The organism is Luteitalea sp. (genome assembly GCF_022842525.1).
Classification (GTDB): Bacteria; Acidobacteriota; Vicinamibacteria; order Vicinamibacterales; family Vicinamibacteraceae; genus Luteitalea.
In genome coordinates this window covers 1-41,766 of the sequence record NZ_JALHPM010000040.1, presented here as the reverse complement: position 1 = coordinate 41,766, position 41,766 = coordinate 1, and the positions used below count along the sequence as shown (strand labels likewise).

Sequence of the window (41,766 nt, the reverse complement as noted above, 5' to 3'; positions counted from 1 at the left end):
CCCCGTCGCCTGCGGTCCGGCCGCGTCCCCCGGCGCCTCGCGCCGGCGTCCCGGGCGACGCGGCAGGCGTGTCCCCATCGGCTCCAGCGCGACGCGAAGGTGTTGCGGCGCCGACGTCGGACTCGACGGAAGCGCCCCCCGCCGGGACCGCGGAGCCAGGGAGCGCGGCGGAGGCCACCGAGCGCCCGACAGGACGGCCGACGCTCGTGTTCAAGGACCTGCTCCTGATCGACCGTGTCGACGGCGAAGACGAGGAATTTGACGTCTCGATGCGGCTCGACGGCCGTCGGCTCGTGCTGATCGACGAAGACGGCGTGGCCAGGCGCTCGCTTGCCTACAGCACGATCGCGCGGGCCACGTACAACGCCCGCCGGCCTGGTCGCTTCTCCCTGCGCCGCGGTCCGAGCCACTGGCTGACCCTCGAGGTCGGCATCACGCCGGTCGTCGTTCGCCTCAATGGCAAGACGTACGAACAGGCGTTGCGCGCCCTGCAGGATCGCGGTGTGCATGTCGAGCGCCTGCCGTAGATTGCAGCGGCCCCCGCCCCCTGCCGATGGGGTAGGGGTGAAGATCGACTGCTACGGATCCTCGCGGCTCCGTGATGGCGGGACGTCGAACGAGGATGCGTACTGGATCTGGCGGCCGTCGGCCATCGTGGCGGCCGTGTGCGACGGCGCCGGGCAGGCGCAGCACTGCGCCGCCCAGGTGCTGCGGATGTTCGCGCGCCAGATCGAAGGCGGGCTCCTGCAGGTGCAGCAGTTCCCGGCCTGGAGTCACTGGATACGCAGCACCGACGCCGCGATGGCCGGCGGCATGCAATCCACCTTCGTCGGGCTGGCCGTGGTCGAGGGGCGTCTGCTCGGCGCGTACGCCGGCGATTCGCGCGCGTACCTCGTGAACGAGCACGGGTGCCGGTTGCTCACCGAGTGGCCGAGCCCGCGGCTCGGCAGTGGCGAGGCCGAGCCGCACCCGATCCACGAGCCCATCGACCCGCACGACACCGTCCTGCTGATGAGCGATGGCGCCTGGACACCACTGCCGCTGCCCATCCTCCACCGTGCCGTGATGGCCGCCCGCCTCGACGACTTCGCGGACCTGCCGGCCACGCTCATCGAGCTCGCGGGCAAGCACGGGCGCGCCGACGACATGACGGTGGTCGCCCTGCGTCGGCGCTAGCATTCACCGAACCGGGTCCTTCGGCCGCTGCGGCACCCGAGCCGGTGACGCGGCCAGTGCCTCGAGTGCCACCTGGATCGCGCGTTCGAGCTGCGGATCCTTGCCGGCGATGACGTCGGCAGGCGTCTGCTCGACCTCGATGTCCGGCGGCACCCCCTCGTTCTCCACCACCCAGCCGTCCTCGGTGTAGATGGCGAGGTTCGGCGCCGTCACCGTCCCGCCATCCATCAGCACCGGGTAGCCGAGGATGCCGACGAGCCCACCCCACGTGCGCTTGCCGACGATGGGCCCGAGGCCGAACTTGCGGAACATCCACGGCAGGAGGTCGCCGCCCGAGCCCGCGGTCTCGTCAGTGATCATCACCTTCGGGCCGAGGATGGCCGCCGAGGGCGTGCGAATCGGCTCACCGTGGCGCGTCGCCCAGTAGCTCACGAGCGGCCGCCGGAGCAGGTCGATGTAGTAGTCGGCGACCTGGCCGCCGCCATTGAAGCGCTCATCCACGATCACGGCATCGCGCCCGGTCTGCGGGTAGAAGTACCGCTTGAAGTACTCGTGGCCGAGACCGGCCGTGTTCGGCACGTACACGTAGGCGACCCGGCCCTTCGTCGCGTCGGTCACCTTGCGCAGGTTGCCCTCGACCCAGTCGCGATTGCGCAGCGCGGCCTCGCTCTCGATCGGCACCACCTTGACGGTGCGCGAGCCGCTGCCGTCGGCATTGGGGCCGACCGTGAGTTCCACGAGGGTGCCGGCCGTGTTCTCGAACGGCGCGTGGAGGTTGGTGGTGGACGCGCGCAGGTCCACGCCGTTGACGGCGAGCAGATACTCGCCCGCCTGGACGTCGACGCCGGGCTCGGTCAGCGGCGCGCGCAGGGTGGGCGTCCAGTTCAGACCGCCATAGACCTTGCGGATCCGATACCGGTCGCCCACGACCTCGACGTCGGCGCCGAGCAGCCCTCCCGGGACCACCCCGGGCTTGCGGCGCGCGTCACCACCGCCGCCGTAGGAGTGCCCCACCGCGAGTTCACTGGCCATCCACTGAATCAGCCGCGCGAGATCCCCGCGATGCGCCAGATGCGGCAGGAACTGGGCGTACTTCTTCTTCATCGCCGGCCAGTCACGACCGTGATAGTTCGTCGCGTAGAAGTAGTCGCGGTTGATGCGCCAGGCCTCGTCGAAGATCTGCGGCCATTCGGCCTGCGGATCGACGCGCACCTGCACCGCATCGACGTCGACCTTCCCCTCCGCCCCGTCCGCCTTCTTCGTCGTCGGCACGACATGCAGGGACGTGCCGCTGCGATACAGCAGCTTCTTGCCGTCGGCCGTCACCGCGTAGGCGTTCGCTGACGGCACCCACGTCTCCGTCTTGCGCGTCTTCAGGTCGAACTGCTGCAGCGACGTCTTGCCGTCGGCCGTGCGCAGGTAGTACACCTTGCCGCTCTCGCCCGTCTGGAGCCCGGCGTACTCGCCGGCTGGCACCGGCAGGGCGACGATGCGCGTGCCCAGGCCGTCGGTGTCGATGACGGTCACGGCCGGCGCCGTGTCGGCCCTGGCAGCCGCGTCGGCCTTGGCGCCGCCCTTCTCCTCGGCCGCGACATCGGCCGCGGCGGCCTTCTCTTCGTCGCTCTCCTTCGCGAGCGGCGACAACTCGCCCTTCTTCAGCACCACGAGGTACAGGGCGCTGGTCGCGCGCATGTCGGCATTGGCCTGCGAGAACCAGTCGCGCACGGGGCCCGCGTCGGTCGACCCGAGCAGATAGAGGTACTTGCCGTTGCGATCGAACACCGGCTCGCCGACGTCGCTGAGCCCATCGGAGATCGGAAACGACTGCTGTGTCTCGACCGACCACAGGCGCGCCGCCTGGATCTGCGCCCGGCTGGTCGTGGTGTAGGCGAGCCAGCGGCTGTCGGGCGACCAGCTGTACGTCGTGTCGGAGAAGGCGCCGGGCCGGTAGATGGGTTCGGTGACGACCGTGCTGATCTTGCCGGTGGCCACCTGCAGCACGTAGAGGGAGCGACCGTTGTCGCGGAACGCGATCCGCGTGCTGTCGGGCGACCACACCGGCGCATCGTAGAACCCGCTGCCGGACAGCGGCACGACCTTGGCCTCGCCTTTGCCGTCCTGCGCGCGGATGTGGAGGGCATACTCACCGCCCGCATCCGAGAAGTAGGCCAGGCTCCGGCCATCGGGCGACCATTCGGGCGCGCGTTCGTGGACGCCCACCGTGGCCGTGATGTTGCGGGGGTCGCCCTTCTCGGCGGGCACCGTGACGATCTCGCCGCGATACTCGAGCGCCACGCGTGCGCCCGACGGCGACACGGACATCGCCCGAATCCATTCGGGCCCCTTCACGAATCGCGGGCGCAGTTCGACGAGATCGGTGCCGATGCCGATCGTCAGCGTTCGGGCCTGCTTCGCCTTGACGTCGTAGAGATGCAGGTAGCCCGCCTGTTCGTAGGCGATCCGGCCAGCGGCGGCCGAGATGCCGAGCACCGGGAAGTCGTCATGGGAGGTCAGGCGCGTGATCTGCCTCGACGCGGGATCGTAGCGATGGATGTTGAACTCGCCGTCCCGGTCGGAGCGGAAGTAGAGAACGCCGTCGAGCCACTGCGGGTCGACGTCGTTGGCCCGCGACGCCGGCTGGGCGATGCGCTCGGTGGCGTGCGTCGTCGGGTCGTAGATCGTGATGGTGGCGACCGACCCGCCGCGATAGCGCTTCCACTGCAGGTGCGCGGGATTCAGGGGGTTGTAGGCAATGCGCCGGCCGTCGGCCGAGTAGCTGCCGCGCGAGGCGTGGGGGATGGGCAGCGCGGTCTCGACACCTCCGGTCACCGGCACGGTGAACAGCTGCGTGTAGCGCGTCGTGAACACCGCCCGCGGGGTGGTGAACAGGACCCGCGTGCCGTCCGGGGTGAAGCCCTGCACCACATCGGGACCGGGATGCCAGGTCAGCCGACGCGGCACGCCCCCGGTGACCGGCACCACGAAGACGTCGACGTTGCCGTCGTACTCGGCGCTGAACGCGAGCTGCGTGCCGTCCGGCGAGAACGCGGGCGCGCGCTCGATGCCCTCGTCGCTCGTCAACCGCCGGACGTTGCGCCCGTCGAGGTCGCACACGTAGAGGTCGCCCGCGTAGATGAACGCCAGATGCCGCGCGCTCAACGCCGGCTGCGACAACATCCGGGTATGGCCCGTGTCGATGGCCGACGCGGGACGGACGACAGCGGCGAACGTCGCGGCCGCGACCATGGTCACGGCCGCACGACGAAGGGTGGAGGTCCAGCTGGAAGAGGTGTGGGTCATGGGTCTGCGCCGTGCCGGGCCGGAGGGCCCGCACGACGCATTCTCATACGACGAGCCCACCGGGGAGTTCCTTTCCCCGTTCCCTCCCCTTTCCCCTTTCCCCTTTCCCCTTTCCCCTTTCCCCTTCGCCCTTCGCCCTTGGGCCATGGGCCTTGGGCCTTGGGCCCTGGGCCTTGGGCCTTGGGTGTGAGCCCAGAGCCCTGAGCCCTGAGCCCCCTCTACGGTTCCGACGACTCCTGCCGCCGCGGCGGCTGGAACGACTGCAGGCTGGTCGCCAGGTGCGCCAGACGGACGAACTCGGCGCGCCAGCCGCCCGGATCACGGCCGAGCGCGCCTTCGGCCCGTCGCGTCGCGGCTGGCAGGGAGGCGCCGGTGGCCAGGGGGTCGTGGCGCAGGACGAGCGCGGCTTCCGCCACGGCCGAGGCGAACGCCGTTTCGGTGTCGGCGGCGGTGACCCGGGCGGCGACCGTATGGCTCTGGAGCACACTGGCCCCCTGGTCGGGCCGCTTGTGGCGGACGCTCACCGTGGCCAGCTCCTCGCCGTGGTCACGCCCCGGCGCGGGCGTCTGCTGGTAGCGCAGCGGGGTGGCGCCCGGCAACTGGCCCGCCTCACCCGGCGGCACGATCTCGTAGAGCGCCGTGACCGTGTGCCCGGCGCCGATCTCGCCAGCATCCTTGCGGTCGTCGGCGAAGTCCTCGGTCTGCAGCGCGCGGTTCTCGTACCCGATCAGCCGGTAGGCGCCGACGTGGCGCGGGTTGAACTCCACCTGCAGCTTGACGTCTCTGGCGATCGTCACCAGCGTCGCCCCCACCTGCTCCACCAGGACGCGGCGGGCCTCCTGCAACGAGTCGACATAGGCGTAGTTGCCGTTGCCGCGATCGGCGAGGGCCTCGAGCGTGGCGTCCTTCAGGTTGCCGCGCCCGACGCCGAGCACCGACAGGAAGACGCCGCTGGCGCGCTCCTGCTCGATCAGCCGCGTCAGTTCGCCGGGGCTGGTCACGCCGACGTTGAAGTCGCCATCGGTGGCCAGCACCACCCGGTTGACGCCACCGGTGATGAAGCCGTCGCGGGCCGCCCGATAGGCGAGCTGGATGCCGCCAGCGCCATTGGTCGAGCCGCCGGCCTGCAGGCGTGCGATGGCGTCGTGGATGCGCACCTGCTGGTCGCCGGGCGTGGACGGCAGGACCACGTCCGTGCGACCGGCGTACACGACCAGCGCGATGCGGTCGCGCGCCGTCAGCTGGTCGGTCAGCATGCGCAGCGACGACTGCACCAGCGGCAGCTTGTCGCGCGACATCATCGACCCGGAGACATCGACGAGGAAGACGAGGTTGCGCGCCGGCGCCGAGGTGCGAGGCAGCGCACGCCCGCGCACGCCGACCCGCAGGAGCTGATGCGAGGCATTCCACGGGCAGGCCGTCAGCACGGTGCTCACGCGAAAGGCGTCATCGCCTTCTGGCGAGGGATACGCGTAGGGGAAGTAGTTGATCCACTCCTCGACGCGCACGGCATCCACGGGCGGCATCTCCCCCTCGATCAGGAAGCGCCTGGCGTTGCTGTAGGAGGCCGTGTCGACGTCGACGCTGAACGTCGACAAGGGGGCGTCGGCGACGCGTCGATACCCCGACGGGTCGATGCGGGCATAGGATTCCATCGACAACGGCGGGGGGATGGACCCGGGGGGCACGACGCCGATGGGTCTCGCGGCGTGAGGCACGCCACCCGCCTCGGACGCCATCCGCGGGAGCTGATTGCGGTAGAACGGTGCCGTCGGCATCGATGCGAGTTCCTGCGGTCCCCCGGCCGGCGTGGTCAGGGTCGCCACCGTGGTGCGGCCGGCCGTGACCTGCACCGCGTGCACGTGCTCCAGGCTGCCGCGTCGAATGGTCAGCGATACCTCACCTGTCGGGGCATGCTCGATGCGGAAGCGGCCCTCACGATCGGTCAGCGCCAGCGCACGCCAGCCGCTGGCCGCGTGCACGGCGTCGACCACCGCCGCGGCGAGGGCGGTGCCCTGTGCGTCACGCACCACCCCAGAGATCGTGCCCGTCGCCTGCGGGCGGACGGCGGTCTGCGCCTCGAGCCTGGGTGCGCCAGACACGCGTGAAGACACGCCGAGCGGCACGGCCGCGTAGGCCACCATCGCGGAGATCGCGACGAGGCTCGCGGCCACGAGAAGACGATGCATGGGACCCTCCAGTGTGTTGTCTGGAGGAGTTAGACACCGGAGGTCGCTGGTTGGTCGGGCGCTCGCGGTCCGTCGCTACCGTGACGGCAGGAGCGCCATCAGTTCGTCGGTCGTCCACTGGTTGCCGCGCAGCACGCCGGTGACCGTGCCGTCGCGATCCGCCACAGCCGTCCGCAGGCCGTGCGCGATGTCGGTGCCATCGGGCTCGAAATTCAGCGCGAAGAACGTTGCCCAGGTGCGGATGTCCTCCGGCGTCCCCGTGAGCAGCGACCACCGATGGAACGGATCGCCCTCCTCACCGGTGATGTGGGCGCGCCCGTACGCGGCGAGCACCTCCGGGGTGTCGCGCGCCGGGTCGATCGAGATGGCCACCATCTGCACGTCGTCGCGACGACCGGCCTTGCGCAGGCGCGCCGCGGCCTCGTTCAGGCGGCTCATCATCAGCGGACAGTAGTCCGGCAGCGGGCACCGCGTGTAGATGAAGGTCAGGATGACGTAGCGACCGGCGAAGTCGCGCATGGTGACGGTGCGACCAGCCTGATCCCGCAACGCCACCGTCGGCAGGGGCGTGCCGACTGCGGGACCGATGCCGGCGTCGGTCGCACTCGACGGGCTGCCGGTCGCCTCCGCCCCAGCCGCGGGCTTGCTCAGCGAGACGCCCTCGATCCAGGAGCGCGCGCCGTCCACCACGAGGGTCCCCGACAGCCGATCACCAGGGGTGGCCACATCGGCAGCCCACGTCTCCTTCACCGCGAAGCTCATCGTCATCGCGTCCATCAGACCGGGGATGGCCTCGTGGGAGACGGTGATCTGCCGGCCGGCCTTGTCGGCGCTCCGGACCACGCCGGCAATCGGATAGTGTTTCGCCTCGGCGCTGGCCCTGAAGCCGGCCTCCTGCGAGGAATCGCCACAGGCGGTGGCGAAAGTCGCCAGCGCGAGGATTCCTGCCGACAGCATCTGCTTACCGTTCACGGGACGATCTCCGGCCGCATCTCGAAGGATGAGCTTGCATGTGTGCGGCTCTGCACGAATGATTCACGGGTGAGCGACTTCTATCAGGTCGGCGTCTTCACCACGATCCACAACCTGGGCACTCCGGAGGCGCTGGAGCGCCTCGAGGCCGAACTCGTGGTGCACGCGCGACTGCGCCCCACGGCCCTGCTGTTGCCGGCGCTGTTCTCGGAGTTCGAGGGGCCCGCCATGCCGCGCATCATCGCGGAGCTGGCACGTGTGCCCTACCTGACCCGCATCGTGGTGTCGCTCGATCGCGCCGATCGCACGCAATACGAGACGGCACGCCGCGCCTTCGCGGAGGTGCCGACGCCCGTCACCATCGTCTGGCACGACGGGCCGCGCCTCCAGCAACTCTACAGCGAAATTCTCGCCACCGGCCTGCCCATCGGCGAACAGGGCAAGGGACGCTCGTGCTGGATGACGTATGGCGCCATCCTCGGCGAAGGCGACGTCGACGTCGTCGCCCTGCACGACAGCGACATCGTCACCTACGACCGCTCGATGCTGGCGCGGCTGTGCTACCCGGTGACCAATCCCACGCTCGGCTACGCCTTTGCCAAGGGGTTCTATCCGCGCGTCGGCAGCAATCGCATGCACGGCCGCGTCACACGCCTGCTGATGACGCCGCTCATCCGCAGCCTGACCAAGATCGTCGGGCCGCAGCCCCTGCTGGCCTACATGGACAGCTTCCGGTACGTGCTGGCCGGTGAGTTCGCCATGGACATCGACCTCGTGCGTGCCGTCCGCATCCCGGGCGACTGGGGCCTCGAAGTGGGGATGCTGGGCGAGGTCTATCGCAACACGTCGCTGCGCCGCATCTGCCAGGTCGGCGTGGCCGACCGCTACGATCACAAGCATCAGCAGGTGTCCGAGGAGGATGCCTCGGCAGGGCTGATGAAGATGACGGTGGACATCTGCAAGTCGCTGTTCCGGCAGCTCGCGGCCGAGGGCATCGAGCTGTCGAGCGGCACGTTCCGCACGCTGCAGGCCACCTACGTGCGGACCGCGGAAGACACGCTGCTGCGGTTCCACCACGACGCCATGCTGAACGGCCTCGATTTCGACCGGCACAGTGAGGAGAGCGCCGTCGAGGCCTTCTCGCGCGCCGTGCAGATCGCGAGCAAGCAGTTTCTCGAGGATCCGCTCGGCGTGCCGCTCATCCCCAACTGGAATCGCGTCGTGGCGGCGATGCCGACGATCTTCGACGATCTGCGCGACGCCGTGCGCGCCGACAACGCCTGAGCGCTACTGCGCGGCGAAGACGAGCGCGCGCATCGGCAGCCGCATCGGGGCGAAGCCACCTTCGCGGGTGAGCCGCCCCGCGACCGCATCGACCAGGCGCCTGGGATCGCGCACGCCCCGCTCCTGCAGCTGGGTGTACATCGGCGACCCGCACAACAGTCCCCAGGCCGCCCCATGCGCCGAGTGGCTCGTGCCCGTGAGATCGACGACGCTCGATTGCACGTAGGTGAAACCGGCCTCGTGCAACAGGGCCGTGACGGTGTCGGCGTCGTGCAGGCCGAACGGCACCGTCAGGAACGGCGGCGGGTCATCGGGCAGCGCCCTGGCCACTTCCTCGTGGGCGATGCGGGCAATCGGGTTGTCCGAGAGCGATCCCCAGGTGTTGATCAGCAGCACGCCGTCAGGCGCCATCACCCGCCGCACCTCGCGCACGCCGGCGAGGCGATCGGCGAAGAACATGACGCCGAACTGGCAGACCACGACGTCGAACTGGTGGTCCGCGAACGGCAGTGACATCGCATCCGCCTGGCGAATCTCCACCCGGGGGTCGTCGCCGATCTTCGCGTGCGCGATGTCGAGCATGCCCTGCTGCAGGTCCGTGACGACGAGCGAGGCGTCAGGACCGAGCCTCGCCAGCAGGGCGCGCGAGACGACGCCGGTGCCCGCGGCCACCTCGAGCACGCGCGAGGCACCCGCCGGTACCCGCGCCGCCAGGTCCCGGGCGAACGGCTCGAAGAACATCGGTACGAGCCTGGCGTCGTACTCGGCCGGGATGCTGCCGGCAAACGAGACGCCCTCACCGGACATGGACATGCGTTCCCTCGCGTCGAACGACCCGCGCCGGCAGACGCGCGGACACCGCCGAACCGACGCATGCTCGCACGAAACGCCGCTCAGGGTGCGCGGTCCGTGTCGGCCAGCCACGCGAGGACGATCGCGTTCCAGCCAACCGGCCCGGCCGCTGGCGCGTGTCGTGCCGAGGGCAGGGCCGCGACGAGGTCGGGGTGCAGACCCGTCGTCGGCTGCGGGATGATCGCCCGGTCGTCACACGCGCGCAGGAGCGGGAGGTCGTTGGGGGCGTCGCCGAGGCCGAGGAGCCGGCCGCCGGTCGCACACGTGCGACGCACGACCTGCACGGCGGCGCCCTTGTCCGTGGGGCCCGTGAGGTGGAAGAAGCGGCCACCGCGCGTGACGCGGGCGCCCAGGGGGCGTGCAGCGGCGTCGAGCGCCGCCAGGTCGGGCGTCCCCGCGTCGCACACGAACGGCTCGGAGTACGCACGGGCCCGGGCGACGCGCGCCACCTCGAGGGGCAGGCCGGTCCGTTCGGCCACCTCCGCGTCGGTCATCGCCGAGAAGCCGCGCAGCGTGCACGCGGTGGCCGCGGCCACCGCGCCCAGCAGCGGCCGCAGGCTGTCGGCCGGGGTCCCGAGCACGAGCACGCGCGAGCCGTCGGCCGCCTGAGTCGACAGGCGTGCCGCCGGGTCTCCTGACACGTCCCATCCGGCCGGGAACCACACCGCCCCGCCGTTCTCGACGATCAGCGGGGCCGGCGAGAGGTCGAGGCGTACGGCCAGGCCGCGCATCTCCGCCAGCGTCTTGCTGCTGCACGGCACGACCGGCACGCCCGCCGCTCGCGCCGCCATCAGCGCCGGCGCGGCCGCCTCGGCCGAATACGTGTGGTGATCGATGAGCGTGCCGTCGAGGTCCGTCACGATGAGGCGCACCGACACAGGCTACAGCGTTCGGCGTTACCCTGTTCCCCGTGTCCGACTATCTCAACCTCATCGCTGGTCAGTGGCAGCCGTCCGTCACCGGACGCACGTTCGAGAACCGCAACCCCGCCGACGAGGGCGACCTCGTCGGCACGTTCCCGCAGTCGTCGGCCGACGATGTGGCGGCCGCCGTGGCCGCGGCGAAGGCGGCCCAGCCGGCCTGGGCGGCGATGCCCGCGCCCAAGCGGGGCGACGTGATCTTCAAGGCCGCGAACCTGCTGGAAGCCCGGGCCGACGCCATCGCCCGCGAGATGACCCGCGAGGAAGGCAAGACGCTGCCAGAGGCACGCGGCGAGGTCGGTCGCACGGTCAACATCCTGCGGTACTACGGCGGCGAAGGGGCGCGACTGTTCGGGCGCGTCATTCCCTCCGAACGCGACCGCGTGTTCATGCACACGCTGCGCTCGCCGCTCGGCGTGGTCGGCGCCATCACCCCGTGGAACTTCCCGATCGCGATTCCCGCGTGGAAGTCGTGCCCGGCGCTGATCAGCGGCAACGCGGTGGTGCTGAAGCCGTCGGAGCTCGCGCCCCTGTGTGCGACGCGCCTGGCCGAGATCCTGGTCGAGGCCGGTCTGCCGGCCGGCGTGCTGAACGTGGTACATGGCAGCGGAGAGGCGGGCGGCGCGATCGTCGCCCACGAGCACGTGCGCGCGATCTCGTTCACGGGATCGGAGGCGACCGGCGGCAAGGTCGCGGAGGCGTGCGGCAGGCGCAAGGTACGGGTCCAGCTGGAGATGGGTGGCAAGAACCCGACGATCGTGCTCGCCGACGCCGACCTCGACGAGGCCGCCAGCATCGTGCTCAACGCCGCGTTCGGCTCGACCGGCCAGCGCTGCACCGCCACCTCACGCGCCATCGTCGAGCGTTCGGTGGTCGAGGCGTTCAGCGAGAAGCTCGTGGCGAAGGCCAGGGCGATGAAGGTCGGCCCGGGGCTGGACGCCGGCATCGACGTGGGGCCGAGCATCAACGCCGCGCATGCCGACCGTGTCGTGACGGAAGTGGCCGCGGCCGCGAGCGCCGGTGCCACGGTGCTCGCTGGCGGCACGCGCCTCACCGAGGGTGTGCTGGGCAAGGGGCACTTCGTCGCGCCGACGGTGCTCGGCAACGTGACGCCGCAGATGACCATCGCGCAGGAAGAAGTATTCGGACCCGTCGCTGCGGTGATGCCGGCCGACGACTTCGAGCACGCCCTGGCGCTCGCCAACGACGTCCGGTTCGGGCTCTCGGCGACGATCTGCACCCGCTCCCTCTCGCACGCCCTGCAGTTCGCCCAGCGCATCGAGGCCGGTCTCGTGATGGTGAACCTGCCCTCGGCCGGCGTCGAGTATCAGGTCGCGTTCGGCGGGTCGAAGGCCAGTTCCCTCGGCCCCCGCGAGCAGGGGCCGGAAGCGATCGACTTCTACACGACGCTCAAGACGGTGTACATGAAGTACTGACCGCCGGACTGAAGTCCGGCGGCTACAGCCGTCCGCAGAGCCGTCGAACTCCTGCAGGGATTCGCCGCTGCTGCCTGAGGACCTGCATGCCTCGCGTGCCGACGAAACGGCGAGCGCTCCGCGCCCGACTGTAGCCGTCGACCTCGAGGTCGACGGACTGGTTCGCCTCAGAAATCGAAGACGGCCTTGAGGCAGCCCTCGCGCTGGTTGGCGAAGATGTCGTAGGCGCGGACGCAGTCGGACGGCGCGAACCGGTGGGTCACCACCTGGGTGATGTTGGGCAGTTCGCGCATCACCTGCTCGGTGAGCTGGTCCATGTAGTGACGGGCCGGGCAGCGTCCCGTCCTGTAGGTCAGGTTCTTGTCGTAGGCCTCGGACGGCGTGAAGGCGAACCCCGACGAGTGGCAGCCGATGACGGCCATCACGCCGCCAGGCCGCAGCACCTGCCAGGCCAGCCGCTGCGCCGCGGGCAGCCCAACGAACTCCATCACGCTGTCGGCACCGCGTCCGCCACCGAGCGTGTAGATCGCCTCCACCGCCTCGAGTCCGGGCTCGAAGGCACGGGCCCCGAGCGCCGTCGCCCGCGCACGTCGCTCGGGCACCGGGTCGATGGCGACGATGGTGGCGGCCCCGTGGCGGCGGGCGGCCAGGATGCCGAGCAGCCCCACCGCGCCAGCCCCAATCACCACGGTGACGCCTTCGGGGCGGATGTCTGCCAGATCGGCGCAGTAGCAGGCCGTGCTGAAGTTGTCGCCGAGCAGCAGGGCAGCCTCCGGGCTGAGACCCTCAGGCACCCGTTTCAGCGTGCCATCGGCCAGCGGCACCCGCACGCGTTCCGCCTGTCCGCCATGCAGCCCGACGCCATTGCTGATCCAGCCGAAGAGCTGCCCGCGCTCGCACCGGCTGGTCAGCCCCGACAGGCAGGTGCGGCACTCACCGCAACTGGTGGAGAACGGCGCGTAGACGCGGTCGCCCGGACGCACCGTCCGCACGGCCGGCCCCACCTGCAGCACGAGCCCGACGAACTCGTGGCCCAGCACCGTGCCGGCGTCGAGGCCCGTCTCTCGTCCGAAGTACGGATGGAGGTCGGATCCGCAGAGCCCCGCCACCTCCACGGCCACGATGGCATCGTCGTCCTGGGTGAGTCGCGGGTCCGGCACTGCCGCCCACGCGACCTCGCCGGGAGCCCTGAAACAGACGCCGTGCATCGACATACGGCTACAGCCTACAGCCAACCCCCGGCCGCGCGTATGATCCGCGCGTGCCGATGATGTTGATGCTCCTGTTGACCGCATGGATGACGCAGCCGGCGCCGGTGGCGCAGACGGATCTGGCCACGGCTGGCACGGGCTCGCCGTTCTACCGGATCCCGGCGCTGACGGTGACCACACGTGGCACGCTGCTGGCCGCCTACGATGCCCGACCGACGCTCTCCGACCTGCCCGGCCCGATCAGCGTCGTGCTGCGACGCAGCACCGACGGCGGCGCCACGTGGGGTCCGCAGACGGTCGTCCGCGCCGGATCGGCGGCGGGTGGCTACGGCGACCCGAGCCTGCTGGTCGACCGGACCACGCGTCGAATCTTCCTGTTCCACGCCGCGGGTGTGCGTCAGGGATTCTTCGGCGCGGCCGCGGGCGTCGGGCACGACGATCCCGACGTGCTGCAGACCGATTACGCGTTCTCGGATGACGACGGCGTCACCTGGACGCATCGTCGCATCACCAGTGCCATCAAGGACCCCTCGTGGAACGGCATCTTCGCCGCATCCGGACAGGGCATCCAGCTGCGGTACGGCCCGCACGCGGGGCGCCTCGTGCAGCAGTACGTGATCAGACGAGGCAAGGAGATGTGGGCGGCCAGTGCCTACAGTGACGATCACGGCGAGACGTGGCGCATGGGACAGCTGGTGGGTCCCGGCGCCGACGAGAACAAGACCGTCGAACTCTCGGATGGGCGCCTGCTGCTGAACAGCCGCGCCAAGCCCTATCGCAAGGTCGCGTTCTCCTCGGACGGTGGCGCGACGTGGACAGGCTGGCGCGATGAGCCGCAGTTGATCGATCCGGCGAACAACGGGGCCATCGTCCGCGTCCATCCCGATGCCGCGGCCGGGTCGGCGCCCGCACGCGAGCTGCTCTTCATCAACACCGAAAGCCGTGACCGGCGCGAGCAGCTCGTGATCAAGCGATCGTGCGACGATGGCGCCACGTGGACGGCGAGGGCGGTGCTGGAGCCTGGCGGCGCGTCGTACGCGACGCTCGCGCGTCTGCCCGACGGGCGCATGGGCGTGCTCTACGAGCGCGGGACCGTCAGCGCGATCGTGTTCGCCGTGTTCGATCCGGCGTCGCTTGGCGCGTGCCCTCGCTGACGCCAGCGGCTCCAGTGCCGCGCTGTCTCCGTCACACCAGACGCCTGCCGCGGAAGCCCCTGGCGGCGTAGTACGACTGCGCGCCGTTGTGGTAGACGAACACCCGCCCGAAGCGGCGATCGCCGAACAGCGCGCCGCCGAGAGCGCGGACCTCGTCGGGCGTCCGGATCCAGCTCGAGGTCTTGAGGTCGAACTCGCCGAGGCGCTGCAGATCCCGGTACTGCGCCTCGTCGAGCAGCTCGACGCCCATCGCGGCGGCGACGCCGGTCGCGCTGCCCGCCGGCTTGTTCTCCTTGCGCTTCTCGAGGGCGTCCTCGTCGAAGCACAGGCTGCGGCGGCCCGATGGCGTCTCCGCCGCGCAATCGCAGAACACGAAGGCGCCGGTGGCCGCGTCGTGTCCGATGACATCGGGTTCCCCGCCGGTGGACTCCATCTCGTGCAGCGTCCGCAAGGAAGAGGGCTGGCCATCGAGCCTGGCGAGCACGTCGGCCCAGGCGATCCCCTCGTGGCGCGACAGGTGCGCGGTGAAGCGTGTCTTCAGCGTCTGCAGCAGCGCGGTGCGTTCTTTCGCCGTCATGACTCGTGACTCTCGCGGCTGGTCGTCGATGGGCTCGAGGCCCGCAACGGATCGGGCGCAGGCGGCAGGGGCGGCTGGTCCGGCCGCCACCAGCTGTCGGGCGCGGCCGGCAGCGGCTGGTCCTCGCCGACGTTGGCGGCATCGATGCCCGCCTGGATGAAGTTCTCCGAGGGCACGGGCGAGCCGGCGAGCCGCCGCAGCATGGCGAGCTGACCGGCGTGGGTCATCGCGTCGGCAAGCGGACCATGGAGGAACTGCTCGTCGCGAATCTGCGCATCGAGCGCCTCGTCGGCGAAGTCGTCGCGCAGTCGTGCGAGCACGTCGTGCAGGCGCGTCACCTCATCGGCCAGGGATTCGAGGCGTGGCGGCGCGAACGTCCCGCCGTGCAGCATCGTGCGGGCATAGCCGATGACGCCGGTCATGTGCCACACGAGCTCGTGTGGGGTCCGCACGTGCGGACCGGCGCGGAAGGTGCCGAAGTCATCGGGGGCGCCGCGCAGGGCCTTCTGCGTGCGGTAGGCGATGGCGGCGAGGAAGTGCTGGAGCAGCTGGCGAGCGGTGTTCATGGCCGACGCCGATCCTACCGGATGGTCAGTCGCGCGTCGCGGGGGCACGTGCCCGCGTCACCACGGCCTTCAGCGCGGACAGTCTCGCCAGCTCGGCGCTGCCAAGGGCCCGATCGAACACGGCCACGCCACCGATCCAGCCGGTGAAGCCGACACTCCGCGCACTGTGAATCACCCGGCCGATGGTGAACGGGCCACCGCTCCCATCGTCAGGCGGGGCGTAGAGCCCGTGCGGATACCACCAGGGATTGAGCCGAAGCCCCACCAGTTCGCGACTCGACTCGACGAGACGGCCGTCGGGGCCCCGCTGCACCGTGACCTCGACCTTCGTGTAGCGGTACTCGCGGCGTTCCACCTGCTCGGCGTCGCTGGACCGCAGCACGGTGGTCGCCAACACCTGGTCTTCTGGCGGGGAGTAGTACTGGTCCTTCGGAAATGTCGGGTCCTCCCCGGGCTGCAGGCCTGGGGTTCTGGCGAAGTGGCCCTGCATGTAGGCCTGCCAGGCCGATCCGATCAGACGATCTGCCCTGGGGCGCTCGAGCCAGCGGTCGCCCGCCACACCATCGAGCCAGCCGGTCAGCTCCTGGCGTCGGTGGTCGAAGGTCATGGCGAAGACCTGCCAGGCCTCGTCGAGGACCTCGGCCGGGGCATCGGCAGGCACGGCCGCTGATACTCCCGCCGAGTTGCTCTTGTGCAGGGCGTAGCGGTTGAGGAACGACGCGACGCCATTCTCGGACACGTGGCCGGTCGCGCTGCCTTCGACGTTCAGCCCGGCAAACAGCGCGTACTGCCGCTGTCCGCGCGCCATCGTCTGCACCGTGCGCGACTCGGCGTGGGCACGGTCGATCCCTTCGTGCCAGATGCCCGCCAGCGCGTGATTGCCACTCTCGCGGATGGCCCACACCACCACCGTCACGGAACGCCCCGGTCCCTTGATGTCGAGGGCCGAGTCGTGCAGCCGCGCCCTCGGCACGAAGAGCAGCGGACGGAAGTCCGGATCTGTCTCCTTGACGATGCGGATCGCATTGCCGAAGGGTCCGCGACCCAGTTGCGGGAAGTCGTCGTAGGTCGCGGTCCGTCCGCGCCCCCAGAAGTCCCTGATGTAGTTGCCCGCGTCGAGGGCGAAGTCGTTGGTCGCGCCCGCCGGGACGTGCGCGATGAACCGCCCGGCCGGCCCGGGCTCGCGCCTGACGAAGTCCCAGAAGGCGACGAGTCCCGGCGTGCCCGTGACGATGGCTGCCGGCGACGCCAGGTGCGACTGATCGGCGGGGTGTTCCATCAACGGCGGCAGCGACCGGTGACATCCGGTCGCACACACCGCCAGGCCAGACAGGACGACTGCTGCCCATCGTGTACGCATCGAGACTCCCGCGCCTTGCCGGCGACGATCGCGTCGCGCCGGATCGAACCGTGGTGCCATCACGCAGCGAAGCGCAGGTGCTCGCGATTGCGCCACTCCAGGACCGCGAGCCCACCCGCGGCACGCCTGCGAATGCCAGCTGTGTCAACTGATGACACACGTCGGAACGCTTCACCGGGGACGCCTGTCGCTGGTACGAATGACCTGCGCCGCCATCCAGAAGAACAGTCCGGCACAAATCGCATACGGAATCCTGCGCAGCCACAAGTTGGTCTCGATCAGGCGCTCGATGAGTTCGACCGATCGACCCTTGTTGCTGAGCTGCACTTGGATCGGCACCTGGATCGTGACCGTCGAGATCCACACGACGGCCTGCGCAGCCAGCGCCGCCCAGACGGCCCAGCCCGGAATGGCGGCGGGCCGTGCCCACAGCATCAGGATCGTGAACGCCGTGCCCAGCAGCAGTGGTGCCACCAGCAACGCCAGCACGCGCGGCGAGATGAACTGATGGTAGGCCAGGAACTCGTCAGCTCCGATCAGTCGCCAGCTCGGATAGTTCACGAAGCTCTCGATGATGGCGGCGCCCGTGCCGTAGAACACGAGCGCGAACGCCGTCAGGAAGATCCAGCGTGGTTCCTTGTGCCTGTCCTCGGTCACTGTCGCATCCGGTTCGATGTCGGCGTGCCCGCCATCTGCCCGGGCCCGCCCTTGAACTATGAATTCTGAATTCTGAACTCTGAATTGTTCCTTACGGGTTGGTCCCTCGCCCTTCCATCTTCTTCTTGTCCGCCTCGACCATCGCCTTGGCCTCCTTCATCAGCGTCGGCACGTGATACGGGATGCCGTTCTTGATGGTCCACTCGATGCCGCCGCCGCGCGTCATCCGGCCGTCCTTCATCACATCGACGCCGTAGGGGTTGAGCACGCGCAGGTTGTCGAGCGGGTTGCCGTTCACCACGAGCAGGTCGGCCAGATAGCCCTGGCGCACGCGTCCGAGCTTGTCGCCCATGCCGAGCAACGTGGCGCCGTTGACCGTGCCGTGCTTGATGACGTCGAGCGGGTGGAAGCCGGCCTCCTCGTGCAGTTCGAGTTCGCGCACCAGGCCGAAGCCATACAGCGAATGGATGAACCCGGCATCGTCGCCCGTCGTGATGACGCCGCCCTTGTTGCCGAACGACTTCAGCGCATCCATCCAGATGCGGTACTGCTGCTTCCAGCGGACCTCCATGGTGTTGGTCCAGCCGACGAAGTACGACCCGTGGTTGGCGAGGTTGGGCTCGAAGAAGGCCTGCAGCGCCGGGTGCAGGTACTCCCTGTACCAGGGCAGGTTCTGCGCCTTGATGACGTCGCGGCTCGCCTCGTAGATCGACATGGTGGGGCTCCACGCGACCTTCTTCGCCACCATCAGGTCGAGCACCTTGTCGAGCTTGACCGGATCGGCCTGGGCGTAGAGCTCGCCGGCCTTCGCGAACCGCAGCAGCTCGTTGCTGTAGTTCATCTCGGCCGGGAAGCGCTGCACGCCATGGAGCGCCGCGTCGGCGATGCCGTAGAAGTGCTCGATCGAGTCGACGCCGAGTTCGGCGAAGTCCTCGGCCGTGACCTCCTCGACGGCGATGTGCGTCGTCGTCTTCAGCCCCTGCGCCTTGGCCTCGGCCATCGTCGCTTCGAGCTGGTCGCGATCCATGCCGAAGATCTTCAGGCCGTCGGCGCCGCGGGCCTTGGCGTCGCGGACGTTGGCGCGGATCGCCTCGGCCGTGCCGTTGCCACGCGACACGACCCAGTAGACCTGCATGCGCGGCGCGATGATCTGGTCGGCGGCCGACTCGGCCTGCCACTGCTTGCTCTTGACGAAGTTGCCGCCGTTCTCGCGCGTCAGTGTCACGCCGTTGGCGAGATAGAGATTGCGCTCGTACTGGATCGGCATCGGGATGCCGGCCCGCTCCTCGTGCCAGTGCATGTGGGTGTCGACGAGCCCCGGCATGACGTACTTGCCGGCGGCGTCGATGACCGCGTCGGCTTCGACCGGGAGCGTCGGCGCGATGTTGGCGATGACCCCGTCCTGGACGAGGATGTCCATCGGCCCGTACGGTGGCTTGCCGTTGCCGTAGATGACCATCGCACGGCGGATCAGCAGCCGCGACGGCTTCTTCGCGTGGACGGCCGTGTCACGGCCCGTCTGGCGGACCTGCGCTGAAGGCACCAGCGCCGACGCGGCAAAGCACACGGTGAATGCGATCAGCGGCCAGGTGCGCCGGGTGAGCCATCCTCGAACCATCTCGTCGAGCCTCTCAGGAAACGACACGAATGCCCAGGCGTCGAAGTGGCGCCTGGCGCACGGGGCTGCGAAAGTGCAGCCAGACGCGCGACGGATCGTCGTCGCGCGTGATGCCTTCGATCTCCCAGGCCTCACGGGCCGGCGGGAAGACCACGTCCTCGATGACGCGCGCCTGCTCGAGGCGCACGGCCTGCACGGTGGCGGGCGCGCCGTCCCGCACGGTCGCGATGACGAGCGTGCTGTCCTGACGCGCGAGGTCCACATCGACCCAGGCCACTTCACGGGCCGACAGCCACACGAACGGCGACCGCCGATCGTGCAGTGGCTGCCGCGCCGGCGTCAGGCACGACCCGCCCCGCTCGATCGCCAGCGCATGACACAGCGCCAGCCGGTCGGGCAGGTACACGACCTGCCCGCGACACCTGTCGTCGGCGCTCGGACAGGCGCGGACGTTGGCCGACGGCGGAGCAGCCGCATCGTACACGGCATAGACCGTCTCGGTGTGCGGCCACACCGCGACCGTGCGGATGGCGTGCTCCTCGAAGGCCCAGAACCGACCGTCGGGCGAGGCCACCAGATCGTGGCCGGTGATCGCGTCGATGACCGCGCCCGCCGCCAGATCGACGACCAGCAGCCCGGACGCCTCCTGTTCGGGATCGAGGTGCAGCACCACGCGGCGGCCACCCGCCAGGAGCCGGACCGCGCCGATCGCGCGGGCGCGACGGCCCGTCACCGTGCCATCGAGGGGAATGTCTGTGGTCACGCCGGACCGGATCGCGCGCAGATGGCTGCCGAGCAGGCCATCGCCGGGGAGGGGTTGCACCAGCACGAGCGCCAGGCGGCCCTCGCGCAGCAGCTCGCGCGTCTGCACCGCCGGGACCGCGGCGCCGTCGCGGACGACCGGCGGACCCGGCGTCTGAGCGGCCGCGGGGACCGCCAGGGCCAGCGCCCAAACCAAAGCGCGAGCGGGGGCGTCCCACCAGAAGGCGTGTCGGCTCCGGGTCGCTGAAGGATTCTGTGGCACGGAGGCGGCGCCCAGTGTCGCGTCAGGCGGGCACGACGTCAAGAGACGACGCGCCCCTGCCGCCTTCCCGACCTTTGCTAGGCTTACATCCATGATCACCCGGCGTGAGCTGCTCCTCTCGGTCCCCGCGTCGATGGCCGGCGCCCGACTCCTGTACGCGCAGCAACCCACCTTCCGCGTCGGGGCGCAGAACGTGCCCGTCTACGTCACGGTGACCGACAGCAACAAGCGCCTGGTCCCGGGCCTCGAGCAGGCCGACTTCGAGATCTTCGACGAGAAGACCAAGGCGACCATCAACATCTTCGACAGCCAGATCCAGCCGGTGACCGTCGCGGTGATGCTCGACTCGAGCGGCAGCATGACGATGAACCTGGAACTGCTGAAGCAGGCGGCCGAGCAGTTCGTCATCCGGTTGCTGCCCGAGGATCGGGGGCGCATCGGCTACTTCAACGACAAGATCGCCTTCCTCAGCGACTTCAGCAACGACCGCGACATGCTGATCGCGTCGATCAAGGACATGCAGTTCGGCAACCCGACCCGCCTGTTCGACTCGCTGCTGTTCAGCCTCGACGAGCTCAAGCCCATCGAGGGCCGCAAGGTTATCCTGTCGTTCACCGACGGCGCCGACACGGCCAGCCGCGGCGGCATGGGTGAAGTGCTCCGCCGCGCCCGTGAAGAGGAAGTGATGATTTACGGGATCGGCCTGCAGTCCAACATGATGGGCATGCGGACCAGGCCCGACGGCGCCCTGCGCAAGCTGGCCGAGGAGACCGGCGGTGGCTACTTCGAGCTGAAGGACACCGATGAACTCGGGCCCACCTTCACCCGCGTCGCCCAGGAACTGCACAGCCAGTACCTGCTCGGCTTCGAGCCGAAGACCGACGGCAAGGTGCACAAGATCGAAGTGCGCGTCACTCGCCCCGGACTCACGGCGCGCGGTCGCCGAACGTATCAGGCCCCCAAGGGGTAGGAGGCAGGGGCGACACTGTCAAAGTTCAAAAAGGGCGAACAGGGCAAAAAGTGAAAGGACACAACCGAAGAATGAAGACAAACGCTTGAAGCGCGGAAGACCGAAAGCCCTTGGTGCTTCGCGCTTGCTGTCTTGAGCCGTCATCCTTTGTCGGTGTCGTTTTGCCCTGTTGGCCCTTTTTGCCCTTTTGACCTTTGACGCGAGCCTCGAGCGCGTCTACCGAGGCTCACCCATGGGTGCCTCGCTCAGGGCGACCGGCGCGTCGAACCGCACCCGCAACACGGTGCCGGCGTCGATCTTGACGTTGGTGCCGGGCAGCGCCAGCAGCGACCCGCCGCCGCCGATGAGGATGCCGACCGCCGCGCCCTGGAATCCCCCCAGGATGCCGCCGATGATGGCGCCCGCCGCGGCGCCGGTCGTCATCTTGCCGACCTCGCCCTTGACGCCCGGGCCTTCGAGCGCCTGCGTCACCGACGCCCGGATGCGATAGGTGCGGCCCGCCACGGTCATCTGGTCGAACGACAACGTCAGGCTGCCGCGGCGATCGATGCGGGAGGCCCGCTCGACGCCACTGACCACGCCGCGCAGCACCGACCCGGCCGGCACCAGCAGCGCATCGCCCTGATAGAGGTCGACCAGCGTGGTCGCCTCGAAGCGGTCCTCGACCTCGGCCGTCTGCGAACTGAGGGGGGTCTGCAGCCGGGCATCCAGTTCCTGCCCGACCGCGATGTCACCGGCACGCCCCGTGGGCGCGGACTCGCGGAGCGACGTGCCGGAGGCCTCGCGGTCCAGCGCCGTGATCCGGTCGCGCACGGCCGTGATCTCGGCGCGGGGCACGCCAGCCTCACGCCGCAGCCGCACCCGCAGGTACGCGACATCGTCGCGCACGAGGTCGAGGTCGCGCGACAGCATCGAGGCCCGGGCGGCGTCGGTCTGCGCCAGGCGCTCGATGCGCTGCTCGACCGCCACCAGTTGCGTCTGCAGGTCGTCGAGGTCCGTCTGGGTGCCCTGACCGGTCTGTGCCAGCGCCGCCACCGGCAACAGCAGGCCCAGCGCCACGGCTCGTACCACCCGCCCCACGTTCATCGTCATGCACGTCTCCTGGCGGCCGCGCGGTGGACGCGCGAGCCGCGAATCGATACCGCGTAACCGTCAGGCTACCCGAGTGTTGGACGTCGGCGCGCGTCGAGCGGACGTGGTGGTCGTGTCGATCAGCTGCCGCTGAGCAACCGACTCAGCCATTCGACACGCCTGAGGTCGTTGTAGATGACCGTCACCATCAGCAGCATCAGCACCGCGAAGCCGGCCATCAGCATGCGCTCCTTGACGTGCATGCTGAAGTCGCGGCGCGCCAGGCCCTCGATGGCGAGGATGGTGATGTGCCCGCCGTCCAGGATGGGGATCGGCAGCAGGTTGAGCAGTCCCAGGTTCAGGCTGACCATCGCCATGGTGCCGAACAGGGCGGCCCAGCCGATCGACGCCGCGCCGCCGGCCACCTCGGCGATGCCGAGCGGGCCCATCAACTGCTTGGGCGAGGTCTCGGCCGTGAAGAGCCCGGCGAGCATCTCGCCGATCATGGCGGTCCACTCCCAGTTCTGCTTCACGCTCATCCCGATCGCCTGGACGAAGCCGGGGGTGATCGTGACCGTCTCGAAGGGACTCAGGTTGATGCCGAGGCGGCCGACGCCGCCCTGGTCGCGAGGGGTCGCCTGCAGCTCGAGCGGAGCCCCGTTGCGCAGGATGCCCAGCGTGACCGGCTGCCCGGCCCGCTTGCTGATCTGCTCGATCATCTGCTGCAGCGTGAAGCCCGTGGTCTCCGCGCCGTTGAACGACACGATGACGTCCTTGACCTGCAGGCCGGCCTCGGCCGCGGCGCTGCCCGGCAGCACCTGCGCCACTTCCGGGTGAATCGACGGCGCGATGCCGAGGTCGCCGATTTCGTACTTGGTCTGCGCCTCGGGGACGATCGAGAACTGCTGCGACTGGCCGTCGCGACGCACCACGATGGGCACCTCGCGATTGGCCCGCGGCACGACGCGCATCTGCAGCCCCTGCCAGGTGGCGACGTCCTTGTCGGCAAAGGACACGATCAGGTCACCCGGCTTGATGCCGGCCTTCTCGGCCGGGGACCCAGGCAGGACCCGACCGACCACGGGCGCCTTCTGTTCGAAGGCCGGTTCGGTGGCGCCGTTCCAGATGACGAACGTCATCACGCCGACCGCCAGCAGCAGGTTCATCAGCGGTCCGGCGATGAGGATCTGGAACCGCTGCCACTTGGACTTCGAGAGGAATTCGTCCGACGACCCGGATCGGGGGTCGTCCGGCGTCTCGCCGGCCATCTTGACGTAGCCGCCGAGCGGAATCGCGCTGATGCAGTACTCGGTGCCCCCGCGCGTGATCTTCAGCAGCTTGGGGCCGAAGCCCAGGGAAAACGTCAGGACGCGCACGCCATTCCAGCGCGCGAGAAGGAAGTGCCCCAGTTCGTGCACGAACACGAGCACGCCCAGGACGAACAGAAACGCCCACAGATTGGTCACGCGATGATGCCTCGTCCTGCCGATTCTATCGTGCCGAGTCGGGCCGTCGCCTGACGACGAGCCCAGGCGTCCACCTCGCGGATGGCCGCGAGTGACGTGGTGTCGAGTCCCTGTCCGGAGGCGTCCGCGAGCACGTCGGCGACGGTCGCGGCAATGCCGGTGAACGGCACCAGCCCCTCCAGAAAGGACGCTACGGCAATCTCATTGGCCGCGTTCAATACGACGGGGGCCGCCCCACCCGCCCGCAAGGCCTCGTAGGCCAGCGCCAGGCACGGGAACCGCTCGAGGTCGGGCACCTCGAACCGCAGGTCGAGGCCGTGCTGCCAGTCGAGGCGGGGCACCGGGCTCTCCCAGCGGTCCGGCCACGTGAAGGCGTACTGGATCGGGAGCTTCATGTCGGTGACGCCGAGCTGCGCCAGCAGCGAGCCGTCCTCGAACTCCACCATCGAGTGGACCACGGATTGCGGGTGGATGACCACGTCGATGCGATCGGCCGACATCTCGAACAGCCAGCGGGCCTCGATGACCTCGAGGCCCTTGTTCATCATCGTGGCCGAGTCGATGGTGATCTTGCGCCCCATCTTCCAGGTGGGATGGCTGAGCGCGTCGGCGGCGGTGACGGTGGCCAGGCGCTCGGCGGGCGTGGTCCGGAACGGGCCGCCCGAGGCCGTCAGGACGAGCCGTCGGACGTGCGCACGCGGGTGTCCGGCCAGGCATTGGTGGATGGCGTTGTGTTCGCTGTCCACCGGCAGCACGTCCACGCCGTGGACACGCGCGGCGGCCATGACCAGCGCCCCGGCCATCACCAGGACTTCCTTGTTCGCGAGGGCGATGCGCTTGCCGGCCTGGATGGCCGCCAGGACGGCCTCGAGGGCCTCGGTGCCCGAACTGGCGCACAGCACGACGTCCACGTCGGGATGCGTCGCCACCTCCACCAGCCCCTCGCGTCCCCAGGTCCAGGTCTGCACGCCCTCACCGGCGGCCCTGTCGACGCCCGCGCGCACGCGACGCAGGCTGTCCTGCGTGGCCATGGCCACGGCCCGCGGCCGCACCTGCGCGATCTGGGCCTGCATCTTCTCGACGTTGGCGCCGGCGGCCAGCGCTACGACCTGCAGGCGTTCGGGATGCGCGGCCACGACCTCCAGCGCGCTCACCCCGATCGACCCGGTGCTGCCGAGTACGGCGATCCGCGTCATGCGCCGGGGCCCGTTCGCCACAACCACTGCAGCGCGACGTAGTAGAGCGGCATCGTGAACAGCAGCGCGTCGATGCGATCCAGCATGCCGCCGTGGCCGGGAATCAGATCCGACGAGTCCTTCACGTCCGCGCTGCGCTTGAGCATCGACTCGAACAGGTCGCCGGCGATGCCGACGATGGCCACGCCGACGCCGAGGACGGCGAGCCGCCACGTCGGGATGCCCGGCAGCCAGAGCTGCCCGAAGCCCGCCAGCACCGCAGCGCCGGCCACGAGGCCGCCGATCGCCCCTTCACGCGTCTTCTTCGGGCTCAGCGCCAGCGCCAGCGGCGCCCGGCCGAACGTCCGTCCGGTGTAGTACTGCGCCGTGTCGCTCCCGATCTGGGTCAGGAACAGCGTCAACAGGGCCGGGGCGCCGTAGGCCTCGCGCACCAGCGGCACCGTCGCGATCCCCATGCCCAGATAGGCCACCGGGAACAGCATCGACGCCGCGACGGCCACGGCCTGCTCGGGCACCCGTCCGCGCAGCACCAGGGCCCCGCCCGTCACCACGGCACTCACCAACAGGAAGTGCGTCGCCGGCAGGTGGAAGATCAGCACGCCGTACATCAGCACCGACAGCACGAACGACACGCCGGGCACGACGTCGAGGCCGCCACGCCGCACGAGGTTGTCGTACTCGCGCAGCGACAGCACCAGCGCGACGAAGGCGAAGATCTGCGTGCCCCACGGCGGCAGGCCCCAGAAGACGCCGACGACGAGGGCCAGCAGCACGAGGCCGCTGAGAACGCGGGTCACCGGCCTGCAGCCACCGGGGGACCGGGCACGGCGGCGATGCCGCCATAGCGCCGCTCGCGGCGCTGGTAGTCGAGGAGCGCCTCGAACAGGTGGGTGCGCCGGAAGTCGGGCCAGAGCGTGTCGGTGACGTAGATCTCGCTGTAGGCGATCTGCCACAGCAGGAAGTTGCTCACACGCATCTCGCCGGACGTCCGAATCAGGAGGTCGGGATCGGGCTGGCCTCTGGTGTACAGCAGACGGGCGAACCGGGCCTCGTCGATGTCTTCGGGACGCAGGCCCTGCGCGATGGCGTCGCGTACCGCATCGACGATCTCGGCGCGGCCCCCGTAGTTCAGCGCAATGGTCAGGACGGTGCCGGTGTTCCTGCTGGTCCGCTCCATCGCGACATGCAGTTCGTGCTGCACGTCCGCCGACAGATCCTGCGTCCGTCCGATGACCTCCAGCCGGATGTTGTTGGTCAGCAGGGTCTCGAGCTCGGACCGCAGGTAGCGCTTCAGCAGGGCCATCAGCGTCGCCACTTCCGACGCCGGGCGCTTCCAGTTCTCGACCGAGAACGCGTAGAGGGTGATGTACTTCAGGCCGAGCCGGGCCGAGGTCTCGATCACCTCGCGCACGGCGCGCGTGCCGGCACGGTGCCCCTCGACACGGGGCAGGTGCCGTTGACCGGCCCAGCGGCCATTGCCATCCATGATGATGGCCACGTGGGACGGCAGGCGGTCGACATCCAGTCTTCGGGCCAGATCGGCATCCGGAGAGCCTGGGGACAGCCAGCTCAGCAAGTCATCGAGCGCCATGGCCGGAGGACATTCTACTCTCCCCCGGGGGACGGGAACCGGGAAGCGGGAGTCGGGAGTCGGGAGTCGGGAGTCGGGAGTCGGGAGTCGGGAGTCGGGAGTCGGGAGTCGGGAGTCGGGAGTCGGGAGTCGGGAGTCGCCGTCGACCTCCGGGCGACGGCTACACGGCGTCGGGGTACTCGACGCGGACCAGGGTGAGACCGTGGGGCGGGGCGGTCGGACCCGCCGCCGCCCGCGGGGCACCGGTGAGCAGTCGCTCGAGGTCGTCCGGACGACGACGGCCGTAACCCACATCGAGGAGCGTGCCGGCAATCGCCCGCACCATGTGGCGCAGGAACCCGTCGCCCCGTAGCTCGAGCTCGACAACCCGTTCGTCCTCAGCCAGTTGCAGTCCCACATCCATCGTCGGACGAACGCCGAAATCGACGCCCGTCATCGTCCGCACCGTGCTCGTCACGGGGGTGCCGGTGGACTGGAACGCGGCGAAGTCGTGCGTGCCCTCCAGCCGGGCCGCGGCCAGGGCCATGGCCGTCAGGTCGAGCGGAGGCAGCACGGTCCAGTGGGTGCGCGCGAGCAGCGGATGGCCCAGCCGGCTCACCAGCCAGGCATACCGGTACGTCTTGGACACCGCCGAGAACCGCGCATGCACCTCGTCGGACACGAGCACGGCGCTGCGCACCCGGATGTCGGGTGGCAGGCGGGTATTCGTGGCGCGGACGACGACGTCGGGGGCGATGCCGTCGGGCAGGTCGACGTGCGCGGCCTGGCTGTCGGCGTGCACGCCGGCGTCGGTCCGCCCGGCCCCGGTCACCGTGACCGCGCCGCGGGCCAGGGGGGTCAGGGCCTGCTCGAGGGCGGCCTGCACGGACGGGCCGTTGTCCTGGCGCTGCCAGCCCGCGTAGGCGGTGCCGTCGTACGCCACCCGCAGGAGGACCCTCGGCACGCTACTTCTGGCCGGGCCGCGAGCCGGGCTTGATGGCCGGCACCCCGCGCAGGTGCTCGGGCAGGGCGTCGGGCGCGTAGGTCGGGAACTTCGCCTCGGCCAGCGATACGTACGGCAGGTCCATCTGATCGCCGCCCCCGCGGTTGATGATCGACGCGGCCGCCACCACCGTCGCGCCGGCATGCTGCGCGACCACCACCGTTTCGAGCGTGCTCTTGCCCGTGGTGACCACGTCCTCGACCACGAGCACGCGCTCGCCGGGATCGATGCGGAAGCCGCGCCGCAACGTCAGCGTGCCGTCGACGCGCTCGGCGAAGATGGCCCGCACGCCGAGCGCCCGCCCGACCTCGTGGCCAATGATCAGCCCACCCATCGCCGGCGACAGCACCACGTCCACGGTGTGACCGGCCGCCTTCACCTTCTCGCCGAGGGCGCGCCCGAGCGCCTCCGCGTCGGCGGGATGCTGCAGGATGAGCGCGCACTGCAGGTAGCCCGTGCTGTGGAGGCCCGAGGACAGGACGAAGTGGCCCTCGAGGAGAGCGCCACGCTGGCGGAACAGGGCAAGGACGGAGTCTGCGGTCATATCAGGGCTCAGGGCTCAGGGCTCGGGGCTCCAAGGGCTCGGCTTGAGGCTCAGGGCGCAGGGGCGGTGCTTCTGCGTTCGACGTTCTGCGTTACTTCAGGTGGTTTTCGAACAATTTGAGGATCCGCTTGTACTCGTCGGCCCAGCTGGTGGCTTCCTCGAAGCCGTGATCCTCGACGGGATACAGCGCGAGCTCCCAGTGCTCCTTGCGGAGCTCGATCAGCTTCTGGGCGAGGCGAATGGAGTCCTGCGCATGGACGTTGACGTCCACCAGGCCGTGGCAGATGAGCAGCGCGCCCTTCAGGCCGTCGGCGAAGTAGATCGGCGAGCTGCGCCGGTAGGCCTCCTGGTCGGCCTGCGGCAGGTTGAGGATGTTGGCCGTGTAGGGATGGTTGTAGTGGGCCCAGTCGGTCACCGGCCGCAGGGCCGCGCCGGCCGCGAAGACGTCCGGCGTCGTGAACATCGCCATCAGCGTGATGAATCCACCATAGCTGCCGCCGTACAGCCCGATTCGCTTCGGATCGACCTTCTGCGTCTTCGCGAGCCATGCCGCGCCATCGACGATGTCGTCGAGATCCTTGCCGCCCATGTGCCGGTAGATGGCGGTGCGCCAGTCGCGTCCGTAGCCGGCGCTGGCGCGGTAGTCGACGTCGAGCACGACGTACCCGCGCGCCGCGAGCAGGTGATGGAACATGTACTCGCGGTAGTACGACGACCAGTACTTGTGCGCATTCTGCAGGTAGCCCGCGCCATGCACGAACAGCACCGCGGGCCGCGAGGGATGGCGCTTCGCCCCGACCATCTCCGGCGTGTAGAGGCGCGCGTGCAGCGTCTTGCCGTCGCGCGACGGGAACGTGATGACCTGCGGGTCCAGCCAGCGGTGGGCGCGCCACTCCGCTGCCGGGCTCGTCGTCACGCGCGTCGCCGCAGACGCCCCACCGTAGGGCAACACGTAGACCTCGGGCGGGGCATTGCCGGTCGAGTGGACCATGCCGATGGTCTTGCCGTCGGGCGACACCTCCCCGAGATTGCCGCCGGTCATCGTCGTCAGCCGCGTGTGGGGCCCACCGTCGATGCCCACGGCATAGAGGTGGCGCTCGCCCGGATGGACCTCCGTGGTGGTCAGGAAGAAGGTGCGGCGGTCGGTCGACGAGGCGACGTCGGTGGTCTCCCAGTCGCCGGAGGTCAGGGCCGTGGGCTCACCGCCCGCATCGGCGTCGAGCGTGTAGAGGTGCATCCAGCCCGTGCGCTCGGACGTGAACCAGAAGCGGTGCGAGCCGGGCAACCAGCCATAGCTCGACGGTCCAGGGCCGAAGCCTTCCCGCACCCAGGCGTCGTCGTGCAGGTGGTCGAGCACCCTGGCCGTGCCCGTGGCCGGGTCGATCCGCACCAGCCAGCGGTCCTTGTTGTCGGAGGACCGGACGGACGCCAGCGCCACGGCGCCATCGTCGGACAGCACCGGCATGCTCCAGCGCAGTTCGCGCGGCGTCTTGTCGGTGCCACCGGCGTCGGGCAGCGTCACCCAGGTCGTCTTGCGCTGGCCGAGGTCCAGGATGGCCAGGCTCACCGTGGCCTGGGCATCGCCGACCTTGGTCCGGCCGGGCAGGTCACCGACGTAGCCGGACTCGGTGACGTAATCGGGCACATCGGCCGTCTTTGCCGACTCGGGACGCTCGGTGACCACCGCCCAGACGAACGCGCCCGACGGGTCGAGCTGCAGGTCACTGGCCGTCTGGCGGGCACGCAGTTCGAGTTTCGGCAGCGCGTCCTTGTCGCGGCGGGCCTCGTCGCGCTCGCGGCGGCGCTTCGCGTCGCGCACGTGCTCGAGGAGACTGGCCTCCTCGTCGGCCAGCGCGGTCTGGCTGGCAGTCTTCTTCGGATCGGGCGTCTTCGGGCCCGATTCGGCGATCTGCTGAATCCCGGCGCCCGACAGGGGGACCAGATACAGGCCGCCGTCGCGGACGAAGGTCACGTGCGATTCGTTGCGGGCCCAGCGTGGAGCGGACTCGCCGCCCGTCATCCGGGTGAGCTCGGTGCGGGTGCCAGCCACCGTGTCGATGAGGGCGATGTCGCCCCGGGCGGCGGTGAGCACCCGACGCCTCGCCTTGTCCCACTGCCCGGTCACCGGGGGCGCCAGGCGGCGCTCCTCGTCGGAGAGGCGGCGCAGGCCCGAGCCATCGGCGGCGACGACCCAGGTGGCCGACTCCTCCTCGTCGCGGTCCTGCCACTCGAAGTACAGGCGGGTGCCGTCACCCGACCAGCGCAGACCCGTGGGCGGATAGCCAACCAGGCGCGGCCCCCGCATGATGCTGTCGACGGTCAGCGGGAACTGGCTGGTCGCGGCGACGGCGGGCCGTGGCGCCGTGGCGGTCTGCGCCTCGAGGGTGGCCAGCATGGCGGTGCCAAGCAGGCCGGCGGCAAACAGGTGACGGAGGCGAAACTGGGTCATCGACGGGATGGGCGGGCGCGGACGTCCACGCGGAACGCATGGGCCGGCCGGAGCGTCCGGGAATTGTGCCAGATATACTGCGCGCCGAACCGTCGTCCCCGTGATTCCGTCTATTGGTTCGGCCGCACCCCCGGACCTCATCATTCCGTCCCGGCTCGGCGAGTTCGTGCAGTTCTCCCAGGAGATGGAGTTGACGTCCGTGATCCCATCGGTTTCCCCTCGTGTCCGGCGCGGCCTGCTGACGCTGGTGATGGCCTCCGCCGCGACCGCGGCCTCGGCGCAGACCGTGCCTCCCGCGCCCGCGCCCGCAGCCCCGCCGATCACGGTCTCCACCGAGCCGACGGCGCCCATCGGCCCCGTCCGCCGCATCTCGATCGACGACGCGGTGACGATGGCACTGCAGCAGAACGTGTCGCTGCAAGTGCAGAAGATGTCCCCGGGCATCTCGGAACTCGACATCGTCCAGGCCTACGGCAGCTGGCTGCCGGCCCTGACCGGGCAGCTCCGCTTCCAGAGCCTCGAGCAGCCGGTCGCCACGATTCTCCAGTCGGGTGCCGACAACTTCAAGCAGGACCAGTTCGTCGGCAACTTCGGCGTCGAGCAGTTCCTGCCCACCGGCGGCTCCTACTCGCTCGGGTACCAGGCGTCGCGGACCAAGAACAACAACCAGTTCGCCACCTTGAACCCGAATACGCAGGGCAACCTGACGTTCTCGTTCACGCAGCCGCTCCTCCAGAGCCGCGGCATCGACAACACCCGGCAGCAGATTCTGGTCAGCAAGAACAACCTCGCCGTCAGCGAGATGCAGTTCCGCAACACGGTGGTCAGCACCATCCGTGACGTCAAGAACGCCTACTGGGACCTCGTGGTCGCGCAGTCGGCGCTGGCCGTCCAGCGCCAGACGCTGGAGCTGTCGCGCCAGACCCTCGGCGACAACCGCAAGCGCGTCGAGGTCGGCACCATGGCCCCGATCGACATCGTCCAGGCCGAGGCGGAGGTGGCGGGCAACGAAGAGAACGTCATCATCGGCGAGCAGACGGTGGCCCAGGCGCAGGATCGCCTGCGCGCGCTGATCCTCGACCCGCGGACCGCGGAGTTCTGGACCACGACGTTCGAGCCGGCAGATCCGCCGTCGCTGGGGACCTCGCCCGTGGACGTGGACGCCGCGGTGCAGAAGGCCATCTCCGGTCGGCTCGACCTGCAGCAGGCCCGCAAGCAGCTCGAGAGCAACGACATCCGCCTGAGGTTCTTCAAGAACCAGGCCCTGCCCGAGATCACGGCCAACATCGATTACGGACTGGCCGGCATCGGGGGTACCGTCATCGACCGCCAGGGCGGCGGCCTCGAGCCCGGCCAGGGCATTCCGACGTCGTCCATCGGGTACTCCGAAGTACTGAGGGACGTGCTCGGCTTCTCCTTTCCGACATGGACGGCCAGCGTCAACTTCCGCTATCCGATCGGGCGCAACGCCAACCGGGTGAACGTCGAGCGGCAGCAGCTGCAGAACGATCAGAACCTGCTCCAGTTGCGTGACCTGGAGCGTCAGGTCGTCCAGCAGGTGCGCGATCTCGCCCGGCAGGTCAACACCAACCTGCGGCGCGTCTCGAGCACGCAGGCCGCTCGCGCCCTCGCCGAGCGCCGCCTCGAAGCCGAGCAGAAGAAGTTCGGCGTCGGCCTCTCGACGACGTTCAACGTGCTGCAGGCGCAGCGCGACCTGGCCGAGGCCCGCAACAACGAGCAGCGCGCCATCCTCGATTTCGAGAAGTCGCGCGTCGACTTCGAGGCCTCGCAGGAAGCGTCCATCTCGGGCGCCGGCGCCGGCAGCCTGACGCTGAATGGCGGCACCACGGGCACCGGCGCGGTCGGGACGACGACCGGGGCGGCCCGCACTGGCGCCGCAGGGGCCAACAACGGCGCCACCGGCGGCCAGCAGTTCCGGTAAGCGGCGGCATCGCGGCATTCCGGCATTCCAGCATTTCTTCTATGCTGTCCGGGTGCCGCCGATCTCGGTGATCCTCATCACGAAGAACGCAGCCGCGCACATCGAGTGCGCGCTGCGGTCCGTGGCGTGGGCCGACGAGCGGATCGTGGTGGACTGCGGCAGCGACGACGCCACCGTCGCCCTGGCGCACCCCCTCGCGACACGTGTCGAGACACACCCCTGGTCGGGCTACGGCGCCCAGAAGAACCACGCCGCCTCCCTCGCCACCCACGACTGGGTCCTCTCGCTCGACGCCGACGAAGCCATCACCGACGGCCTGCGCGACCAGATCGCCGCGCTGCCGCTGACGCCCGAGACGGCCGCCTTCCGGATGCCGCGCGTCACCTGGTATCTCGGGCGCTGGATCCGGACCACCGACTGGTATCCCGACCGCGCCGTCCGTCTGTACGACCGACGTCGGGCCCGCTGGGACGACCGTCCCGTCCACGAAGCGCTGCTCGTGGACGGCCCCATCGCGGACCTGTCCGGCGAGATCGAGCACCGGCCATATGCCGATGTCGCCGAGCATCTCGGGCGCATGAACCACTACACGACGCTGGCCGCCACGCAGATGCAGGCGCAGGGTCGGCAGGCGCGGGCGTGGCACCTGCTGGTGCACCCACCGGCGGCCTTCCTGCGCAACTACGTCGCCCGGGGCGGCGTCCGTGACGGCGTGCCCGGCTTGATCGTGTCGCTGCTGGGCGCGGTGTACGTGTTGCAGAAGTACGTCAAGCTCTGGGAGCGACAACGCCAGGCGTCCTGAACGCCCCCGCACGATGCCCATCCGCACGATTCACATCGACACCGCGCGCACCTGGCGTGGCGGCCAGAACCAGGCGCTGCTCACGGTCAAGGGCCTGCGTGCCCTTGGCCATCCGACGATGCTGGTGGCGCATCCGGACGGGGAGCTGCGACGACGGGCGCCGCAGGATCCCGATCTGGTGCCGCTCGCGCCGCGGTTCGAGATCGACTTCCACGCCGCGTGGAAGCTGGCGCGCATCATTCGCGCCTTCAATCCCGCCATCCTGCACGCGCACGACCCGCATGGCGTCGCGCTGGCCGCGCTGGCCCTCGGGTTCCGGATGCCGTGGCCGCCCCCGCTGCTGGTGGCATCGCGGCGGGTGGACTTCCGGCTGGCCGGCAACACGCTGTCGCGGGCCAAGTACAAGCAGGTCGATCGTTTCATCTGTGCCTCGTCGGCCATCGGGCGCATCCTGGCGGCCGACGGCATCGATGCGGCGCGCATCGTCACGGTGCACGAAGGTGTCGACCTGCAGCACGTGGCCGACGCCCCGCCGGTGTCGATGCACGAGACGTTCTGGCTGCCGCATGGCGCACCGGTCGTGCTCAACGTGGCCGCGCTGGTCCCGCACAAGGGCCAGCGGCACCTGATCGATGCCTTTGCCGAGGTCGTCCGGGTGGTGCCCGATGCCCGGCTGGTGATTCTCGGGCAGGGCGAACTGCACGACAGCCTGGCGAAGCAGATTCATCACCTCTCGCTCGACAAGCACGTGATGCTGCCGGGCTTCCGCACCGACGTCCTCTCGCTGATGAAGACGGCCGACATCTTCGTCATGAGTTCGGTGATGGAGGGCCTGGGCACGTCCCTGCTCGACGCGATGGCCTGCGCCCGGCCCATCGTCGCGACCGACACCGGCGGCATCCCCGAAGTGGTCGTGCACGAAGAGACGGGGCTGCTGGTGCCGCCTCGCGATGCCGACCAGCTCGCCGACGCGCTGGTCACGTTGCTGAAGGACGAGACGCGGGCTCGCCAGTACGGTGCCGCGGGATACGAGCGGGTGCACCACACCTTCAGCGTCGAACACATGGTGAACCAGACCGTGTCGGTCTACCGGGACGTCATCACGACGCGCTGATCAGGACGACCGACGTGCCCGAGCTGCCGGATCTCTCGCTGTACGTGCAGGCGATTGGCGCACGCTGCGTCGGTCATCCCCTCGTCCGTGTCCGCCTGGCCAGCCCATTCCTGCTGCGCACCGTGGACCCACCGCTCGACGCGTTCGAGGGCCTGCCGCTCCGCGACGTGCACCTGCTCGGCAAGCGCCTCGTCTTCACCTTCCCCGAGTCGCTCTACCTCGTGCTGCACCTGATGATTGCCGGGCGCCTGCACTGGAAGGCCGCCGGCGCCAAGGTACCGGGCAAGATTGGGCTGGCGGCGTTCGACTTCGACGACGGGGCACTCACCCTGACCGAGGCCGGATCGAAGCGGCGCGCGTCGTTGCATGCGGTCCGCGGCGCCGAGGCGCTGGCGGCCATGGACCCCGGCGGCCTCGACGTGCTACGCGCCGACCTCGGCACGTTCCAGGCGGCGCTCACCCGCGAGCGGCACACGCTGAAGCGCGCACTGACCGACCCCCGGCTCTTCAGCGGCATCGGCAACGCCTACTCCGACGAGATCCTGCACGCCGCGCAGTTGTCGCCCATGCGCCAGACCCATCAGCTGGACGCCGACGACATCGCGCGGCTGCACGCCGCCACGCAGGAGACCCTGCAGCTGTGGATCACGCGGTTGCGCGAGCGGCTCGGCGAGGCCTTTCCCGAGAAGGTGACGGCGTTCGTCGAGGGCATGGCCGCGCACGGCCGGTACGGTCACCCGTGCCCGCGATGCGGCACGCCCATCCAGCGGCTGGTCTACGCGACCAACGAGGCGAACTACTGCCCGACCTGCCAGACCGGCGGCAAGCTCCTCGCCGACCGCGCGCTGTCGCGCCTGCTGCGCGAGGACTGGCCGCGCTCGCTCGACGAGCTCGAGGAGCACAAGGTGGTACGGATGATCAAGGCACAAGGGACGAGCGAGCAGTCACAAGGGCGGCCAGGAACACGGGACACGAAACCGTAGCGACAAGTGACAAAAGATCCCCGGCGACGGTTGCGGCCTCTGCAGCCCCTTGTGTCTGTCCCTTGCGTCCCTTGTCCCCGTCCCTTGTCTCCCTTGTGACTCTTCTCCTTGTCACGCGTCCCTTGTTCTGATCGGTCGACAGAACGCGGCGAGCGGGCAATGCGCGTTGCCGACGCGCTTCCCCCACCCGCACGCGCCCATCATGCTCATGTGGCAGAGCGAGAAGTCGTAGCGCACCGGGTCGTCGGGGTCGACGCGACGCAGCGTGGCCGTGATGTCGGCGGCCATGCGCCAGCCCGGGCTCGTGTAGCGGGTGAGCCGCAGGCAGCGGCCGACGCGGATCGTGTGCGTATCGAGCGGGATGACGAGGCGTGACCGCGAGACGCTCGACCACCCACCGGGGTCGACCGCATCCTGGCGGACCATCCACCGCGCGAAGAGATTGAGGCGCTTGCAGGCACTGCCGAGCGACGGCCGCGGGAAGAAGTAGTGCACGCCGAGCCGGCCTCGCGGCACACCACCGTAGGCCTCGCGCACGTCCACCGCGCAGGCCGCGGCGCAGAAGGCCTCGAGGCCGGTCGACACGTCAGCACTCGACGGGTCGTCACCGGCGACGAAGGCCCCCTCGAGGGACCCGTATCGGGCACGGAGATCGCGCAGCACGACGAGCAGCGCCACGAGATCGTCGCCCCGCGTCCAGCGGTGGACCACGGGCGCGAGGGCTTCACGCGCCTGTCGGATGTCGAGGGACTCGAGATACGCCGCCGGGTGCGGTCCAAGCAGGGACAGCACGCGCTCGACGCTGGCCAGGACGCTGGCGAGCCGTCCGAAGGCGAGTCCCGAGGCGATCGAGGCCACCACTTCGCGATCGCGCGGGTCGTCGTACCGCCAGACGAACTGCACCGGATCGGCCGCCGAGTCCGGCACGTTGTAGCCGTCGTGCAGGCGATCGAGTTCGACGCGGAATCGGGCCAGGGCTGGAGCCGTGAGCCGCAGCAGCGGTGCCTGGCGGCGAGGCGGGGCGGGAGGCATGGGGCGCGAACGTGGGCAGAGCCTCGGGAAGGCGTCCGTCCGCTCAGAACCGCGTCATCGGCACACCTGTCGCGCACAGCGGACAGGTGGTCGAGGTGTAGATGTCGCGCGCGTCGTACTCGAGCAGGGCCACGTTGGGCACGTCGAGCTGGACGACGGCGGCCATCCGGTCGTAGATCTGCGCCGTGGCGATGACCTCGCCGCCGGCCTTGCGCACCAGCTCGGCGCAGTGCGCGAACGTCTTGCCCGTGTTGCGCACATCGTCGGCCAGCAGCACCTTCTTGCCGGCGAGGACGGCGCGATAGGTCGACCGCAGGCGCAGGCCTTCCTCAGCGTCGAAGTGCACCGGCGCGAACACGCACGGCGGATGCTCCAGGCTGCGGCGCCCGTCGAGCAGGCCGGCGATCGTGTGCGCGAGCAGCGCCCCACCCGTGGCTGGCCCAACCACGGCCTGCACCTGCAGCGACACCTCGTAGGGCAGGACGTCGAGCAGATCCTGGGCGAGCTGCCAGATGGTAGCCGGCTGGCAGAACAGCATGTGCGGGTTGAGGTACGTCCGCCCGTGGTAGCCGTTGCCGAAGTCGAAATGGCCGTCGAGGAGGACGTTGGCGCCCTGCAGGATGCGCTGGGCGCGCTTGCGGACGTCCTCGATGCGCTTGGTCATGACTGATGGGTCCTCGAGGCGATCACTGGACGGACGCCGATGGCCACGCGCCAAGTCCGTCGACGGCGAGATTGCGATACACCAGCCGTCCGTCGACGATGGTGGCGGCGACGCCGCCGCGCAGCTGCCAGCCCTCGAAGGGCATGTTCTTCGACAGCGAGTGCTGCGACGACGCCTGGATCGTGACCGGCAGGTCCGGGGCCAGCACGGTGATGTCGGCGGGCGCCCCTTCGCTGAGCGCGCCGCCCGTGACCTTGAGGATGCGCGCCGGATTGACCGACAGCAACTCCACCATCCGCGTCAGGTCGATGTGTCCGGCGTGGACGAGCCGATCGAAGGTCAGCGACACGCAGGTCTCGAGGCCGGTGATGCCGAACGGCGCCTGATCGTAGGACAGCGCCTTCTCGTCGGCATGATGCGGCGCATGGTCGGTCGCGATGACGTCCACGCTGCCGTCGGCCAGTCCCGCGATCAGGGCGTCGACGTCGGCCTGCGGTCGCAGGGGCGGATTCATCTTGGTGTTGGTGTCGTAGCCGCGCAGGGCCTCGTCGGTGAGGACGAAGTGATGCGGCGCGACCTCGCAGGTCACGGCGATGCCGCGCGCCTTGCCGGCCCGCACCGCCCGCAGCGAGCCGGCGGTACTCAGGTGCGCCACGTGAAACGGCACGCGCGTCAGCCCCGCCAGCGTGATGTCGCGCTCGATCCACAGCTCCTCGGCCTCGCCGGGGATACCGCGCAGGCCGAGCTCCGAGGCCACCGCGCCCTCGTGCACCACCCCGTCACCCTTGAGCGTCGGGTCTTCGCAGTGGTCGATGACCAGCACGTCGAGCATGCCCGCGTACTCGAGCACCCGGCGCATCAGCAGCGCCGTCTTGACCGGATGCCCATCGTCGGACACGGCGACGCAGCCGGCGGCCTTCAGTTCGCCGATCTCGGCCAGTTGCTCGCCCTTCGACCCGACGGAGGCGGCGCCGATCGGATAGACGCGCGCCAGGCGTGCCGCGTCGGCCTTGTCGCGGATGTAGCGCGTGACGGCGGCGCTGTCGTTGATCGGCGACGTGTTGGGCATGCAGGCGACGGCGGTGAAGCCACCGGCCACGGCCGCCGCGACGCCGCTGGCGACCGTCTCCTTGTGCTCCTGGCCGGGCTCGCGCAGGTGCACGTGCATGTCGATGAGGCCGGGGGTCACCACGCACCCCGCCGGGACGTCGAGCACCTCGGCGCCCTCGGGGATCGGCAGGTCCTGGCCGACGCGGGCAATCACGCCGTCGCGCACCTCGATGTCGAAGATCCCGTCGCGACCGTTGGCCGGATCCACCACGCGGCCGTTCCTGAGGATGTAGGTCATGGCTTGCATCATTCCTCGTTGCCCCCGCCGAGCAGGTAGAGCACGGCCATGCGAACCGCGACCCCGTTGGCGACCTGCTCGAGGATCACAGCCTGCGGCCCGTCGGCCACCTCGGAGGCAATCTCGACGCCGCGGTTCATCGGGCCCGGATGCATGACGATGGCGTCCGGCTTCGCCAGGCCCATCCGCTCCCCGGTGAGCCCGAACAGCGTGAAGTACTCGCGCAGCGACGGGAAGTAGTTGTTCTGCATCCGCTCGAGCTGGATGCGCAGCATCATCACCACGTCGGCGCCGTCGAGGGCCTCCTCGATCGTGCGGCACGGCGTGGCCCCGAGGGCCTCGATGCCCACCGGCACGAGCGGCCGCGGCGCGGCCACGCGCACCGTCGCGCCCATCTTGCGCAGCAGCAGCAGGTTGGACCGCAGCACCCGGCTGTGCAGCAGGTCGCCGACGATGGCCACCTGCAGGCCCTCGAGCCGGCCCTTGTGACTGCGCATCGTGTAGGCATCGAGCAGGGCCTGCGTCGGATGCTCGTGCAGGCCGTCCCCGGCGTTGACGATGCGCGATCGGCAGTGGCGCGCCAGTTGGTGGCAGGCACCCGAGGAGGCATGGCGCACCACCAGCATGTCCGGGGCCATCGCCTCGATGTTGCTCACCGTGTCGAGCAGCGTCTCACCCTTGACCACGCTCGACGTCGACACTGCGAGATTCAGCGTGTCGGCACTGAGCCGCTTCTCGGCGATCTCGAACGACGTGCGCGTCCGCGTGCTGGGCTCGAAGAAGAGGTTGACGATGGTGCGGCCGCGCAGGGCCGGGACCTTCTTGATCGGCCGCTCGCCCACCTCGCGCATCGCGTCGGCGGTGTCGAGGATGAGCGTGATCTCGTCGGGCGCGAGATCACTGATGCCGAGCAGGTGACGTCCGCGCAGGCCGGTGACCGGAGCTGGCGTACTCATGCGCCCTCCTCCAGCACCACTTCGTCGCGGCCGTCGATCTCCACCAGGCGGACCTGCACGCTCTGGTCGTGCGAGGTCGGCAGGTTCTTGCCGACGTAGTCGGCCTTGATGGGCAGTTCGCGGTGTCCGCGATCGACGAGGACGATCAGCTGGATGCTCTTGGGCCGGCCGTAGTCGATGATGGCGTCGAGGGCGGCGCGAATCGTCCGCCCGGTGTAGAGCACGTCATCCACCAGCAGGATGCGTCGTCCTTCGACCGAGAAGCGGATGTCGGTGCTCCGCACGACGGGCTGCGGCCCCACCGGGTGCCGCATGTAGTCATCGCGGTAGAGCGTGATGTCGAGCGACCCGACAGGCATGGTCACGTCGCCGGCCGTCTTGAGGATGGCCGCGATGCGTTCGGCGATCACCACGCCGCGCGTGCGGATGCCGACCAGCGCGACGTCGCCGAGGCTGCGATTGCGCTCGAGGATCTCGTGGGCGATGCGGGCCAGGGATCGCTCGATGCGCGAGGCGTCCATCACCTGGGGCATCGCACCCTCCCGGAGACGGGCCTGGCCGGCACCAGAGCTGGCGCGGCGACGACGAACACTCGACAGGGGAGCGCCGCGCGGTGGCGCGGAAGACGGGACTGGGGCATGGCGTGACCTCTTTGCGGACTCACGGGACCGCGCTTAAAGAGCCGGCGACAGGATACAGGAATTCAGGCGGGCTTCGCTGACATTCAGAATTCGAAATGAAGCGCGGGGCCAACACCGCTTGGCTCGCCGTCGAGCCAATTCAGAATTCAAGAGTTCAGAATGAAGCGCGAGGCCAACACCGCCTGGCTCCCGCAGCACACTCAAGCTGCTCGGTCCAGGCGGCCGGGTCGAGCCCGATGCGATCCAGAATGTCCTTGAGCCTGGCCGGAATTTTTCCGAGGTTCGCCCCGATGGCGGTGTACGCCCCGCACTGCATTCTTCATGTTGAATGTCAGCGAAGCCCGCCTGAATTGCTCGCAGTTCACCCCAATGGCGGTGTTCGCCCCGCACTACATTCTTCATTTTGAATGTCAGCGAAGCCCGCCTCAATTCCTCGCAGTTCGCCCCAATGGCGGTGTTCGCCCCGCACTGCATTCTTCATTTTGAATGTCAGCGAAGCCCGCCTGAATTGCTCGCAGTTCGCCCCGGTGGCGGTGTACGCCCCGCACTACATTCTTCATTCTGAATGTCAGCGAAGCCCGCCTGAATTGCTCGCAGGTCGCCCCGATGGCGGTGTACGCCCCGCACTACATTCTTCATTCTGAATGTCGCCGAAGCCCGCCTCAATTCCTCGCAGCTCGCCCCAATGGCGGTGTTCGCCCCGCACTACATTCTGAATTCTGAATGTCAGCGAAGCGAGCCTGAATTACTCGTAGCTCCGAATGAAGCTCACCGGACGCTCCGCCGTCAGCGTCGCCACGAAGAGATCGGTGCGCGCGTAGCCATCCATGTCCCGCGCCACCGGGAGGCCGAGGTAGTACAGCACCGTGGGCAGCACGTCCACGATCGCCCCGACCGTCTTGCGCCCGGGAACGACGTGGCGCCCATAGGCGAGCATGAAGCCGTCGGACCGGCTCGCCTCGGCGGCCAGGCCGGCATCGTCCACCAGCCGATCGCGCAGGCGTTCGACCGGGCTCGGCGACTCCAGACGGTACCCGGAGACCACCAGCAACAGGTCGTCGGGGGCCAGCCGGGCGAGCACCAACCCGACCTCCGCGTCCACGAAGTCGTAGATCTCGTCGAGTGGACGACGACCCGAGCGTCCTGACCGGAGCGACAGGGTGTCCGTGCGTCCCGCCGACAGCGCTGCGTAGCGGATGGTGGCCACCTGGACGTTGGACCGCCGCAGCGCCTCGTCGAAACGCTCCCGCAACGCCCGATCCGCGGCGACCGGGTCGGTGTCGCGGCGACGTTCCGCGATCACCTCGCCGACCCGCCCGGCCTCCAGCGACGCCAGCGGCCATCCCGCCGTCACCGCCGGCATCCCTGACCGGTCGAGGATCGCCCACAGGGGCGCGCCACGCAGCGCGTCCCGACGCAGCGGCTCCGGTCGCAGCAGTCCCGTGAGCACCAGGAGGTCCGCGAACACATAGCGCGGCAGCAGATCGATCTCCGCCCACCCGCCCCGGTAGCGCTGTTCGGCCCGGACGTTGGTGCCCGGCGGATACCGTCCGGTGGCCACCGACGCCCAGATGGGTGCAGGACGACGCGGCTCGATGGAGAACAGCGTGAGCGAGGCGCCGCCATCGAGCAGGCGCCCGAAGTTGGGCAACCGGCCCTGCGCCGCCGCTGGCGAGACGTAATCGAGCGAGGCCCCATCGAGCAGCACGACCCAGACCC

34 protein-coding genes and 2 pseudogenes are annotated in these 41,766 nt (G+C 69.6%); 10 read left to right on the top strand and 26 right to left on the bottom strand.

Annotated elements, in window-relative coordinates; translation table 11 throughout:
- A pseudogene (locus Q0C41_RS10705) lies at window positions 1-527 on the top strand (hypothetical protein); the annotation flags it as partial.
- Window positions 528-564: 37 nt separating this feature from the next.
- Window positions 565-1,176: a PP2C family serine/threonine-protein phosphatase gene (locus Q0C41_RS10700; RefSeq protein ID WP_291983593.1), complete on the top strand. Its 612-nt coding sequence runs from the start codon at window positions 565-567 to the stop codon at window positions 1,174-1,176.
- Between the two features lie 3 nt (window positions 1,177-1,179).
- Here Q0C41_RS10700 and Q0C41_RS10695 read toward each other — a convergent pair whose 3' ends face one another.
- The 3 genes from Q0C41_RS10695 to Q0C41_RS10685 all read right to left on the bottom strand — a co-directional run bounded on the left by Q0C41_RS10695 (window position 1,180) and on the right by Q0C41_RS10685 (window position 7,637).
- Window positions 1,180-4,476 carry a S41 family peptidase gene (locus Q0C41_RS10695; protein ID WP_291983591.1) on the bottom strand — a complete coding sequence of 1,099 codons (3,297 nt, stop codon included), beginning with the start codon at window positions 4,474-4,476 and terminating at the stop codon, window positions 1,180-1,182.
- 218 nt (window positions 4,477-4,694) lie between these two features.
- Window positions 4,695-6,665: a von Willebrand factor type A domain-containing protein gene (locus Q0C41_RS10690; protein ID WP_291983589.1), complete on the bottom strand. Its 1,971-nt coding sequence runs from the start codon at window positions 6,663-6,665 to the stop codon at window positions 4,695-4,697.
- Between the two features lie 75 nt (window positions 6,666-6,740).
- The gene (locus Q0C41_RS10685) at window positions 6,741-7,637 is read right to left on the bottom strand and encodes an SCO family protein (RefSeq protein WP_291983588.1); all 897 of its coding nucleotides are present in this window, start codon (window positions 7,635-7,637) and stop codon (window positions 6,741-6,743) included.
- Between the two features lie 69 nt (window positions 7,638-7,706).
- Between Q0C41_RS10685 and Q0C41_RS10680 the strand changes: the two genes are divergently transcribed.
- Window positions 7,707-8,921 carry a hypothetical protein gene (locus Q0C41_RS10680; RefSeq protein WP_291983585.1) on the top strand — a complete coding sequence of 405 codons (1,215 nt, stop codon included), beginning with the start codon at window positions 7,707-7,709 and terminating at the stop codon, window positions 8,919-8,921.
- Between the two features lie 3 nt (window positions 8,922-8,924).
- Here Q0C41_RS10680 and Q0C41_RS10675 read toward each other — a convergent pair whose 3' ends face one another.
- Together Q0C41_RS10675 and Q0C41_RS10670 are read right to left on the bottom strand one after the other, a co-directional pair.
- Window positions 8,925-9,734 (bottom strand): class I SAM-dependent methyltransferase, encoded by an 810-nt coding sequence (locus tag Q0C41_RS10675; RefSeq protein ID WP_291983584.1) that lies wholly within the window; start codon window positions 9,732-9,734, stop codon window positions 8,925-8,927.
- An 80-nt stretch (window positions 9,735-9,814) separates the two neighbouring features.
- A complete protein-coding gene (locus Q0C41_RS10670) occupies window positions 9,815-10,645 on the bottom strand; it encodes a mannosyl-3-phosphoglycerate phosphatase (protein WP_291983582.1) in 831 nt (276 codons plus the stop codon).
- A 38-nt stretch (window positions 10,646-10,683) separates the two neighbouring features.
- Here Q0C41_RS10670 and Q0C41_RS10665 point away from each other — a divergent pair, with 38 nt between their 5' ends.
- Window positions 10,684-12,129: an aldehyde dehydrogenase family protein gene (locus Q0C41_RS10665; protein ID WP_291983581.1), complete on the top strand. Its 1,446-nt coding sequence runs from the start codon at window positions 10,684-10,686 to the stop codon at window positions 12,127-12,129.
- A 167-nt stretch (window positions 12,130-12,296) separates the two neighbouring features.
- Here Q0C41_RS10665 and Q0C41_RS10660 read toward each other — a convergent pair whose 3' ends face one another.
- A complete protein-coding gene (locus Q0C41_RS10660) occupies window positions 12,297-13,337 on the bottom strand; it encodes an alcohol dehydrogenase catalytic domain-containing protein (protein ID WP_291983579.1) in 1,041 nt (346 codons plus the stop codon).
- 119 nt (window positions 13,338-13,456) lie between these two features.
- Between Q0C41_RS10660 and Q0C41_RS10655 the strand changes: the two are divergent.
- Window positions 13,457-14,494: pseudogene (locus Q0C41_RS10655) on the top strand (sialidase family protein); the annotation flags it as partial.
- Window positions 14,495-14,525: 31 nt separating this feature from the next.
- Here the strand turns inward: Q0C41_RS10655 and Q0C41_RS10650 are convergent.
- The 6 genes from Q0C41_RS10650 to Q0C41_RS10625 form a co-directional block, all read right to left on the bottom strand.
- The gene (locus tag Q0C41_RS10650) at window positions 14,526-15,071 is read right to left on the bottom strand and encodes a DUF4256 domain-containing protein (protein ID WP_291983577.1); all 546 of its coding nucleotides are present in this window, start codon (window positions 15,069-15,071) and stop codon (window positions 14,526-14,528) included.
- Window positions 15,068-15,637, bottom strand: a complete 570-nt coding sequence (locus Q0C41_RS10645) for a hypothetical protein (protein ID WP_291983575.1) — start codon at window positions 15,635-15,637, stop codon at window positions 15,068-15,070. The genes Q0C41_RS10650 and Q0C41_RS10645 overlap by 4 nt, the downstream gene beginning before the upstream one ends.
- A gap of 25 nt (window positions 15,638-15,662) precedes the next feature.
- Window positions 15,663-16,997, bottom strand: a complete 1,335-nt coding sequence (locus Q0C41_RS10640; protein WP_291983573.1) for a hypothetical protein — start codon at window positions 16,995-16,997, stop codon at window positions 15,663-15,665.
- Between the two features lie 171 nt (window positions 16,998-17,168).
- A complete protein-coding gene (locus Q0C41_RS10635) occupies window positions 17,169-17,654 on the bottom strand; it encodes a hypothetical protein (protein ID WP_291983571.1) in 486 nt (161 codons plus the stop codon).
- A gap of 91 nt (window positions 17,655-17,745) precedes the next feature.
- The gene (locus Q0C41_RS10630) at window positions 17,746-19,272 is read right to left on the bottom strand and encodes an amidohydrolase family protein (RefSeq protein WP_291983569.1); all 1,527 of its coding nucleotides are present in this window, start codon (window positions 19,270-19,272) and stop codon (window positions 17,746-17,748) included.
- 13 nt (window positions 19,273-19,285) lie between these two features.
- Window positions 19,286-20,230, bottom strand: coding sequence for a hypothetical protein (locus Q0C41_RS10625; protein ID WP_291983568.1), 945 nt, complete (start codon window positions 20,228-20,230; stop codon window positions 19,286-19,288).
- A 157-nt stretch (window positions 20,231-20,387) separates the two neighbouring features.
- Between Q0C41_RS10625 and Q0C41_RS10620 the strand changes: the two genes are divergently transcribed.
- On the top strand, window positions 20,388-21,266 hold the full coding sequence (locus Q0C41_RS10620) for a VWA domain-containing protein (protein ID WP_291983566.1): 879 nt from the start codon (window positions 20,388-20,390) through the stop codon (window positions 21,264-21,266).
- Window positions 21,267-21,482: 216 nt separating this feature from the next.
- On the opposite strand, the gene Q0C41_RS10615 is transcribed toward Q0C41_RS10620, so the two are convergent.
- The 8 genes from Q0C41_RS10615 to Q0C41_RS10580 form a co-directional block, all read right to left on the bottom strand.
- Complete coding sequence (locus Q0C41_RS10615) at window positions 21,483-22,358, bottom strand: hypothetical protein (RefSeq protein WP_291983564.1); 876 nt, start codon at window positions 22,356-22,358, stop codon at window positions 21,483-21,485.
- 119 nt (window positions 22,359-22,477) lie between these two features.
- Window positions 22,478-23,803, bottom strand: a complete 1,326-nt coding sequence (rseP, locus tag Q0C41_RS10610; RefSeq protein ID WP_291983562.1) for an RIP metalloprotease RseP — start codon at window positions 23,801-23,803, stop codon at window positions 22,478-22,480.
- The gene (locus Q0C41_RS10605) at window positions 23,800-24,999 is read right to left on the bottom strand and encodes a 1-deoxy-D-xylulose-5-phosphate reductoisomerase (protein WP_291983560.1); all 1,200 of its coding nucleotides are present in this window, start codon (window positions 24,997-24,999) and stop codon (window positions 23,800-23,802) included. Before Q0C41_RS10605 ends, rseP begins: the two co-directional genes overlap by 4 nt.
- The gene (locus Q0C41_RS10600; RefSeq protein ID WP_291983559.1) at window positions 24,996-25,796 is read right to left on the bottom strand and encodes a phosphatidate cytidylyltransferase; all 801 of its coding nucleotides are present in this window, start codon (window positions 25,794-25,796) and stop codon (window positions 24,996-24,998) included. The genes Q0C41_RS10605 and Q0C41_RS10600 overlap by 4 nt, the downstream gene beginning before the upstream one ends.
- The gene (locus Q0C41_RS10595; RefSeq protein WP_291983557.1) at window positions 25,793-26,590 is read right to left on the bottom strand and encodes an isoprenyl transferase; all 798 of its coding nucleotides are present in this window, start codon (window positions 26,588-26,590) and stop codon (window positions 25,793-25,795) included. Before Q0C41_RS10595 ends, Q0C41_RS10600 begins: the two co-directional genes overlap by 4 nt.
- A 160-nt stretch (window positions 26,591-26,750) precedes the next feature.
- Window positions 26,751-27,533, bottom strand: coding sequence for a tRNA pseudouridine(38-40) synthase TruA (gene truA / locus Q0C41_RS10590; protein ID WP_291983556.1), 783 nt, complete (start codon window positions 27,531-27,533; stop codon window positions 26,751-26,753).
- A gap of 1 nt (window position 27,534) precedes the next feature.
- Window positions 27,535-28,116, bottom strand: coding sequence for an orotate phosphoribosyltransferase (pyrE, locus tag Q0C41_RS10585; RefSeq protein ID WP_291983555.1), 582 nt, complete (start codon window positions 28,114-28,116; stop codon window positions 27,535-27,537).
- A gap of 91 nt (window positions 28,117-28,207) precedes the next feature.
- Window positions 28,208-30,565: a prolyl oligopeptidase family serine peptidase gene (locus tag Q0C41_RS10580; protein ID WP_291983553.1), complete on the bottom strand. Its 2,358-nt coding sequence runs from the start codon at window positions 30,563-30,565 to the stop codon at window positions 28,208-28,210.
- A gap of 100 nt (window positions 30,566-30,665) precedes the next feature.
- On the opposite strand from Q0C41_RS10580, the gene Q0C41_RS10575 reads away from it, so the two are divergent.
- From Q0C41_RS10575 to Q0C41_RS10560, 4 genes are read left to right on the top strand one after another with little or no spacing between them, the layout of a single operon-like run.
- Window positions 30,666-32,507, top strand: coding sequence for a TolC family protein (locus Q0C41_RS10575; protein ID WP_291983551.1), 1,842 nt, complete (start codon window positions 30,666-30,668; stop codon window positions 32,505-32,507).
- A 52-nt stretch (window positions 32,508-32,559) separates the two neighbouring features.
- Entirely contained in the window at window positions 32,560-33,309 is a 750-nt protein-coding gene (locus tag Q0C41_RS10570; RefSeq protein ID WP_291983550.1) for a glycosyltransferase family 2 protein, read from the top strand.
- Window positions 33,310-33,322: 13 nt separating this feature from the next.
- The gene (locus Q0C41_RS10565; protein WP_291983548.1) at window positions 33,323-34,423 is read left to right on the top strand and encodes a glycosyltransferase; all 1,101 of its coding nucleotides are present in this window, start codon (window positions 33,323-33,325) and stop codon (window positions 34,421-34,423) included.
- Between the two features lie 14 nt (window positions 34,424-34,437).
- Window positions 34,438-35,406: a DNA-formamidopyrimidine glycosylase family protein gene (locus tag Q0C41_RS10560; protein WP_291983546.1), complete on the top strand. Its 969-nt coding sequence runs from the start codon at window positions 34,438-34,440 to the stop codon at window positions 35,404-35,406.
- Between the two features lie 111 nt (window positions 35,407-35,517).
- Here the strand turns inward: Q0C41_RS10560 and Q0C41_RS10555 are convergent, their stop codons facing one another.
- From Q0C41_RS10555 to Q0C41_RS10530, 6 genes are all read right to left on the bottom strand, one after another.
- Window positions 35,518-36,438, bottom strand: a complete 921-nt coding sequence (locus tag Q0C41_RS10555) for a TIGR02757 family protein (protein ID WP_291983544.1) — start codon at window positions 36,436-36,438, stop codon at window positions 35,518-35,520.
- Between the two features lie 43 nt (window positions 36,439-36,481).
- A complete protein-coding gene (locus Q0C41_RS10550; RefSeq protein WP_291983542.1) occupies window positions 36,482-37,102 on the bottom strand; it encodes a phosphoribosyltransferase family protein in 621 nt (206 codons plus the stop codon).
- 22 nt (window positions 37,103-37,124) lie between these two features.
- Window positions 37,125-38,450, bottom strand: a complete 1,326-nt coding sequence (locus Q0C41_RS10545; RefSeq protein ID WP_291983540.1) for a dihydroorotase — start codon at window positions 38,448-38,450, stop codon at window positions 37,125-37,127.
- A gap of 8 nt (window positions 38,451-38,458) precedes the next feature.
- Window positions 38,459-39,406, bottom strand: coding sequence for an aspartate carbamoyltransferase catalytic subunit (locus tag Q0C41_RS10540; RefSeq protein WP_291983538.1), 948 nt, complete (start codon window positions 39,404-39,406; stop codon window positions 38,459-38,461).
- On the bottom strand, window positions 39,403-39,939 hold the full coding sequence (pyrR, locus tag Q0C41_RS10535; RefSeq protein WP_291983536.1) for a bifunctional pyr operon transcriptional regulator/uracil phosphoribosyltransferase PyrR: 537 nt from the start codon (window positions 39,937-39,939) through the stop codon (window positions 39,403-39,405). The genes Q0C41_RS10540 and pyrR overlap by 4 nt, the downstream gene beginning before the upstream one ends.
- Before the next feature lie 853 nt (window positions 39,940-40,792).
- A partial coding sequence (locus tag Q0C41_RS10530) for an alkaline phosphatase family protein (RefSeq protein ID WP_291983534.1) occupies window positions 40,793-41,766 on the bottom strand: 974 nt, incomplete at its 5' end.

Coding starts and splice junctions, on each gene's coding strand:
- Q0C41_RS10620 (WP_291983566.1), top strand. CDS start 20,388: ATGATCACCCGGCGTGAGCTGCTCCTCTCGGTCCCCGCGTCGATGGCC.
- Q0C41_RS10675 (WP_291983584.1), bottom strand. CDS start 9,734: ATGTCCATGTCCGGTGAGGGCGTCTCGTTTGCCGGCAGCATCCCGGCC.
- Q0C41_RS10565 (WP_291983548.1), top strand. CDS start 33,323: ATGCCCATCCGCACGATTCACATCGACACCGCGCGCACCTGGCGTGGC.
- Q0C41_RS10595 (WP_291983557.1), bottom strand. CDS start 26,590: ATGGCGCTCGATGACTTGCTGAGCTGGCTGTCCCCAGGCTCTCCGGAT.
- Q0C41_RS10550 (WP_291983542.1), bottom strand. CDS start 37,102: ATGACCAAGCGCATCGAGGACGTCCGCAAGCGCGCCCAGCGCATCCTG.
- Q0C41_RS10640 (WP_291983573.1), bottom strand. CDS start 16,997: ATGCGTACACGATGGGCAGCAGTCGTCCTGTCTGGCCTGGCGGTGTGT.
- Q0C41_RS10690 (WP_291983589.1), bottom strand. CDS start 6,665: ATGCATCGTCTTCTCGTGGCCGCGAGCCTCGTCGCGATCTCCGCGATG.
- Q0C41_RS10545 (WP_291983540.1), bottom strand. CDS start 38,450: ATGACCTACATCCTCAGGAACGGCCGCGTGGTGGATCCGGCCAACGGT.
- Q0C41_RS10615 (WP_291983564.1), bottom strand. CDS start 22,358: ATGACGATGAACGTGGGGCGGGTGGTACGAGCCGTGGCGCTGGGCCTG.
- pyrE (WP_291983555.1), bottom strand. CDS start 28,116: ATGACCGCAGACTCCGTCCTTGCCCTGTTCCGCCAGCGTGGCGCTCTC.
- Q0C41_RS10650 (WP_291983577.1), bottom strand. CDS start 15,071: ATGACGGCGAAAGAACGCACCGCGCTGCTGCAGACGCTGAAGACACGC.
- Q0C41_RS10695 (WP_291983591.1), bottom strand. CDS start 4,476: ATGACCCACACCTCTTCCAGCTGGACCTCCACCCTTCGTCGTGCGGCC.
- Q0C41_RS10645 (WP_291983575.1), bottom strand. CDS start 15,637: ATGAACACCGCTCGCCAGCTGCTCCAGCACTTCCTCGCCGCCATCGCC.
- Q0C41_RS10660 (WP_291983579.1), bottom strand. CDS start 13,337: ATGCACGGCGTCTGTTTCAGGGCTCCCGGCGAGGTCGCGTGGGCGGCA.
- Q0C41_RS10580 (WP_291983553.1), bottom strand. CDS start 30,565: ATGACCCAGTTTCGCCTCCGTCACCTGTTTGCCGCCGGCCTGCTTGGC.
- Q0C41_RS10605 (WP_291983560.1), bottom strand. CDS start 24,999: ATGACGCGGATCGCCGTACTCGGCAGCACCGGGTCGATCGGGGTGAGC.
- pyrR (WP_291983536.1), bottom strand. CDS start 39,939: ATGCCCCAGGTGATGGACGCCTCGCGCATCGAGCGATCCCTGGCCCGC.
- Q0C41_RS10630 (WP_291983569.1), bottom strand. CDS start 19,272: ATGGTTCGAGGATGGCTCACCCGGCGCACCTGGCCGCTGATCGCATTC.
- Q0C41_RS10540 (WP_291983538.1), bottom strand. CDS start 39,406: ATGAGTACGCCAGCTCCGGTCACCGGCCTGCGCGGACGTCACCTGCTC.
- Q0C41_RS10555 (WP_291983544.1), bottom strand. CDS start 36,438: ATGCCTCCCGCCCCGCCTCGCCGCCAGGCACCGCTGCTGCGGCTCACG.